The 50,791-nt window shown below is 72.1% G+C and carries 43 protein-coding genes and 1 pseudogene (1 of these 44 cut by a window edge); 28 read left to right on the top strand and 16 right to left on the bottom strand.

Annotated features, from left to right (window positions below; genetic code table 11):
• Positions 1 to 598, bottom strand: partial view of an arginine deiminase gene (locus tag ACIPFH_RS25735; RefSeq protein WP_356249181.1) — the start only. It extends 626 nt beyond the left edge of the window; 598 of the gene's 1,224 nt are visible here — the first part of the coding sequence; it begins with the start codon at positions 596 to 598; the stop codon falls past the left edge of the window.
• 173 nt (positions 599 to 771) lie between these two features.
• On the opposite strand from ACIPFH_RS25735, the gene ACIPFH_RS25740 reads away from it, so the two are divergent.
• Together ACIPFH_RS25740 and ACIPFH_RS25745 are read left to right on the top strand one after the other, a co-directional pair.
• Positions 772 to 1,941, top strand: a complete 1,170-nt coding sequence (locus ACIPFH_RS25740; protein ID WP_401829817.1) for an SPFH domain-containing protein — start codon at positions 772 to 774, stop codon at positions 1,939 to 1,941.
• Positions 1,938 to 2,849 (top strand): hypothetical protein, encoded by a 912-nt coding sequence (locus ACIPFH_RS25745; RefSeq protein ID WP_401829819.1) that lies wholly within the window; start codon positions 1,938 to 1,940, stop codon positions 2,847 to 2,849. The genes ACIPFH_RS25740 and ACIPFH_RS25745 overlap by 4 nt, the downstream gene beginning before the upstream one ends.
• A gap of 167 nt (positions 2,850 to 3,016) precedes the next feature.
• Here ACIPFH_RS25745 and ACIPFH_RS25750 read toward each other — a convergent pair whose 3' ends face one another.
• From ACIPFH_RS25750 to ACIPFH_RS25790, 9 genes are all read right to left on the bottom strand, one after another.
• Complete coding sequence (locus ACIPFH_RS25750) at positions 3,017 to 5,599, bottom strand: polynucleotide kinase-phosphatase (RefSeq protein ID WP_401829821.1); 2,583 nt, start codon at positions 5,597 to 5,599, stop codon at positions 3,017 to 3,019.
• The gene (locus tag ACIPFH_RS25755) at positions 5,596 to 7,059 is read right to left on the bottom strand and encodes a 3' terminal RNA ribose 2'-O-methyltransferase Hen1 (protein ID WP_401829824.1); all 1,464 of its coding nucleotides are present in this window, start codon (positions 7,057 to 7,059) and stop codon (positions 5,596 to 5,598) included. Before ACIPFH_RS25755 ends, ACIPFH_RS25750 begins: the two co-directional genes overlap by 4 nt.
• A gap of 604 nt (positions 7,060 to 7,663) precedes the next feature.
• Positions 7,664 to 8,614 carry a DUF4232 domain-containing protein gene (locus tag ACIPFH_RS25760; RefSeq protein ID WP_401829825.1) on the bottom strand — a complete coding sequence of 317 codons (951 nt, stop codon included), beginning with the start codon at positions 8,612 to 8,614 and terminating at the stop codon, positions 7,664 to 7,666.
• Between the two features lie 220 nt (positions 8,615 to 8,834).
• The gene (locus tag ACIPFH_RS25765) at positions 8,835 to 9,758 is read right to left on the bottom strand and encodes an LLM class F420-dependent oxidoreductase (RefSeq protein ID WP_401829828.1); all 924 of its coding nucleotides are present in this window, start codon (positions 9,756 to 9,758) and stop codon (positions 8,835 to 8,837) included.
• A 181-nt stretch (positions 9,759 to 9,939) separates the two neighbouring features.
• A complete protein-coding gene (locus ACIPFH_RS25770) occupies positions 9,940 to 10,419 on the bottom strand; it encodes a DUF6099 family protein (RefSeq protein ID WP_401829829.1) in 480 nt (159 codons plus the stop codon).
• Between the two features lie 294 nt (positions 10,420 to 10,713).
• The gene (locus tag ACIPFH_RS25775; protein ID WP_356249168.1) at positions 10,714 to 11,043 is read right to left on the bottom strand and encodes a nucleotide pyrophosphohydrolase; all 330 of its coding nucleotides are present in this window, start codon (positions 11,041 to 11,043) and stop codon (positions 10,714 to 10,716) included.
• On the bottom strand, positions 11,040 to 12,320 hold the full coding sequence (locus ACIPFH_RS25780) for an ATP-binding protein (protein WP_401829831.1): 1,281 nt from the start codon (positions 12,318 to 12,320) through the stop codon (positions 11,040 to 11,042). Before ACIPFH_RS25780 ends, ACIPFH_RS25775 begins: the two co-directional genes overlap by 4 nt.
• Positions 12,321 to 12,657: 337 nt before the next feature.
• On the bottom strand, positions 12,658 to 13,047 hold the full coding sequence (locus tag ACIPFH_RS25785; protein WP_356249164.1) for a cell division protein SepF: 390 nt from the start codon (positions 13,045 to 13,047) through the stop codon (positions 12,658 to 12,660).
• Between the two features lie 193 nt (positions 13,048 to 13,240).
• Positions 13,241 to 13,756: a YceI family protein gene (locus tag ACIPFH_RS25790; protein ID WP_401829834.1), complete on the bottom strand. Its 516-nt coding sequence runs from the start codon at positions 13,754 to 13,756 to the stop codon at positions 13,241 to 13,243.
• 113 nt (positions 13,757 to 13,869) lie between these two features.
• On the opposite strand from ACIPFH_RS25790, the gene ACIPFH_RS25795 reads away from it, so the two are divergent.
• Complete coding sequence (locus ACIPFH_RS25795; protein ID WP_401829836.1) at positions 13,870 to 14,424, top strand: MarR family winged helix-turn-helix transcriptional regulator; 555 nt, start codon at positions 13,870 to 13,872, stop codon at positions 14,422 to 14,424.
• A gap of 56 nt (positions 14,425 to 14,480) precedes the next feature.
• Here the strand turns inward: ACIPFH_RS25795 and ACIPFH_RS25800 are convergent, their stop codons facing one another.
• Complete coding sequence (locus ACIPFH_RS25800) at positions 14,481 to 16,097, bottom strand: MFS transporter (protein WP_401829839.1); 1,617 nt, start codon at positions 16,095 to 16,097, stop codon at positions 14,481 to 14,483.
• Positions 16,098 to 16,213: 116 nt separating this feature from the next.
• Between ACIPFH_RS25800 and ACIPFH_RS25805 the strand changes: the two genes are divergently transcribed.
• Together ACIPFH_RS25805 and ACIPFH_RS25810 are read left to right on the top strand one after the other, a co-directional pair.
• A complete protein-coding gene (locus ACIPFH_RS25805; protein WP_401829841.1) occupies positions 16,214 to 17,074 on the top strand; it encodes a TetR/AcrR family transcriptional regulator in 861 nt (286 codons plus the stop codon).
• A gap of 29 nt (positions 17,075 to 17,103) precedes the next feature.
• Positions 17,104 to 17,742, top strand: a pseudogene (locus tag ACIPFH_RS25810) (DUF2993 domain-containing protein).
• 116 nt (positions 17,743 to 17,858) lie between these two features.
• Here the strand turns inward: ACIPFH_RS25810 and ACIPFH_RS25815 are convergent.
• Positions 17,859 to 18,557 (bottom strand): TetR/AcrR family transcriptional regulator, encoded by a 699-nt coding sequence (locus ACIPFH_RS25815; protein ID WP_401829844.1) that lies wholly within the window; start codon positions 18,555 to 18,557, stop codon positions 17,859 to 17,861.
• A gap of 540 nt (positions 18,558 to 19,097) precedes the next feature.
• Between ACIPFH_RS25815 and ACIPFH_RS25820 the strand changes: the two genes are divergently transcribed.
• From ACIPFH_RS25820 to ACIPFH_RS25835, 4 genes are read left to right on the top strand one after another with little or no spacing between them, the layout of a single operon-like run.
• Positions 19,098 to 19,520 (top strand): SseB family protein, encoded by a 423-nt coding sequence (locus ACIPFH_RS25820; protein ID WP_401830230.1) that lies wholly within the window; start codon positions 19,098 to 19,100, stop codon positions 19,518 to 19,520.
• Positions 19,510 to 20,166: a hypothetical protein gene (locus tag ACIPFH_RS25825; RefSeq protein WP_401829846.1), complete on the top strand. Its 657-nt coding sequence runs from the start codon at positions 19,510 to 19,512 to the stop codon at positions 20,164 to 20,166. Before ACIPFH_RS25820 ends, ACIPFH_RS25825 begins: the two co-directional genes overlap by 11 nt.
• Before the next feature lie 2 nt (positions 20,167 to 20,168).
• A complete protein-coding gene (locus ACIPFH_RS25830) occupies positions 20,169 to 24,845 on the top strand; it encodes a putative T7SS-secreted protein (protein WP_401829849.1) in 4,677 nt (1,558 codons plus the stop codon).
• A 38-nt stretch (positions 24,846 to 24,883) separates the two neighbouring features.
• On the top strand, positions 24,884 to 25,627 hold the full coding sequence (locus ACIPFH_RS25835; RefSeq protein WP_401829851.1) for a hypothetical protein: 744 nt from the start codon (positions 24,884 to 24,886) through the stop codon (positions 25,625 to 25,627).
• Positions 25,628 to 25,899: 272 nt separating this feature from the next.
• Here the strand turns inward: ACIPFH_RS25835 and fabF are convergent, their stop codons facing one another.
• The gene (fabF, locus tag ACIPFH_RS25840) at positions 25,900 to 27,138 is read right to left on the bottom strand and encodes a beta-ketoacyl-ACP synthase II (protein ID WP_401829854.1); all 1,239 of its coding nucleotides are present in this window, start codon (positions 27,136 to 27,138) and stop codon (positions 25,900 to 25,902) included.
• 728 nt (positions 27,139 to 27,866) lie between these two features.
• Between fabF and ACIPFH_RS25845 the strand changes: the two genes are divergently transcribed.
• The 4 genes from ACIPFH_RS25845 (at position 27,867) to ACIPFH_RS25860 (ending at position 30,969) form a co-directional block, all read left to right on the top strand.
• The gene (locus ACIPFH_RS25845) at positions 27,867 to 28,124 is read left to right on the top strand and encodes a phosphopantetheine-binding protein (protein ID WP_356249148.1); all 258 of its coding nucleotides are present in this window, start codon (positions 27,867 to 27,869) and stop codon (positions 28,122 to 28,124) included.
• Between the two features lie 125 nt (positions 28,125 to 28,249).
• The gene (locus ACIPFH_RS25850; RefSeq protein ID WP_401829857.1) at positions 28,250 to 28,939 is read left to right on the top strand and encodes a 4'-phosphopantetheinyl transferase family protein; all 690 of its coding nucleotides are present in this window, start codon (positions 28,250 to 28,252) and stop codon (positions 28,937 to 28,939) included.
• Between the two features lie 739 nt (positions 28,940 to 29,678).
• Positions 29,679 to 30,212 carry a DUF6879 family protein gene (locus ACIPFH_RS25855; protein WP_401829860.1) on the top strand — a complete coding sequence of 178 codons (534 nt, stop codon included), beginning with the start codon at positions 29,679 to 29,681 and terminating at the stop codon, positions 30,210 to 30,212.
• Between the two features lie 88 nt (positions 30,213 to 30,300).
• Positions 30,301 to 30,969, top strand: coding sequence for a DNA methyltransferase (locus ACIPFH_RS25860; protein ID WP_401829861.1), 669 nt, complete (start codon positions 30,301 to 30,303; stop codon positions 30,967 to 30,969).
• A gap of 6 nt (positions 30,970 to 30,975) precedes the next feature.
• On the opposite strand, the gene ACIPFH_RS25865 is transcribed toward ACIPFH_RS25860, so the two are convergent.
• From ACIPFH_RS25865 to ACIPFH_RS25875, 3 genes are all read right to left on the bottom strand, one after another.
• Positions 30,976 to 31,707, bottom strand: coding sequence for a PIG-L deacetylase family protein (locus ACIPFH_RS25865; protein ID WP_401829863.1), 732 nt, complete (start codon positions 31,705 to 31,707; stop codon positions 30,976 to 30,978).
• 34 nt (positions 31,708 to 31,741) lie between these two features.
• Positions 31,742 to 32,638, bottom strand: a complete 897-nt coding sequence (locus ACIPFH_RS25870) for an alpha/beta hydrolase family protein (protein WP_401829866.1) — start codon at positions 32,636 to 32,638, stop codon at positions 31,742 to 31,744.
• A 79-nt stretch (positions 32,639 to 32,717) separates the two neighbouring features.
• Positions 32,718 to 33,188 carry a hypothetical protein gene (locus ACIPFH_RS25875; RefSeq protein WP_401829868.1) on the bottom strand — a complete coding sequence of 157 codons (471 nt, stop codon included), beginning with the start codon at positions 33,186 to 33,188 and terminating at the stop codon, positions 32,718 to 32,720.
• Between the two features lie 249 nt (positions 33,189 to 33,437).
• Between ACIPFH_RS25875 and ACIPFH_RS25880 the strand changes: the two genes are divergently transcribed.
• The 15 genes from ACIPFH_RS25880 to ACIPFH_RS25950 all read left to right on the top strand — a co-directional run bounded on the left by ACIPFH_RS25880 (position 33,438) and on the right by ACIPFH_RS25950 (position 50,647).
• Entirely contained in the window at positions 33,438 to 35,312 is a 1,875-nt protein-coding gene (locus tag ACIPFH_RS25880) for a BTAD domain-containing putative transcriptional regulator (protein ID WP_401829870.1), read from the top strand.
• A gap of 112 nt (positions 35,313 to 35,424) precedes the next feature.
• Positions 35,425 to 37,062 carry an acyl-CoA carboxylase subunit beta gene (locus tag ACIPFH_RS25885; protein ID WP_401829873.1) on the top strand — a complete coding sequence of 546 codons (1,638 nt, stop codon included), beginning with the start codon at positions 35,425 to 35,427 and terminating at the stop codon, positions 37,060 to 37,062.
• Positions 37,059 to 37,301 (top strand): acyl-CoA carboxylase epsilon subunit, encoded by a 243-nt coding sequence (locus tag ACIPFH_RS25890; protein WP_401829876.1) that lies wholly within the window; start codon positions 37,059 to 37,061, stop codon positions 37,299 to 37,301. Before ACIPFH_RS25885 ends, ACIPFH_RS25890 begins: the two co-directional genes overlap by 4 nt.
• Positions 37,301 to 38,299: an ACP S-malonyltransferase gene (fabD, locus tag ACIPFH_RS25895; RefSeq protein ID WP_401829878.1), complete on the top strand. Its 999-nt coding sequence runs from the start codon at positions 37,301 to 37,303 to the stop codon at positions 38,297 to 38,299. The genes ACIPFH_RS25890 and fabD overlap by 1 nt, the downstream gene beginning before the upstream one ends.
• Before the next feature lie 95 nt (positions 38,300 to 38,394).
• Positions 38,395 to 38,808, top strand: a complete 414-nt coding sequence (locus ACIPFH_RS25900; protein WP_356259656.1) for a phosphopantetheine-binding protein — start codon at positions 38,395 to 38,397, stop codon at positions 38,806 to 38,808.
• Entirely contained in the window at positions 38,780 to 39,337 is a 558-nt protein-coding gene (gene acpS, locus ACIPFH_RS25905) for a holo-ACP synthase (protein WP_356259659.1), read from the top strand. The genes ACIPFH_RS25900 and acpS overlap by 29 nt, the downstream gene beginning before the upstream one ends.
• Complete coding sequence (locus ACIPFH_RS25910; RefSeq protein WP_359130075.1) at positions 39,327 to 39,470, top strand: hypothetical protein; 144 nt, start codon at positions 39,327 to 39,329, stop codon at positions 39,468 to 39,470. The genes acpS and ACIPFH_RS25910 overlap by 11 nt, the downstream gene beginning before the upstream one ends.
• Positions 39,471 to 39,531: 61 nt before the next feature.
• On the top strand, positions 39,532 to 40,803 hold the full coding sequence (locus ACIPFH_RS25915) for a beta-ketoacyl-[acyl-carrier-protein] synthase family protein (protein ID WP_401829881.1): 1,272 nt from the start codon (positions 39,532 to 39,534) through the stop codon (positions 40,801 to 40,803).
• 29 nt (positions 40,804 to 40,832) lie between these two features.
• Positions 40,833 to 42,134: a beta-ketoacyl-[acyl-carrier-protein] synthase family protein gene (locus tag ACIPFH_RS25920; protein WP_401829883.1), complete on the top strand. Its 1,302-nt coding sequence runs from the start codon at positions 40,833 to 40,835 to the stop codon at positions 42,132 to 42,134.
• Between the two features lie 38 nt (positions 42,135 to 42,172).
• Positions 42,173 to 44,539 carry a beta-ketoacyl synthase N-terminal-like domain-containing protein gene (locus tag ACIPFH_RS25925; RefSeq protein ID WP_401829885.1) on the top strand — a complete coding sequence of 789 codons (2,367 nt, stop codon included), beginning with the start codon at positions 42,173 to 42,175 and terminating at the stop codon, positions 44,537 to 44,539.
• Positions 44,536 to 45,630, top strand: coding sequence for a 3-oxoacyl-[acyl-carrier-protein] synthase III C-terminal domain-containing protein (locus tag ACIPFH_RS25930; RefSeq protein WP_356259672.1), 1,095 nt, complete (start codon positions 44,536 to 44,538; stop codon positions 45,628 to 45,630). Before ACIPFH_RS25925 ends, ACIPFH_RS25930 begins: the two co-directional genes overlap by 4 nt.
• Positions 45,631 to 45,681: 51 nt before the next feature.
• Positions 45,682 to 46,680, top strand: a complete 999-nt coding sequence (locus tag ACIPFH_RS25935; protein ID WP_401830232.1) for an aldo/keto reductase — start codon at positions 45,682 to 45,684, stop codon at positions 46,678 to 46,680.
• Positions 46,681 to 46,724: 44 nt separating this feature from the next.
• Positions 46,725 to 47,933 (top strand): FAD-dependent monooxygenase, encoded by a 1,209-nt coding sequence (locus ACIPFH_RS25940; protein ID WP_356259674.1) that lies wholly within the window; start codon positions 46,725 to 46,727, stop codon positions 47,931 to 47,933.
• Positions 47,934 to 47,973: 40 nt separating this feature from the next.
• A complete protein-coding gene (locus tag ACIPFH_RS25945) occupies positions 47,974 to 48,855 on the top strand; it encodes an ester cyclase (RefSeq protein ID WP_356259677.1) in 882 nt (293 codons plus the stop codon).
• Between the two features lie 586 nt (positions 48,856 to 49,441).
• Positions 49,442 to 50,647 carry an acyltransferase family protein gene (locus ACIPFH_RS25950; protein ID WP_401829888.1) on the top strand — a complete coding sequence of 402 codons (1,206 nt, stop codon included), beginning with the start codon at positions 49,442 to 49,444 and terminating at the stop codon, positions 50,645 to 50,647.
• Positions 50,648 to 50,791: the final 144 nt, after the last annotated feature.

Here is a 50,791-nt window from a genome sequence, read left to right on the forward strand (position 1 = left end):
TCTCACCGCGGAACAGGGGGTGATGCCGGTAGATCGCCTCGAAATGGACCGTCTCGCGCTGCCGGGCAGGCCAGCGCATGGCGTTGATGGCGACGCCGTCGTAGATCCAGGCGGAGGTGTCACGGGTGAAGAGGTGGTTGGGGAGCGGGTCGAGGAGGAAGTCGTCGAGGTCCATGACATGGAAGCGCACGGAGGTCGGCTCGGGGTGCGCTTCCAGGAACTCGCGCTTGGTCATGCCACCGACGAGGGCCTCCACCAGTTGCGGGGCGGGAAGCGTCTCGAAGGCGGCGCGGAGGTGGTCGGTGGCGAGCACCCCGTACTCCTTCTCGTCGAAGACACGGTCCAGGACGAGCGCTCGGGCCGCCGGGATCTCCAGGGCCTCGGTGAGCAGATCGCCGAAGAGGTGCACGGCGACACCCCGGTCGCGCAGCACGTCGGCGAACCCGTCGTGCTCGGCGCGCGCCCGGCGCACCCACAGCACGTCGTCGAAGAGAAGAGCGTCCTTGTTGCTGGGCGTGAGCCTTTTGAGCTCGAGATCCGGCCGGTGCAGGATGACGCGGCGCAGCCGCCCGGCCTCGGAGTCGACATGGAATCCCATGCCTCCATCCTGACCATCGGGGACCACCTTCACCCCCTACCGGACCGTTTCCTAACCAGCTTGTTTCGCCCCTCACCCCCTCCCGGCGTTCTCGTCCTCTTGACGACAAGGGGAGCGAAGGCTATCGTTCACTTATCGTCGTACTGACGAGAAAGGACCGAGGGGGGTCTCTCATGGCCGACATCACCCGGCGCCTGGGCTGGCGCCATCTGCGCGGCGCTCCGACGGCGCATGTGCGCCACCACCGCTCCGGCAAGCTGGCGCACGACGGACCGGGGCTGAGCTTCTGGTTCCGCTCGCTGAGCGCCGCGCTCTCCGAAGTGCCGGTGGACGACCGCGAGTTGGCGATGACCTTCCACGCCCGCACCGTCGACTTCCAGGATGTGGCGGTGCAGGCGACGGTGACCTACCGGGTCAGCGACCCGGCCGTCGCGGCCGCCCGCCTCGACTTCTCCATCGACCCGGACACGGGCGTGTGGCGCAGTGCGCCCCTGGAACAGCTCGGCACACTGCTCACCGAGACGGCACAGCAGCACGCGCTGGACGTCCTCGCGCGTACGTCGCTGTCGTCGGCGCTGGTCGACGGTGTGACGTCGGTCCGGGAGCGGGTCGCGGCGGGGCTGGCGGCGGAGCCGCGGCTGCCGGCCACGGGCATCGAGATCGTGGCCGTGCGGGTCGTCGCCCTGCGCCCGGAGCCGGAGGTGGAGCGGGCGCTGCGCACCCCGGCGCGCGAGCTGATCCAGCAGGAGGCCGACCGGGCCACGTACGAACGGCGGGCGGTGGCCGTCGAGCGGGAACGGACGATCGCCGAGAACGAACTCGCCAGCAAGATCGAACTGGCCCGGCGCGAGGAGCAGTTGGTCGAGCAGCGCGGTACGAACGCCCGCCGGGAGGCCGAGGAGAACGCGGCGGCGGACAAGGTGCGGGCGGAGGCGGAGGCGACCCGGTCCGTGCGGCTCGCGGAGGCGGAGGCGGCACGCTCGGTGAAGCTGGCCGAGGCCGAGGCCGCGACGCAGGTGCGGCTGGCGGAGGCCGAGGCCCGGCGCACGGAGCGGCTGACCGGGGTGGAAGCGGCGCGCACGGTCCGGCTCGCGGAGGCCGAAGCCGCCCGCTCGGTCCAGCTCGCCCATGCCGAGGCGCAGGCCGCGCGCGAGCTCGGCGAGGCGCGGGCCCAGGCACAGGCGGCCTGGCTGCGGGTGCACGCGGACGTCGACGTGGCGACCCTGCACGCCCTCACCGGGTCGCGCCTCGCGGAGAACCTGCCGCGCATCGACAGCGTGACGGTCTCGCCCGACGTCCTCACCGGGCTCCTGTCGAGGCTCGGCGCCGGGGAACGGGAATGAGCCTCGCCCCGCGGGCCGTGCTGGTCCACCGCACGACGGAGTACGAGGAGTTGGTGGCCCGGCACGGCACCCACGGCCAGGCCGCCTTCTTCCTCTCCTCCCGGGGCCGGGACATCGAGGAGGTCGCCGAACGCCACCGGCGCACCAGGCACGCCCTGGCGGAGGTGACGGCGGCCATTCCGCTGACATGGCGTCAGACACGGGTCGAACGGAGGGACTTGGACCGCTTCCTCTTCGCTCCCGAGGACGTGGTGCTCGTCGTCGGCCAGGACGGACTCGTGGCGAACGTCGCCAAGTACCTGGCCGGTCAGCCGGTGATCGGCATCGACACCGACCCCGGCCGCAATCCGGGCGTCCTGGTCCGCCACCGTCCTGCGGACGCCCGGCTGCTGCTGCCCGCCGTACTCGCGGCCGGCACCGGCACGGCCGAGCTGACCATGGTGGAGGCGGTCGCCGACGACACGCAGCGGCTGCTGGCCCTCAACGAGATCTATCTGGGCGCCGCAGGACACCAGACCGCCCGCTACCGCCTGGGCCTCGACGACGACGGGGGTGCCGTCGAGGCCCAGGCCTCTTCCGGAGTGCTGGTGGGAACGGGCACGGGAGCGACCGGATGGATCCGCTCGGTGTGGCAGGAGCGGGGTGGCGGCGGTGACGTCGGCCCGCGGCTGCCGGGTCCGACGGAGGACCGGCTGGTGTGGTTCGTACGGGAGGCGTGGCCGTCTCCGGCGACCGGCACCTCCCTGGTCGCGGGCGAGCTGCCGGCCGGCGGCCGTCTGACCCTCACCGTCGAGTCGGAACGCCTCATCGCCTTCGGCGACGGGATCGAGAGCGACGCGGTGGAACTGACGTGGGGACAGCGGGTACGGGTCGGAAGAGCGGAGACGGCCCTGCGGCTCGTCGGATGAGCCACGCCCGCGAGGTGCCCACGGACCGCACGGCCACACGGTCCCGCCCGTCCGCGCCACCGCGTTTCACATGGTCCGGGACCGGCGGGGCACAGCGGTCGTCCGGGATCGGCGGGCACAGCCCGTCCGGGACCGGTCCGTGCCGACGGCACGGACCGGCTGCCGTCTCACAGCCGCGGGTCCACCGGCTCCGACTCCAGGGCCAGGACCCCGAACACCGCCTCGTGGACGCGCCACAGCGGCTCGCCCTCCGCCAGCCGGGCCAGGGCCTCCAGGCCGAGGGCGTACTCGCGGATCGCCAGCGACCGCTTGTGGTTGAGGAAGCGGCCGCGCAGACGGGTCAGGTTGTCGGGGCGGGTGTACTCCGGGCCGTAGATGATCCGGAGGTACTCGCGGCCCCGGCACTTGATGCCGGGCTGGACCAGCCGGCCCTGTGCGCTGCCGACCAGGGCGCCCAGCGGCTTGACGACCATGCCCTCGCCGCCTCGGCCCGTCATCTCCAGCCACCAGTCGACACCGGCCCGGACCGACTCGGCGTCGGCCGTGTCGACGTACAGACGCCGGGTCGTCTGGAGCAGACCTGTGTTGTCGTGTTCCACCAGCCGGTCGATGAGCGACAGCTGCTCGTCGTGCGGCAGGTCGGCGAGGCTGCGCCCCTGGACCGCGAGGATCTGGAACGGGGCCAGCCGTACGCCGTCCAGGCCGTCCGTCGTCCAGCAGTAACGGCGGTACGCCTGCGTGAACGCGGCCGCGTCCGACGCGCGTTCACGCTGGCGGGCGAGGAGGTCCCCGACGTCGACGCCCCTGGCCGCCGCGCGCTCCAGGGCGGACAGGGCGCCCGGGAACACCGCACCGGACGCGGCGCCCACGGCCGCGTACTGCGAACGGAGGAGACCCGAGGCCTTCAGCGACCAGGGCAGCAGCTCGGCGTCCAGCAGGATCCAGTCCACCGCGCCGGAGGCGCCGCCGGGTGCAGCCGCCTCCGTCCAGAGACCCGCCTCGTCCACCGCCGTCCGGATACGCCCGAGGATCTCCTCCGTGACGGTCTCGTCGTCGAAGAACGGGCGGCCCGTGCGGGTGTAGAGGGATCCGGTGGGGCCGTCCACCCCGAAGTGCCTGCGCGCCGCTTCCGCGTCCCGGCACACCAGGGCCACCGCCCTCGAGCCCATGTGCTTCTCCTCGCACACGACCCGCGCGACACCGTCCCGCGCGTACTGCGCGAACGCCTCCGCCGGGTGCTCCAGATAGCCCTCGACCTGCGAGGTGGCCGTCGGCGCCATCGTCGGCGGAAGGTACGGCAGCAGCCGCGGATCCACCGCGAACCGGCTGATGACCTCCAGGGCCGCGGCCGCGTTCTCCTCGCGGATGGTGACACGGTCGTGGCCCTCGTACCGGGTTTCGACGACGCGTCGGCCGTGCACGTCCGCCAGGTCCAGCGGACGGCCGTCGTGTCCGCCGGGCGCCTCGGAACGCAGCGGCTTCGTCGGCTCGTACCAGACCTGCTCCGCCGGTACGTCGACCAGTTCGCGTTCCGGCCAGCGCAGCGCGGTCAGCTTGCCGCCGAAGACGGCACCGGTGTCCAGGCAGATGGTGTTGTTGAGCCAGGTGGCCTGCGGGACGGGCGTGTGGCCGTAGACCACCGCCGCACGGCCCCGGTAGTCCTCCGCCCACGGGTAGCGCACCGGCAGGCCGAACTCGTCCGTCTCGCCGGTGGTGTCGCCGTACAGCGCGTGCGAGCGGACGCGGCCGGAGGTGCGGCCGTGGTACTTCTCCGGCAGGCCCGCGTGGCAGACCACGAGCCTGCCGCCGTCGAGGACGTAGTGGCTGACGAGGCCCGCGATGAATTCCCGTACCTGGGTGCGGAACTCCTCGCTCTCGCCCTCCATCTGCTCGATGGTCTCGGCCAGTCCGTGGGTGTGCTGGACGTTGCGACCCCGCAGATGACGGCCGAACTTGTTCTCGTGGTTGCCCGGCACACAGAGGGCGTTGCCCGACTCGACCATCGTCATCACGCGGCGCAGGACGCCCGGGCTGTCCGGGCCCCGGTCGACCAGGTCGCCGACGAACACGGCCTGCCTGCCCGCCGGGTGGACGCCGTCGGCATAGCCCAACTTGCCGAGCAGCGACTCCAGTTCGGAGGAGCAGCCGTGGATGTCGCCGATGATGTCGAAGGGGCCGGTGAGGTGGGTCAGGTCGTTGTAGCGCTTCTCGGTGACGACCGTGGCGTTCGCGACGTCCTCGACGCCCCGCAGGACATGCACCTTGCGGAAGCCCTCGCGCTCCAGGTGGCGCAGCGAGCGGCGGAGTTCGCGGGTGTGGCGCTGGATGACCCGACGGGGCATGTCGGCCCGGTCGGTGCGGGCCGCGTTGCGTTCGGCGCACACCTCCTCCGGCACGTCCAGCACGATGGCGATGGGCAGCACGTCGTACTGCTTGGCCAGGTCGATCAGCTGACGGCGGGCGTCCTGCTGCACGTTGGTGGCGTCGACCACGGTGCGGCGGCCGGCCGCGAGTCGCTTGCCCGCGATGTAGTGCAGGACGTCGAACGCGTCCCGCGTGGCGCTCTGGTCGTTCTCGTCGTCGGAGACCAGACCTCGGCAGAAGTCGGAGGAGATGACCTCGGTGGGCTTGAAGTTGCGGCGGGCGAAGGTGGACTTGCCGGACCCGGACGCACCGATCAGCACGACGAGGGAGAGGTCGGTGACGGGCAGTGCACGGCCCTGCTTCGTGGAAACCTGAGTGTCGGTCATGCTGCCTTCGCCTCCTTCTCGTTCACGCTGCTCATGGTGAAGACGGCCATCTGGGTGGGCGGGCCGACCTCCGGGTCGTCCAGGCCGACCGGGACGAACCCGACGGCGTAGCCGTGCCGTTCGGCGACGGTGGCCGCCCAGCCGCGGAACTCCTCACGGGTCCACTCGAAGCGGTGGTCGCCGTGCCGGACATGGCCTGCCGGGAGGCTCTCCCAGCGGACGTTGTACTCGACGTTCGGGGTGGTCACCAGGACCGTGCGCGGGCGGGCCGAGCCGAACACCGCGTACTCCAGGGCGGGCAGCCTCGGCAGGTCGAGGTGCTCGATCACCTCGCTGAGCACGGCGGCGTCATAGCCCTTGAGGCGGGCGTCGGTGTAGGCGAGCGAGCTCTGGAGGAGCTGGACGCGGGATGCCTGCCGCTCACCCATGCGGTCCAGCTTCAGGCGGCGGGAGGCGATGGTGAGCGCGCGCATCGACACGTCGACGCCGACGATCTCGGTGAATCGCGGGTCCTTCAGCAGCGCCTGCACCAACTGACCCTGTCCGCAGCCGAGGTCCAGCACCCGGGCGGCCCCGGCCTCCGTGAGCGCCGTGACGATCGCCTCGCGGCGCAGCTCGGCCAGCGGGGTCGGACGCTCCTCCGTCTCGGCCTCCGCCTCGACCGCGTTGTCGATCTCCTCCACCTCGCTGTCGTCGGCCTCGGCGAGCCGGACGAGCTCCAGCCGCTCCATCGCCTGCCGGGTCAGCGACCAGCGGCGGGACAGATAGCGGCTCGTGATCAGCTTCTGCTGGGGGTGGTCGGACAGCCAGCCCTCACCGGCGCGCAGCAGCTTGTCGACCTCGTCGGAGGAGACCCAGTAGTGCTTGGCGTCGTCGAGCACGGGCAGCAGGACATACAGGTGGCGCAGGGCCTCGGCGACGGTGAGCGTCTCCGACTCCAGCACCAGGCTCACGTACCGCGAGTCGCCCCACTCCGCGAACTCCGTGTCAAGGGGTACCGGTTCGGCACGTACCGTCCAGCCGAGCGGCTCGAAGAGACCGTGTACGAGGTCGGCGCCGCCACGGGCGGGCAGCGCGGGTACCTCGATACGCAACGGACGTGTCTGCGCGGGCAGTTCGGGCTTCGCCGCGCACACGCCGCGCATCGCGCTGGAGAACACGCCGCTCAGGGCGACCGCGAGCAGCGAGGAGGCCGCGTAGGGGCGGTCGTTGACGTACTGCGCGAGGGCCGCGTCCGGAGCACCGCCCCGGCCCTTGCCCCGCCGGACCAGCGCCACGGCGTCCACCTCCAGCAACAGCGCCGCCGTGCAGCGCTCGGCATCGGCCTCGGGATACAGGACGTGGGCCTTGCCGTAGGAGGTGGAGAACGCCTGCGCGTTGTCGGGATGCTTGTGCAGCAGGAAGCCCAGGTCGGTGGCAGGACGTTCGGGGGTGCCGGTGGTGCTGATCGTCAGGAACACGTGGGTGCCTCGGTGGGTTCGGAAAAGGGAGCGGAAGCACGTTGATCGTGCGCTTGCCCGCCCTCACAACGTACCGAGAACGCTCCGGCGCCACCCGCGATTTTCCCAGCCGACCGGCCCCCGTCGGCGCTGGTCAGACCACGAACCGGACACCGAACCGACCGGAGCGCAGGAGCACCGGGCCGAAGGCGGCGGCCGGGCGCCCAGCCGGGCGGGCGGCAGACGGATGGCGCGCCCGGCGGGGGCGGGGGCGGGGGCGGCAGACGATCGCCCAGTCGGTCGGGCAACGGACCCGGCCGACTGCTCGCCGGGCGGGCGGCGGACCGGGCGCCCGGCCGGGCGAGCGGCAGACGGACGGCGCCGGGCACCGGGCCGAGGGCTGCAGACGATTGCCCACTCGGCCGGGCAACGGACCAGGCCGACTGCTCACCGGGCGGGCGGCGGACCGGCTGCCCAGCCGGGCGAGCGGGCGGTCGGGCGGCGGACCGGGTGCCCGGGCGGGCGGCGCGTCGAGCGCCTGGCCCGGGGGCGGCAGACAGGTGGGCGCGGACCGGGTGGCTGGTCGAGCTCGGTCCTGGGTGGTGCGCCCGCGGTTCACCCAGGGCTACCGCGCCGCGCTGCGCCACGGGCTGACGCCCAGCTTTCCGGTGGTGCCGAGGTCCAGGTGGGGGGTCACCATCACCGGGTCGGCGCCGGACTTGGCGCGCACCCGGACGTAGGGGACGTCGACCGCGGTGCCGAAGCCGGTGGTGTTGCGCCACATCAGGCCGGCGTTGGCGCGCTCACCCGGCTTCAAGGTGACGGGCCGGGGCGCGTCGTCGAACCCGGTGACGGTGGCGATGCCGCCGCTGCCCTTCAGGACCGACACGCCGTCGATCGGCTCATGGTCCTCGTCCAGCAGGCTGACCTGCGGGTAGCCGTCCAGGGTGTAGTCCTGTTCGCCGCAGTTCTCCAGGACGAGTCCCACGACGCGCAGCCCCATCGCGGCGTCGCCGTCGTCGGCCGTGACACGGACCCCGGAGGGCGGGCAGACCCCGGCCTCGGCCGGCGCCTCGTCCGCCGGGACCTTGGTCACCTCACCGACCTTCACCGTCGTCACTCGCGACGCTCCCGGCACGAGTGCCTCCGGCCGCACGGTCCCGCGCACCGTCCGACCGGCGCCCACCGACCGCACGGTCACTCGCTGGTTGCTCACGACCTCGCCCGCGCTCGTCGTGAAGTCGAAACGGATGGTGTAGGTCAGCTCTTCGCCACCCTTGTTGGTGACCTCGTAGGCGGCCGAGACGCCGGAGCCGGCGGGCGACCCGGTGGGAAGGCGTTCGGCCTTGACGAGTCCGCCGCCGGGCGCGCTGGGGGTCGCGGAGGCGGAAGGATCAAAGGGAGCGGTCACCGAGGTGATCCGGACCCCGTCCACCGCGGGCTGGGTGACCTCGGTCCGGGGCGTCGAACCGCCCGCGCCGACGCCGCCGTTCTGCGTTCCGGCACGTTCCGATCCGCACGCCGAGAGGAGCAGGACGGCGGCGAGGGCCGGGAGGAGGGGGAAGGAGCTGCGCATCCGGCCACCTCATCAAGGTCCCGCCCGCCCGACCGTGACGGAGGCCATACCTCCGGTCACAGCCGTGTCACAGCTGATCGGCGGCGCGCCCGGGCGGCCGGACAAGGGGGACCACGATGTCCAAGCCGGGCCGGCCGGTCACGCCGACGAGCCTTCGGTGTTACCGAGGGCGGTGGCGCGGTCGGCGGCGGCGGCCTTCTCCACCTTCCCGCCCCCGTGGTCAGCCCAGCTGCGCCTGCACCTGGGCGGAGATCAGCTCCAGGTGGTCCAGGTCGTGCAGGTCGAGGACCTGGAGGTAGAACCGGCGGGAGCCGGTCTCGGCGTAACGGCCGATCTTGTCGACGACCTCGGCCGGGGAACCGGCGAGCCCGTTGGTCTTCAGCTCGTCCACCTCGCGGCCGATCGCGGCGGCGCGCCGGGCGAGTTCCTGATCGTCCTTGCCGACGCAGACGACGAGGGCGTTCGAGAAGGTGATGGCGTCGGCTGACCGGCCGATCTCCTCCGCGGCTGCCCGTACCCGGCCGAACTGGCGCTCACTGTCCTCGACCGTGCCGAACGGCATGTTGAACTCGTCGGCGAACCGGGCGGCCAGCCGCGGCGTGCGGGTCGCGCCGGTGCCGCCGATCAGCACCGGGATCTTCGCCTGCGCGGGCTTGGGCAGCGCGGGCGAGTTGGTGAGGTCGTAGTACGTGCCGTGGAAGTCGTAGGTCTTGCCGAGCTCCGTGGCCCACAGACCCGTGACGATCTCCAGCTGCTCCTCCAGGCGGCCGATCTTCTCCTTCGGGAAGGGGATGCCGTACGCCTTGTGCTCCTCCTCGAACCAGCCGGCGCCCAGGCCCAGTTCCACGCGTCCGCCCGACATCTGGTCCACCTGCGCGACCTGGATGGCGAGGACGCCGGGCAGCCGGAAGGTGCCGGCCGTCATGAGCGTGCCGAGGCGGATGCGCTTGGTCTCGCGGGCGAGCCCGGCGAGGGTGATCCAGGCGTCCGTGGGGCCCGGGAGACCGCTCGCCTCGCCCATCTTCATATAGTGGTCGGACCGGAAGAAGGCGTCGAAACCGAGGTCCTCGGTGGCCTTGGCCACGGTGAGGAGGGTGTCGTAGGTCGCCCCCTGCTGGGGCTCGGTGAAGATACGGAGATCCATGTCTCCATCCTGCACTCCGGCGTTCTCGACGACCCCACCGGTCCCCGCTCCCCCGGCCGTCCCCGGCCGGGTGAAAAACGCAAGCGCCGTGCGTGCGGGGCTGCCCGGCCCGGTGACCGGCCTCCGTAGTGATCGTCGGCCGGGGTCCTCTCGGCTCGCTCTCTGCTCTCTCCCGGCGTCCTCACCTTTCCGGCAGGGCGCCCTCCCTCTCCTCCCGTTCCTCCCTCGCCGCCAGCTTGCGCAGCATCTCCAGGACCCGGTCCCTGGACTCGTCCGCCGCGTCGATGGCCTCCATGCACTTCCAGTACGTGCCCTCGTCGTCCGCCGAGCTCGCCAGACCGACCAGGGCGATGCCGACCTCGCCGAGCAGGCCGCTCAGATCGAGCAGGGCCTGCCGGGCGTCGTCCAGTTCGGTGAGCCGGGCGGCGAGCAGGTCGCCTGGGTCGAGGTCCGGCGCGCCCAGCACTCCGCAGCCTCTGCCCGCCAGTTCGGTCAGACCCAGTGCCTCGCCGCGCAGTTCGGGCGGGCCCGAGACGGCGAGGCGACTGCCGATCGCCTGCGCCAGGGCCTGTGCCTGCCACACTTCCTCGAGTATCCCCGCTCCCTCGCCGCTGCCCGCGAGCGCGCGCCTGCTCGTCAGGATGAGCCGCACCGCGTCCATGCGCTGCCCCCGTCTGCCCCGACGTGCTGCCGCACGTCCGCCCGAACACCCGTCTCCACCAGTCCACTACCCAGAGTGAGGGTCTGTGGGGCGAAAAGCCAGAGGAAGACCGAAATCTGTGGACAACAAATCGATTTCGGTCCGCCCGTTGACTGCGGAGAGTGAAAACGGACCGCGCCACTCACGTTCGAGGCGTCCAGGTGCCGTGGGACCGAGGCACTGAGGTGCCGTGTCGGCGAGGCGTCCCGGTGCCGAGGCGTCCGGGTGTGGTGGTGCCGAGGGGTCCGGGTGTCGCTACGGTGCCGGGAACCTGTGCTCGTTGCGGTCGATCTTCGCGTCCAGCGCCGCCAGCGGATCGATCCCGAGCACCTCGCACAGTTGCAGCAGATAGGCGAGCACGTCGGCGACCTCGTCGGTGACCCGGTGGGCGGTGTCCGGGTCGTCCATCACGCGCGCCGACTCCTCCGGCGTCAACCACTGGAAGATCTCGACCAGTTCGGACGCCTCCACGCTGAGCGCGGCGACGAGGTTCTTGGGGGTGTGGAAGGGCTGCCAGTTCCGCGCGGCCGCGAACTCGGCCAGCCTGCGCTGCAGCTTCGCCACGTCGAGGTGTTGTTCCGTCACGGACCCAGGTGTACCACCGTCACCCCCTCCGTACGGGCGGCCCGGTACCCGTCGCCGACCGCGCCGACACAGCGGATGTGCCCGCGCTCGGCCATCCGCACCGCCAGCCGCAGCAGTTCGGCGCGCTGCCGTGCGTCGAGGCCCCGGTCGAGGCCGTCCGCGAGCAGGGTGAGGGTCTGCATCGCGGCGGGCACCTCCCCGGCCTGGTCCACGTCGAGGACGCCCGGCCCGGTGAGCAGCACCAGGGCGAGGGCGACGTAGCGCAGCTCGCCGTATCCGAGCCGGGCGAGTTCGGTGCGGCTGCCGTCGGCGCGGTCGAGCAGCGCGCGGACCGTGCCGTCGGCCAGCGTCTCGGCGCGCAGGTCCACGACCGGTGCGGCGGATCCGGCGGACAGCGCGGCCACCAGTGCCGCATGCCGGCGTCCGCACTCCTCGCGGGTGCGCCACAGGACGTCGGCGAGGTTGTCGCAGCCGGCGAGCAGCCTTCCCGACCCGGTGGGTACGGGGACGCCCATCCAGTCGGGCTGCGGATCGCAGGCGAAGACGGACCGCAGGGCGACCACCATCTGCTCGGCGGCGGCGAGCACTTGCCGCTGTCCGTCGGTCCGGCCGGCCACGCGCAGCGGCAGCAGCGCGGTGCCGAGCCGGTCGTCGGGCAGCGGGGCGCGCGTCACGGGCGCGGAGCCGCCGGTGTGCCAGGCGGCCTGCACCGTGCGGCGTCCGGGGTCGCGCAGGGCCGTCTCCAGCAACACGACACCAGCGGCGCTCAGCCGCTCCCCCACGATGCGCAACTCGGGTTCGGCCTGCACGGCGACGTCGAGCTGAACCGGCCCACCGGGTCCGTCGGCCGTGCATCCGATGCGGAAGCCGCGACGGCTCTGGGCATCGGGCCGCGCCCCCTGAGGCACACAGGCGACCGGGTCGGCGAACACCTCACCCAGCCGGGCCCCGCCTCCGAGCCGCGCCAGTGCCTCGTACGCCCGCAGCGCACTGCTCTTGCCACTCCCGCTGGCTCCCACGAACAGCGTGACCGCCCCCAGCGGAAACCGGGCCCGCCGATGCCCCGCGAAGGCGGAGAGCCGCAGTTCGGTGACGCAGGGCCGGACGTACCGCACCTGGGCGGACGCCGTGCCGGGGCCGGGCGCGGACGGAACACGTCGCTCCTCCACGGACGGCGCCTGCGCGGGCACGGTACGAGTGGCGTCCCCGGCCGGCACCCCGTCGGACGCGGACCGGGGCGAGGGCGAGTGCGCGGAAGAGGCAGACGGCGAGGGCATGTCCGGACCGTAGGACTCCGCCGACAGCCGAACCGTTCCGCCCGGAGAAGCTTCCTACGATCGAGCGACCACGAGGCGTCCCCGGGACCCCGGGAACGCCGGGGACGCCTCCTGGAAGCCGCACCGGGCGGAGCGCGCACAGTCGGGCAGGATCAGCACAGCGAGCAGGACGCGTGCAGACGAACTGGCCAACGGAACCGGGCGCGCCGAACGGAACCGGTGTGGTTGAGCCGAACCGGTGCGGCCGAGCGGCGACGGGTGACGCGAGCGCGATCACCGCTGACGTCCTCCGCCGCTCGGCGCGGCCTTCCGGGTACGCGAGCGCCCGGGCGCAGGCTCAGACCCCGGGAACTCCCGCCCCCTCCATGATTCCGCTCACCTCGGTGCCCGGCGGGGTCAGCAGGAAGACGTTGCGGTCGACCCGGTGCATGCCACTGGCCAGGCCGAAGACGACCCCGGTGGAGAAGTCCAGGACACGCTTGGCGGTGTCGGTCTCCGCGCTCGTCAGGTCGAGCAGCACCGGGATGCCCGCCATCAGTGTCTCGGCCACCTCACGGGCGTCGGCGAAGACGCTGATCCGCAGCACCACGAACCGGCGCCGGGTCTCCGTCTCCGCGTCCGGGAGCGCGCGATGGCCCACCGCCGACGGCCACGCGTCCCGGCCCCGCAAGGGAACAACCTGAGCGAGCCCTTCCCATTGTTCATCGGTGACGTCGTAACGGTTCACCGGCACCCCCCGAACTGACTCGCCTTCAATGCGTGCACCAGTCAATTCTTACGCCAAGTCACCCGTTCGGCCCAACAACGACACGGACCGCCACCCCTTTCGGCACCGAGCGGCGGCTTCCCGTCACGGCCACACCGCAATCGTCCCGCCGAATCACACCCCGCCCACCAGCCCCGATCACGCCGACGTCGTGTCAGGCAACCTTGCGTGTGAAGCGGAGCGTGGTGATGATCGTCGTCAGGCCGCCCATCATGCCGAGCTGGTTCGTGGTCACTCCGAACTCCCCCCGGTCCACGGTGAACGTGGCATCCAGGGTGACCGCGTCGGCGTCCGCCTGGCTCAGGCGCGCGGTGAAGGTCTGCGGCCGGCTGATGCCATGCACCGTCAGCCCGCCGGAGACCTTCACGGCCCCGTCGGCGCCGAGTTCGGCGGCGCGCAGCGCGAAGGTGATCTCGGGGTACTTGTCGACGTCGAAGAAGTCCGCACTGCGCAGGTGGGTGTCCCGCTTGGCGTTCTTGGTGTCGATCGAGGCCGCGTCCAGGGTCAGGGTGCCGGTGACGGTTCCGTCCGCGGCCACCTCGCCCCCGCCGCCGACGGTGGCGAAGACGCCCTTGACGGTGACCAGGCCCCACATCGACTTGTGCTTCAGGGCGACGGTGGAGGCGCCCGCGTCGAGCTGCCACAGTCCGGTTTCCACAGCGACGGTCATGGCCGTTCTCCTTGTGTTGCGCATCTGGATATGAGGTCGCGGCCACGGTAGCTGGTAATCCAAATCTGAACAACCAAGTCGTGCAAATTTGGACAAGGGATACACTCGATGCCATGGCAGACTCCGTCGAACACCCCGCCGACCTGCCCGCATGTCCGTCGGCCCAGGGCGCCGCCCCCGGGCTGCTGCCACCGGAGCTGCGCGGCTGGATGCTGCTGCTGGCCGCTACCGGGGCGGTGGAACAGCGACTGCGTTCGGTGGTCAAGGAGCGGCTCGACGTCTCGCACGACGAGTTCCTGGTCCTGTGCCTCCTCGCGGAGCAGCCCCAGGGCGGCCTGCGCATGACCCGCGTCGCGGAGCTGCTGGGGCGGCCCAAGACCCGGCTGACGTATCAGATCGCCTGCCTTCAGCACGCCGGTCTGGTCACCCGCAAGTCGGTGTGCGGGGACAAGCGCGGTGTCGAGGTGGCCCTCACCGAGAAGGCCCGTCGCTTGCTCCATGAGGCGTCCGGCACCTTGTCCGAGACGGTGACGGGCGCGCTGGCCCACGTCATGGGGCCCGAGCAGTGCGCTGCGATGAGCGAGCTGATGCCGGGCGTGGCGGCGGCAGCGGCGGCGGCGTCCACAGGGACGGAGCCGGAACCGGAGCCCGCGGCCGCCTCCGACTGAATCGGACGGCGACCCGGCCCCCTCGCCCCGACCGCGGGGCGGCCGGGCGGGTCGTCCTACCGCGCGTCGGAGTACTCCTCGCGCCCCTCCGTGGCCCCGCTCTCCTGCGGCCGCTCCGTGTCCACGGTGGCCTTGCGGCCGGGCAGGACCGCGAGCACTATCAGCGTGCCGGCGGCCATGATGATCGCGCCGACCAGGCTGGTCCGGGCGACGCCGTGCGCGAAGGCCTCGTGCACCGCCTCGGTCAGGGCCTGCGCCTGCCGCGCCCCGCCGGCGGGGTCCTTCGCGACCTGCTCGGCGACCGCCAGGCCGCCGCCCACCGAGTCCTTGGCGGTCTCCAGCGCGGCGGCCGGAAGGTTGCCGCCGACCAGGCCGGTCAGCTCGTCCCGGTACGCGGTGCCGAGGAGCGAGCCGAGGATCGCGATGCCGAGCGAGCCGCCCAGTTCCAGCGCGGTGTCGTTCGCACCGCCGCCGACGCCCAGCTCACTCTCCGGGAACGACCCCATGATCGTGTCGGTGGCCGGGGACACGCTCAGACCGATCGCGAAGCCCAGCATCATCATCGGCGCGAGGAAGTCCGGGTACGTGGAACCCGCGTCGACCCGGGTGAGCAGGGAGACGCCCGCGGTGCCGATCACCATGCCGGCCACGACCATGGCCCGCACGCCCAGCTTCGGGGTCAGCCGCCCGGTCACCGCGGCGCCGACGAAGACGGCACCGGCCAGCGGCAGCAGGCGTACACCGGTCTCCAAGGCGTCGTAGTTCAGCACGAACTGGAGGAACTGGGTGGAGTAGTAGATCGCCCCGAAGGTGCCGAAGAAGAAGAACAGCACCGCGAGCATCGAACCGCTGAAGGACCGCAGCCGGAACTTGCGGACGTCCAGCATCGGGTGCGGATGCCGCAGCTCCCAGACCACGAACCCCACCAGGCCGACACCGGCGACGACGGCCGCGGCGACCGGACCGGCGCCCCAGCCGAAGTGCGGGCCCTCGATGGTCGCGTACACCAGCGAACCGACGGAGACGATGGACAGCAGTCCGCCGACGTAGTCGATCCGGCCCATGCCCGCCGCCCTGGACGGCGGGACCAGCGCGAGCGCGCCGACGACGGCGACGAGCGCGATGGGCACGTTGATCAGGAAGGTCGAACCCCAGGCGTGGTCCCGGAGCAGCCAGCCGGCGACCAGTGGACCGACGGCGATGGCCAGTCCCGAGGTGGCCGTCCAGGCCGTGATGGCCTTGGCCCGCTCACGCCGGGGGAAGATCGCGACCAGCAGGGACAGCGTGGCCGGCATGACCACCGCGGCGCCGACACCCATGATCGCGCGGGCCGTGATGACCAGCTCCGTCCGGTCGACCAGGCTGCCCATCACCGAACCGCCCGCGAAGACCACCAGACCGGTGATGAGCGCGCCACGACGGCTGTACTTGTCGCCGATGGAACCCAGGACGAGCATCAGCGCGGCGTACGGAACCGTGTAGCCGTCGATGACCCACTGCAGGTCACTGCTGCTCAGGCCCAGGTCGGTGGTCATGTCCGGCGCCGCCACGATCAGCGACGTGTTCGCCATGACCACGATCAGCAGGCTCAGGCAGAGCACGATCAGCGCCGACCAGCGCTTGGCGTACGGCCCGGTCGTCTTCTCGACCGGTATGTGGGCGGGGAAGGGCATGGGGGGCTCCTAAGGGGACGAGTTAATTGCCCATTGATGTGCAGACTAGTTTATTGCCCATCGGTGTGCAAATATTGCGATGCCCGCTGCTCCGTGCCCAGACCAGAGGAGGCGAGTTGACCGCCCGACCGTCCCCCCGCGGCCCGCGGCACCGCACCTCCGCACGCGCCACCCGCGCCCGCATCCTGGAGGCGGCCCTGCGGGAACTGGGCCGTGACCCCGACAGCAGCCTCGCCGACATCGCCGAGTCCGCCGACGTGGCCCGTCGCACGCTCTACCTCCACTTCGCGGGGCGCTCCGCGCTGATCGAGGGACTGGCGGCGGACGCGGCGGAGGCGATACGCCTGGCGATCGCCGTCGCCGACCGGCCGCCGCCCGACACCGCACCCCCTCCACTCCCGGCACCGGCGCCGGCCCTGGCACCGGCACCGGCACCGGCACCGGCACCGGCACTCGACGCCACGAGTGCCCTGGCACGCTTCGTCCTCACCTTGTGGACGGTGGGCGACCGTTACCGCACGCTCATCGGGCTCGCCGGCCAGGATCTCGGCGCCGATCGGGTGAGCGAACTCCTCGCCCCCGCACGGGACATGGCCGTGCGGATCCTCACCTTGGGGCGACGCCAGGGCGTCTTCCAGACCGGTGTTCCGCCGGGCCCGCTCAGCAGGGCCATCGAGGGTTACGTGCCGGCCCTCCTCGGCTCCGTCGACACCGGCGGCTGGGCCGACGACGGCACCCGCGCCGCCACCTGCGCCCTGATCGCCGCGGGCGTCGACAGCGACACCGCGGCCTCGACCGTCCGCCGCCTGCGCACCATCGGGCAGGCCGCACCGCCGTCCGAGAAGGAGAGTTCATGCACCAGCAGCCCAGGTACGGGACCGGCACGTCGTACGACGCGGCCGAACCGCCCCGCACCGGCGTCCGCCTCCGACGTCCGGCCGCCACCACCGTCGCCCTCGCAGCGTGGCTCGCGTTGATCCTGGTCCCCGTCACGGTCGACCGGCTCGTGACGGCACGGGTGGAGTCCCGTGCGGCGAAGGCGTTCCAGGAGGGCATGGACACCCCGGTGCGGCCCGAGGTCCATGTGCGCGGGTTCCCCGTCCTGACGCAGGTGGCCTCCGGCACCCTGCGGCACGTGGACATCACCGCCCTCGACATCCCCGCCGACGGTTCGGCCCGCCCGCTGCCGCTGTCCGAACTCGACCTGCGACTGGACGGACTGACCAGGTCGGACGACGACAGGGCGGCGCGGGCATGATCGGCGGAGGCGACCGCCCGTCTGTCCTACCGGGACGTGTCCGACGCCCTCGGCCTGGAGGTGTCCCGGGGCGCCGGCCCGGGCCGGATCAGCGCGGACATCCTGCTGCCCCTCGGCGGCGCGCGCGTCACGGTCACCACGAAGGTCTCGGCGGCGTCCGGCAACCGGATCGCGTTCGACGACTTCCAGGTCGAGGGCGGCACGCTGTCCGGCGCCGGGGAGGCGGTGCTCGACAAGGTCTTCGAGCAGCCGATCCAGCTGCGGAACCTCCCCGACGGCCTGAGCCTGCGCTCCGTCACCACCACCGCCGCCGGTCTCGACGCCCACTTCACGGGCAGCTCGGTCACCTTCGGCCCGGACGACGAGTCGTCGCACCGGAACAGCTGAGAGCGAGCCCGCCGCCGACGGACGTCGGGAACCCGGGTCGGCCCGGACACCGAGAGGCCCCGTCTCCGTACGCGTCGGCCCGGACGCCGGGAAGCCCCGTCCCCGTACGGGTCGGCTCAGGCGCCGGGAGGCCCCGTGGCCGTACGCGTCCTCGCCGTCGCAGTCGCCGCCTTCGGGGTCGCAGCCTTCGCGGTCGCAGCCGATACGACGTCGTCCACGACGGTCCGGGCCCGTCCCTCCGGGACGCCGGCCGCGACGAGCGTGGCGACGGCGGTACGCGTCCCGTCGTCCTCCAGCGCGCCGGTGTTGACCTCCTCCAGCAGCGCGATGTGCATGCCCTCCAGGCCGGCGCTCAGCACGGCGGGCGGCAGATGCGTGTGGAAGGCGCCGTCCTGCTGCCCACGCGCCAGGATCGCCGTCACCTCGTCACGAGCGGGGGCGAGGATGCCGGCCACCCGCTCGATGCCCAGGTCGCGCTGGGCGAGCGCCAGGAGCAGCCGGTAGCGGTCGCCCACCGGCCAGATCGAGTACACGAAGTACGCGAGCGCCCGCTCGGCCGGCTCCTCGGGACGCACCGCGATCTCCAGCGCGCCCCGCAACGCCTCGGACGCCTCCTCCGCGAGGGCCTCCAGCAGCGCCGCCCGCCCGGGGAAGTGACCGAAGAGCGTACGGCGTACGACGCCGGAGGCCCGCGCGATCTCCTCCAGGGTGACGTCCGGATTCCGGCCGAGCTCCTGGCGGGCCGTGGCCAGAATGCGCGCCCGGTTGGACCGCGAATTACGCCGCTGCGGCTCGCGGGCCACGGAGTGGGTCACGGGAAACCTCGGGTGGTTCGGTACGGACGAACGGACGAACGGGCGCCCATTGTGGCGGATCTTCGCCGCTGGGGCGACTCGGGGAGCGCCTCCGGGGGCCTCGGGGCACCTCGGACCGAGGGCAGCGCCTCCCCGCAGTAGTGGCAGGTCGGCAGCAGGGGCGGGCCGACGGTGTCAGGCGGACGGCACGGACGGACCGACGACACGGACGGCACGGACGACACGGACGGCACGGACGGCACGGTCGGACCGAGGCCTGTTCCCCGTGTCCCTGTCACGAGCCACGCCTGCGGCCGCGCCCGACGGACGAGGGCGAGACCCGCCGCCGCGGTGGCCACCAGCACGGTGAGGGCCATCGGCGGGGAGCTCGTCCTCCCCGAACAGCCCGACCGACGGCGCGGCCGACGCTCCGAGGAGGAACCGCTCACCATCGCCGACGCCCGCGCCGAGGCCGGGGACGACCTCTTCCCAAGAACCACCCGCTCGTCCGGCGCGTCCTGCTCTACGGTGCCAGCAGTCACCGACGACCGGGGAGGAACCGTGCAGCAGTCGAGGGCTCCGCTCGCCGAGCGCATCGCAGAGCGGAGAAGCGGAGGCGACGACCCCCGGGCTCTGGTCGGCGAGATGCGGCGTTCGGTCCTTCTGGTGCCGGTGGCCGACGGAGGTCTCTGGTCGGTGCGTTCGGGCGGGGTGCGGTGGATCTGCGGGTTCACCGACGAGGCCGCGCTGGCCCGGTTCGCCGTGCGTCACGCGTCCGGTGATCGGCCCATGGACTACGCGGCGCTGCTGGGCGCGCGCATCGTCGACGAGATCGTGCCCACGCTGGGCGAGCCCGCCGGCCTCGCCGTCGACATCGCCACCGAGGAGGGGTCCATGTTCTTCCCGCCGGTCGTCGGCATCGTCCCGGAAGCCGTCGCCGTCGATGCCGGTCGGGCGGGAGAGGGGGCACGGCATGAGCGGTGAGGGACCGGACCTCCGGCTCGACAAGGCGTCCGTCGCCAAGTTCACGCAGGGCGTGGGTGCGACGATCGACCAGCTCGGTGAACTGGGCGGCGCCACCGGTTCGGTGATGGGCAAGGGCTTCTCGGAGCTGGCGGTGACCGGGATGGAGGCCGGGCACCACGGCCTGTCGGTGGACTTCGAGGATTTCTGCGAGCGCTGGGAGTGGGGGGTGCGCGCCCTGGTGAGCGACGCCAGCGCGCTCGCCAACCGCCTCGGTCTGGCGGCGGGCACCCAGTGGGAGCACGACCAGTACGTAGCGGGCACGCTCAAGGTGGGCGCCAACTCCCTGTTCGGCGGAAACCCGCACGCCGGTGAGGAGGAGATCGCCCAGCAGAACTGGGGCGACATCTTCACGCCGGACTACCTGGACCCGGACTGGAGCGCCGAGTCGTTCGACAAGGCAGGCCAGGACATGGGGCAGACCTGGAAGGACACCGGCCGCACGGTTCTCACCGAGGGCCAGGGCGGCCGGCAGTCGCAGGTGCTCAACGACGCGCTCGGCATCTCCGACGACCAGTGGAACCAGGCGCTGGACGACACCTTCGGCCCGTCGCCGGAGGAACGCGCCCAGCAGGAACAGCAGCAGGGTGACTCCGGGGGCAACTGACGGTGGGCATCGGCGACTTCATCAGTGACATCACGCCCGACTCGGTCGAGGACGCGGTCGAGGACGGCGTCGAGTGGGTCGGCAACCGGGTCGAGGACGCGGGCGACTGGACTGCCGACCGGCTGGAGGACGTCGGCTGGGAGTCCGGCGCGGACTGGGTGCGCGAGCAGTCCCGTTCGGTCGCCAACCGGTTGGGCGCCGAGGTCGACGAGATGGATCTCGGGCAGACCGAGGACAAGACCGAGCTGATCTACGGCAGCCCGGACAAGCTCCGCTCCACCGCCGGAAAACTACGCGGCTTCCAGTCGGCCTTCGACAGCGCCGGCGACGGTCTCAAGGGCCTCGACTCGTCCCGGCTCAAGGGGGAGACGGCCGACGCGCTGCGCACCGCGGTGAGCACCCAGCCGCCCAAGTGGTTCACCGGCGCCGACGCCTGCGCGAAGGCGGCCGGCGCGCTCGACGCGTTCGCCGGCACCGTCACCTGGGCGCAGGGGCAGGCGCAGACGGCGATCGACAAGTGGAAGGAGGGCGTCAAGGCCTCCGAGGACGCCGCCGACGCCCACCGCAAGAAGGTCGACGACTTCAACAACGCCGTCGACCGCTACAACGCCCAGCCCGCGGACAGGCGCGACCCGTCCACGCTCCCGGCGAGGCCCGCCGCGACGTTCGAGGACCCCGGCAAGAAGCTGATGCAGGAGGCCCAGGACCTTCTCGCCGAGGCCCGCAAGCAGCGCAACTCGGCGGCGGAGACCGCGCGCACGGCGGTCCGCGCCGCCCGTGACACGGCCCCGCAGAAGCCGTCCTACGCCGAGCAGTTGGGCGACGGGATGCAGGAGCTGCAGCTCATGGGCGACCACGTCGGCGGCGGCGTCATCAAGGGCACCGCGGGGATCCTGAACTTCGTCCGCAGCGTCAACCCCATGGACCCGTACAACATCACGCACCCGGCCGAGTACGCCACGTCCCTCAACAGCCTGGCCGCCGGTCTGGTGGTCGCCGCCAACGACCCGGTCGGCACCGGCACCCAGATGGTCAAGGACTTCATGAAGGACCCGGCCGAGGGCTTCGGCCGGCTGATCCCCGACCTGGTCCTGACCGCGGCCACCGGTGGCGGCGGCGCCGCGGTGAAGGGCGTGCGGATCGCCGAGGAGGCGGCCGACGCCGCGCGGCTGCGCCGGCTGATCGACGACGCCCCGGACGGCACCCACCGCCGCCCGGACGGCGAGCGCACCACCGACGGCACCGACCCGGTCGACCTGGCGTCGGGCCGGATGTTCCTGCCCCAGACCGACGTCGAACTCCCGGGCATCCTGCCGCTGGTCTTCACCCGCCGCACCGAGTCCGGCTGCACGGCCGGCCGCTTCCTGGGGCCCGCCTGGACCTCCACCGTCGACGAGCGTCTGCGGATCGACGCGATCGGCGTCGTCCACGTCACCGACGACGGGCTGCTGATCCCGTACCCGCACCCGGCCCCCGGCGCGCCCACCTCTGCGGAGTCGGGCGGGGGCCGAACGCTTCTCGCCCGGGAACCCGACGGCGACTACACGGTCACCGACGCCGACACCGGTCTGACCCGTCACTTCGCCGCCCCGCCCGGCGTCGAGCCGGGCGACGACGGCACGGCCTGGCTGTCGACCGTCGCCGAACGCAACGGTCACACGATCACCGTCGACCGCGGCGAGGACGGTCTGCCGCTGGCCCTCGTCCACTCGGCGGGCTCCCAGGTGAACCTGTCCGTCACCGACGGCCTGGTCACCGCTCTGAGCCTGGCCGGGGCGGGTGAGAACGGCGCGGACCTGGCGCTGATGAGCTACGGCTATCAGGACGGCGACCTCACCGCCGTCACCAAGCCCTCGGGCGCCTGCACCACCTTCGTCTACGACGACCGCCGCCGCGTCATCGCCTGGATCGACTCCAACGGAAGCCGCTACGACTACGTCTACGACGACCGCGACCGAGTCGTCGCCGAAGGCGGCGAGGCCGGCCACGTCCAGATCACCCTCGCCTACACCGAACCCGGGGCGGGAACCGGCCACCGCACCACCACCCTGACCACCGCCGAGGGGCACACCACCCGCCATCTCATCGGCCCCGGTTGTCGCGTTCTGGCCACCACGGATCCGCTCGGCCACGTCACCGGCTTCACCTACGACGCCCGCGGAAACCTCCTCACCCGCACCGACCCGTTGGGCCGCACCACCCTCTACGCCTACGACGACGAGGGCCACGTGGTGTCCGCCACCCGGCCCGACGGCAGCGTGCTGCGCACCGTGCGCGGCCCGCTCGGCCTGCCGGTGGAGGTGATCGGCCCGGACGGGTACCGCAGGACGCAGGTGTTCGACGAACGCGGCAACCGCGTCTCGGTCACCGACGAGGCGGGCGCAACCACCCGCTGCACCTATGACCGCGCCGGCCGGCTCACCTCGTTCACCGACGCGCTCGGCGGCACCACGCGCGTGGTGTGCGATGCGGCGGGACTGCCCGTGGAGGTGACCGGCCCTGCCGGTTCCACCACCCGCACGGAGCGCGACGCCCTCGGCAGGCCGGTCCGCGTCACCGACCCGGTGGGCGGTGTCACCCGCCTGCAGTGGCACGCCGACGGGCAGCTTGCCCGCCTCACGGGCCCGGACGGCGCCACCGGGTCGTGGACCTACGACGGCGAGGGCAACTGCCTCACCTCCACCGACGCGGCCGGCGGGGTCTCCCGGTTCGAGTACGCCCACTTCGACCTGCCGCTCGCCCGCACCGGACCCGACGGGGCACGCTACGAGTTCGAGCACGACGCCTCCCTGCGTCTGCGGCGCGTCACCGGTCCGCACGGGCTGAGCTGGGCCTACGAGTACGACGCCGCCGACAACGTCGTCCGCGAGACCGACTTCGACGGCCGCGCCCTCAGCTACCGCTACGACGCCGCCGGGCAGCTCGCCACCCGTGTCGACGCGCTCGGCGTGGCCGTCTCCTTCGAGCGCGACCAGCTCGGACAGGTGGTGCGCAAGGACGCCGGAGGAAGGGTGACGACCTACGCCTACGACAGGGCGGGACGCCTGTCGGAGGCAGTCGGACCCGACGGCGACCTGCGGTACCGGTACGACCGCCGCGGGAACGTGAAGACCGAACTGGTGGACGGCCGCCCCGTCACCTACGCGTACGACGACCTCGGTCGCCGCACCCGCCGCACCACCCCCACCGGTCACGTCACCACCTACGCCTACGGCGCCGACGGAACGCCCCTCCGCCTGACCACCGGCCATCACCGCGTCGACTTCACCCACGACGCCGCGGGCCGGGAACTCGCCCGCGTCCTCGGCGACGCCGTCACCGTGACCTCCTCCTGGGACGAGGCAGGACGCCTCACCGGACAGCACATCACCGCACGGGCACGCACCGTCAACAGCCGCGCCTACACCTACCGCCCCGACGGCCACCTGCTCTCCGTCGCGGACCGGCTCTCGGGCACCCGCGCTTTCGACCTCGACACGGCGGGCCGGGTCACCGCCGTGCACGCCCAGGGGTGGACCGAGCGCTACGCCTACGACGCGAGCGGCAACCAGACCTCGGCGGACTGGCCGTCCCGTCACCCGGGCCACGAAGCCACCGGGCCGCGCGCCTACGACGGCGTCAACCTGACCCGCGCCGGGGGCATCCGCTTCGAGTACGACGCCCTGGGCAGGGTCGTCCTGCGGCAGAAGACCCGCCTGTCCCGCGCACCCGACACCTGGCGCTACGAGTGGGACACCGAGGACCGCCTCGCCGCGGTGACCACCCCCGACGGGACGCGATGGCGGTACCGCTACGACCCGCTGGGCCGCCGCATCGCCAAACAGCGTCTGGCGGCCGACGGCGACAGCGTGATGGAGGAGGTCCGTTTCACCTGGGACGGCCCCACCCTGTGCGAACAGACCAGCCACCGACCGGATCTCCCGCACACGGTCGCCCTCACCTGGGACCACCGGGCCGACGTGCCTCTGGCCCAGACCGAACGCATCCTCACGGCCGACGACCGCCAGGAAGAGATCGACCGCCGGTTCCTCGCCATCGCCACCGACCTCATCGGCACCCCCACCGAGCTCATCGACGAGGCGGGCGACATCGCCTGGCGCTCACGGGCCACCCTGTGGGGCACCACCGCCTGGGCCCGCGACAGCAGCGCCTACACGCCGCTGCGCTTCCCCGGCCAGTACTACGATCCCGAAACCGGCCTCCACTACAACTACTTCCGCCACTACGACCCCGAGACCGCCCGCTACACCTCCCCGGACCCCCTCGGGCTCGGCCCCGCGCCCAACCCCGCCGCCTACGTCGACAATCCCCATGCCTGGACGGACCCGCTCGGGCTTGCCCCGTGCCCTCGGGGCGCGTGGGCGGACAAGGCCGATTTCTCCAGCCAGAAGGTCATGAGCAAGAAGTTCCACGCTCACGCGGGAGACTTCCTCGACAGTCCCGGCAACCTGAACAAGGCCAACCTGCAACGGTTCGAAGAGGCCATGCGTGACCACATGACAGCGGACGGAACGAAGATCTACCGGTACGACTACAGAAACCAGGGGCCGGCAGTCGGGTTCATCGACCCGGCATCCCAGAAGATGGTCATGCTGCACGCCGATGGTAGATTCTGGTCGGCCTGGAAGCTCGGTGACAAACAGTTCCAGGGAATCATCGACAAAGGGTTTCTGTGGTGACCGATCCAGAACACGGAGCGTCATCGGACCCGAGGCTCGTGCTGGATGCGGACGGCGCCTTCGCCCCGTCCTGGCTGCGCGGGAAGTCCGTGGCCCCGGTGCCGGTGGGCGAGCAGATCGACGCGGCGCTGGCCCGCCGGATCACGGCCGGCTGCCGCGCCGTCGGGGCCTCGCACATCCTCGCCACGAGCCTCGTCGGCGACTCCGGTGCGACATCCCGGCTTCCCGCCGACGCGGACTGCACGGGCATCCGCCCGCCGCTCCTGCTGCGCACGCCCGACTCGCAAGGAGCCGTGCTCTTTCCGGAAGCAGGCTACGCGCTGATCGCGGGAACCACCGCTTTCATGGCCGCGGCCGTCAACGAGGGCACCGACACGGCACGCGCACGCTTCGGCCGCTATGCGCGCACTCTCCTGGAACGGCATCCGGCACTGGCGTCCGTGGCCGCCTCGCACCCCCCCGGCCATAGGGCCTGGTCGCAACCCGGCGACGTCGCCCCGGCCAGTGCGGCGGCACGACAACTGGCACTGCTGGACGCGTTCACCGACGGGACGTGCGACGCACCGGACTTCGCGCGCGGCTGGTGGGAGGCCAGACGTGCCTCCCAGGCGAACGGGGAACGCGTCCAGGGGGCGCTCGGCGATCTCCTGGACCAGGTGTTCATGATCCTCGAGGACTACTCGGTCGACCCCGACCTCGCGGAACCCGGCGATCTCGACGACGCCGGACTCCGGGTCGCCGTGCGCGACGCCTGGCAGGCGTTTCGCCACGGCGAAACGTGAGCGGTGCCCGTGGTCAGCGAAACGTGAGCGGTGCCCGTGGTCAACGGAGCCGATGCGGGCTCCCGGTGGCTCAGAACGTGGCCTGGGTGACAGTTCAGGAATCTTGACGGACCGGCAGGCACCGGAGTGGCTGGACGCCCTGGGGCGCTGCGGGCTCGAGGTGACGGGGGGGCGGCACCCGACGGCCCACCCGTGAACGCCGCCATCCGCGTGACGACCAGCCTCACCGCTCGCGGGACACGGGTGACTTGAACTCCGCGGGCGCCGGATCGTCAGGGCAGGTCGGGGGCGGTGAATACGACGACGCAGTTCTGGCCGCCGAAGCCGAAGGCGTTCGCCATCGCTGTACGCACGGGCAACCGCCGCGCGACGTTGGGCACATGGTCCAGGTCGCACTCCGGGTCCGGCGAGTTCAGATTGATCGTGGGCGGCACGACGCCGTCGCGGATGGCCAGCGCGCACACCATCGCGCCCAGCGCGCCGGCGCCGCCGACCAGGTGGCCCACGGTCGACTTCGGGCTGCTCACGGCGATCCGGTCCACCGCCGCGCCGAGCGCCGCACGGAGCGCCTTGGTCTCGGTGCGGTCGTTGGCCTTGGTGGAGGTGCCATGGGCACAGACGTAGTCGATGTCGTCCGGTGCGACTTCGGCCCGCCGGACGGCGGTCCTGATCGCGGCCGTGGCGTACTCGCCTGACGGGGACGGGGCGCTGACGTGGAAGGCGTCACAGGTCAACGCGGCACCGCTGACGGTGGCGTACGGGGTGGCTCCGCGTCGGCGGGCGTGCTCGGCGGACTCGAGGACCATGACCACCGCCCCCTCCGCGAGCACGAACCCTTCCCGGTCCACGTCGAACGGGCGGCTCGCCGCGACGGGGTCGTCGTTGCGCCGGGACAGCGCGCCCATGGTGGACAGACCGTTCATGAACACCGGCGTGATCCCCGCGTCGGTGCCGCCGCAGACGACCACGTCCGCCTCGCCGGAGAGGATCAGGCGCCGCGCGTCCATCAGGGCGTACAGACCGCTCGCGCAGGCCAGCACATTGGCGTTGACGGGGCCGTGGACGCCGAGGTCGATCGCCACTTCGCAGCTGGGCATGTTCGCCAACGAGTACGGAACGAAGTAGGAGCTCGGTTCTCTGTCGGCGACCAACTGACGAGTGGCCGCCTCGATGGTGTCGAAGCCCGCGACCCCGGCGTTCACCACGACCGCCACCCGGTCCCGGTTGTCCTCGTCGATGCTCAGCTTCGCGTCGGCCACCGCTTCGCGCGCCGCCACGACGGCGAACGCGGTGAACCGGGAGATACGCCGGGTGCGCTTGGTGTCAAAATGGTCGGAAGTCTGGAAGGACTTCACTTCTCCGGCGATTCGGGTGCTCATTCCGGTGGTATCGAAAGCGGTGATGGGCGCGATGCCGGATCGGCCCGCCACCATCGCTTCCCAGCTACTCTCCCGATCATTTCCGACCGGAGTCAGGGCTCCTATGCCAGTGATTACGACTTCATCATTCATTGCACCGACGCTACCCGGCCCGGCCGATGCAAACAATACCATCCGGCAGGCCTTCCGCTGCGCATGCCCCGATCTGGACACCGGGATGAGTCGGTGTCAAAGTAGGGAACCGTGCAGGTCCCCTTGCAGATCCCCGAGGAAGAACGCGTCACCATTGCCGGAATGGGCCTGCGCGCACCCGAAGGAATAACGGATTCCGATTCCCTCCGGGTGGCCGTCACGAGCGACAAGATCCCCGGTCGCCGAGGTGTCTATGCAGGTCAGAGCCTTCGTGGGCAGCGGATGGAACGACGGGTGAGCCTTTGAGGACACCCGTCGGACCTGTCCGTCCTCGATGCCGGAATCCTCTGCAAACCTCTCGGGCAGCGCGTGTTTCCGACGCTCGGAAGCGCCTGCCGGTCGAGCATTTCTCGGGAATTGCTCGAGTGTTTGTCGAGTGCCGCTCAAGTGTTTATCGAGTGCTTATCGAGTGCTTATCGAGTTCTTATCGAGTGCGACTGGAGGCAGTGTGGGAGGCGTTCGACGGCGCGGCTGTCAACCCGGCCGACGGCGGCCAGGATCACCGGCTCCGGCACATCGGCTAACCGACCGCGCACCGGACGGCCGGAAACGGTCGACGTTTCGCGGCCGGTCGCATTTCCCGCACACGCGGAAGGCAGGGCGCGGGTCTTCACCGCACCCGGCTCCGCCCACGGCCCGCTTTCCTTTCAACCACAAGGAGAAACCCCATGTCCATGCCCACTGAGGTGACCGCGGAGGCCGTGCACGAGCTGCTCCGCACCGAGCTCGTCGACCTCGGCATACCGGAGGAGATCATCTCCCCGGAGACCACGATCGACACGCTGGAGATCGACTCGCTCGACATCGCCGACCTGATGGTCACGGTCAAGCGGGCGTACGGGGTGGACATCCGGCGCGCCGAACTGGCCGGTGTCACCATCGGCGAGCTGGTGGACCGCGTCCTGGCCGGCCCTTCCGATCGTTGACGGCGGCCCTCGTCGACCGCGGGTGCCTGTCCCGGTGTGCTCAACGACGAGTGCACCGCGTGGCACATGGCCGCCGCGTCGCCGAACGAGGCCGGAGGGGTCGTGGCTCGAGGAGACGGGGAGCGATGACTGACACGGGCGGCCCGGTGGCCGTGGTGGCGGCCACCGACGAGGTGCTGCGGCATCCGCTGGCGGGGACGCACCTGCTGAACGAGGGAGAGCGCGGGCGGCTCGCGCGGTTCCACCGGGAGACGGCCCGTCGGGACTTCGTCGCCGCGCACGCTCTGGTCCGGCTCTGCGCGGGGTGGTTGCTGGGCGTCGTCCCGGCCCAGGTGGCCTTCGCCCAGCACTGCCCGACGTGCCGCAGGACCGACCACGGCCGGCCGCTGCTCGCCGACCGACCGGACGTGCATCTGAGTCTCTCCCATGCCGACGGCGTGGTGGCCGCCGCCGCCGGTCACGTCCCGGTGGGTATTGACGTGGAGCGGCTCGCGCGTGGGCGCGGCACCCAGGTCATGCACCGCGTGCTCACAGCCGCCGAGCTGGCCCTGGTGACCGCGCATGCGGACCCTGACCACGCCTTCCTGCGTCAATGGGTGCGCAAGGAGGCGTTGATCAAGATAGGCAGGACGGACCTGGACTCGCTCGACACCCTTGATCTCTCGGCGCTTCCGCTGAGCGGGCCGGGGGACGGCACACCCCTGCGCTTCGAAGACCTCTATGTCATGGACTCGTTTGATTCTCGCCGGAATGCCCTGGCCGCGGCGGTAAGCACCGAACCGACTCGTCTGCGTACCGCGTTGACACTCGAGTGACCCTCGAGCGACCTCGGGTTCGAAGGCGTGATGTCCGCGCTTCGGCGCCGGGTGACGTTCCGTCCCGGGCGTGGACCGGCGAGGCCGTCCCGGACGGTGACCTTCCCGGCGAGCGTCGGCCGGTGGGACCGCCCGGACCGTCGGCCCCCGTCCTGATCGGCGGGCACGGCCTCCGGGGCGGTGAGCCGCACCGTGCCGTACGGCGCGGGCCGGTCCGGCGGCCCCGCGCGGCCGAGCCGATGGCGGGCCGGCTCCCGGACGCCTCAGGCCGGGCGGGCGCACCCGGATGCCCGGCCCGGCCGGAAGGACTCACCTTCCCGGCCCCGGCGCCCCGGTCGGCCGGTATTCGGGCACGGTGTCACTCGCCGGAGCCCGACGAATCGTGTTCCTCGACCGCCGCCGGGCTCGCACGGCGAGGGCCGCCGGACCGGTCCTCCAGTCCGGTTCGAGGCCGAACCTGTCAACTGGGGTCAAGGCCATGGGCTCGCCTCCCACGGCGGGCGCCGGCGAAGGGCGTTGTATCCGGACGACCGCGCCCCGGAAGTCGAGCGGGCGACCGACCGCTTGCGGGGCATCGCCGGCGATCGCCGACCGGCTGCGCCCGCGCAGGTGCTGACCGGCGTCGGCGAACCGGTGCCCGAGTCGTGCTCCGCCGAGCCGCAACAGGTGGAGCTGTCGGCCGAGGCGCTCGCCGGTCGGTTCGACGTCACCCCGGTACGACCTTGGATTGGAGATTCGCATGTCGAGCAACTTCCCGGCCTTCGCCGAGTTGATCGCGCAGACCAAGCACAGCGCCCTCCACCTGGAGACGCGCGACATCTACACCCCGCAGGGGCCGGTCTTCGTGGACTGGCAGAAGGGCGTCCCGATCGAGTACGACCGGCACGGCGACTGGATCGAACTGGTGCAGGAGGCGACGAAGCGCGGCATCGACTGGCGACGGGCGCGGATCGTGTCCGAGCCGGTGACCGACTTCATCCAGTACGAGTGGGAGACCACCACGATCGTGAACGTGCCCGCCGGCGAGAAGGTGCGCTGGCTGCCGCGGCAGCGCGCCTCGGACCTGCTGTTGCCGGGCAACGACTTCTGGGTGTTCGACGACAGCCTGGTGCGCTACACCAACTTCCACGGCGACGGCTCGTGGGGCCCGCACGAGTTCTCCGAGGACCCGAAGCTGATCCGGCAGTGCAAGGAGGCGTTCGAAGCCGTGTGGGAGCGCGCCGTCGACCACGCCGACTACACGCCGCCGCGCAAGGAGCAGGCCGCGGCCTGAGGCGACCACGCCCGACGACCCCTCCCCCGCCACCGCGGGCATCGTCCGCGGGACGGGAGACGGGTCGTCTTCGTCGTAGGAGGAAATCATGACGGCATACCGGCTGCTCCACCTGGACAGCGCGGACAAGGCACGTGAGCGGCCACCGGGCGCGCGTAACGACATCCACTTCACCGAGGCGCAGATCCGGCCGATCGTGGAGGCGTTCAGTCCGCCGGGCGGCCGGGTGCTCGACCCGTTCTCCGGCTATGGGACCACCATCGTCGTCGCCGACCGGCTCGGCCGCGTCGGCACCGGGATCGAGCTGCAGGAACAGCGCGTCGCGTCGAGCAACGCCCGGCTGCCGGCGGGTTCGCCGAGCCGCTTCCTCGCGGGCGATGTGCGCGACTGGGACCGGCTCGGGCTCGGCGAGTTCGATCTGTGCCTGACCAGCCCGCCGTACATGGCGCGGCACGACCACCCGGAGAACCCGCTCACCGCGTTCCGCACCATGGACGGCTCCTACGGGCGCTACCTCGCCGAGCTGGCGGACATCTTCGGCACCATCGGCAGGCATCTGCGGCCGGGCGGCCGGATCGGCGTCTGCGTCGGCAACTTCCGTGATTCCAGCGGCAAGATCACCCCGCTGGCGTTCGACATCGGGCACGCGCTGTCCGAGGTGCTCGAGTTCGAGGGCGAGATCTACTTCGAGTGGAGCACGCCGTCGGAGAGCCTCACCGGCGACTACTGCCTGCTGTTCTCCGCGCCTGACTCCTGATCCGGCTCAGACACCGATGATCTCGAACGGCATGGTCGGCACGTTGTCGAAGCGCTCGCCGAAGCGCGTGAGCTTGGTGGTGAGGTAGCCGGCGACGTCGGCCATCGGGTTGTCCGGCGGCAGCGACGCCAGATAGCCGGCGTGCGCGGCCAGCGCCTCGATACCGGCGTCCATGCCCTCGGTGACGTCGACGGCGTGCCCGGACTCCGGGGAACCGCCGACCGCCAGCCAGCGCACACCGGCCCACGGCTTGAAGCCCTCGTCGAGGAGTTCGGGGAAGACCCAGGGGTTGCCGGCGTCGCTTGCCGCGTCGAGCAGTGCGACGCCGACGTTGCGGTGGTCGGCGGTGTTCCAGTCGCCGCTGCGCCAGCGTTCGTAGAAGTTGATGGTGACCAGGACGTCGGGGCGGTACTTGCGGATCGCCCGCGCGATGTCACGGCGCAGCGGCAGGCCGTACTCGATGACGCCGTCGGGGTGGTCGAGGAAGTCCACGTCCCGCACCCCGACGGCGGCCGCGGCCCGCAGCTGCTCCTCGGCGCGCATCGCCCCGGTGGCGTCCGGGGCCATGGTGGCGATGCCGGCTTCGCCACGGCTCACCACGGCGTAGGCGACGGACTTGCCCTGCGCGGTCCACCTGGCGACCGCGCAGGCGGGCCCGTACTCCAGGTCGTCGGGGTGCGCGACGACGCACAGCGCGCGCTGCCAGTCCTCCGGCATCGGTTCGTAGGGCTTGGTCATGTCGCGGCTCCGGGGGTGCGTGTCGGCTGTGTCTTCACGGAGTGGTACCGGCGGATTGCAGGCACTCCTCGAAGAAGGCGAGCGCGCGCAGGTGGTAGCTGCGGGCGGCCAGGCCCAGGCTGATGTTGTGGCCCGCGTCGGGCTGGCGTTCGACCCGGACGACGGGTGCCTTGGTCAGCCGGGAGGTCAGATCGGCGATGTCCTGCTCCTCGTGCAGCCACCAGGCCTCGTGCTCGGCGAACGTCAGCCGCAGCGGGATGTCGATCCGCGGCGCCAGTTCCTCGAACATCTCCGGCCACAGGCCCACCTCGGCGCCCTCGCGGACGGGCATGGGGGCGACCAGGGCCTCCGCCGCGCGGAAGGTGCCCGCGGGGTACAGGCCCAGCGGGCCCCAGTTGCGCTCCCAGTCCAGATGCCGGCGCAACCGCGGCCGGTCGGACGGCTCGACGCCGAAACGGTGGCCGACGCCGGAGGCGTCCAGGGCGAGCAGGCCGGGGGTGCGTGCGACGGTCGCGAGGGCGAGCTTGCCGCCGTAGGAGTGGGCCAGCATCAGGAACCCCCGCCCGACGGCGTGCCGTTCGGCGAAGGCGTCGAGCGCCGCGGGCAGGACGGCGGACTGCTCGTCGAGGGTCAGGCCGTCGGGCACCTGCGCCGCGGACCGGCCGTAACCGGGCCGGTCCAGCGCCAGCACCGTGAAACCGAGCCGGGCGCCCAGCGTGAGCAGGGACAGGTCGGCGTGGACCTGCCCGTCGAAGTAGCCCGCGCGCATGCCGCCGCCGTGCACGGCGACGACGGTCGCCCGCGGCGGCCCGTCGGGCGGCTCCGCCAGCAGACCGGACAGGGTGAGGCCCGCTGCCTCGACGAGGAGCGGGCGCACCCCGGCCGAGTAGGTCTGCGACGGCTTCTTCCGGTCCGTCCTGGACACGCTCATGGGTGGTCCTTGTCGGTCGGCGATGGACTGAGCCCGGGCAGCCGGGGCGCCCGGGTGGGGGCGCCCCGGCGCGGGAGGGTCAGGCGAGCTGACGGGCGAAGGTGGCCATGTCGAAGTAGAGGGTCTCGTCGATCAGGACGTCGCCGTCGAAGTGGAAGAAGATCGCCACGGGGGTGTCGACGGTCTTGCCGCGGTTGGGTATCCCACGCCAGTCCGCCTCCTGCTTGGCACGGAACTGCGCCTCCACGATCACCGCGGTCGGCGTGTGGTGGACGTGGAACAGGCTGTGGTCGGCGACCGGGAACGCCTTCTGCAGTTCGGCGAAGTAGCCCTTCTTGATGGCCTCTTCACCGATCAGCGGGGACTCCTCGAACGGAATGACCCGGTACACGCCGCCACGCGGGAACGTCGCGATCACTCCGTCGATGTCCCAGGCGCCCTCGGCGACGGTGTGCTCGATGACGACCGCCTCGCGCCGCTTGCGCAAATCCTCGTCGGGCTGCGGCAGGTCCGCGCCGGGCAGAGTGAACTCGTGCTCCTCGGTGGCCATCGGGACTCCTTCAGACATTGGCTGATTCGGTTCGGAAAGCGACGCTAGGCCGCAGCCCTCGCCTGTCCCTCGCGCTCCGCTGGAGCGCGAGCGCCGCTCGTGCGCGGCCCACGAAGGACGCGAGCCCGACGGTGCAGGACGACCCCGGAAACGGAATGAGGTGATCCGTCGCGGCAGAGCAGAAATCTAGGAGCGCTGCACCGGCCGGAGTTAGTTTTCCGGGCACTGAAGGGATATGGGTGATCTTCGATGGAGCTCCGGATACTGGGATCAATAGAACTCTGGACGGGCAGCGCCCTGGCCGATATCGGCCCCGCACGCCAACGCAGCATCCTCGGCGCCCTGCTGGTCGATCCCGAACGGCCGGTGCCGCTGGAGGCCCTCGTCGACCGCGTGTGGGGGGACCGGCCCCCCGCGGGAGTCCGCAACGTCGTCCACACCTACGTCACGCGGTTGCGCCGTGCGCTCGCCCAGGCCTCGGCGGAGCTGCCCGAGCCGATCGGCCTGGTCAGATCGCCGGCCGGGTATCTGGTCTCGGTGGATCTCGGCGCCGTGGACCTGGTGCGGTTCCGCCGGCTGCTCAGGAGCGCCCAGCAGGACGACCTCGGCGATCTGGAACGCAGCACGCTGCTCCAGCAGGCGCTGTACATGTGGCGGGGTGACGCGCTGAGCGGCATGCACAGCGACTGGGCGTCCCGGGTCCGGGAGACCCTGCGGCAGCTGCACCACGAGGCACTGAGCCAGTGGGCGGACACCGAGATCCGGCTCGAGCGCCCCGGCGCCGTCCTCGCGGAGCTCCGCGCCGCGCTGCTGACGGACCCGCTCTCCGAGCAGCTCGGCGAACGCCTGATGCTCGCTCTCTACCTGGAGGGGCGCAGCGTCGACGCCCTCGAGTACTACCAGTCGATGCGCCGGCTGATCTCCAAGGAACTCGGCACGGACCCGTCGCGGCGGGTGCAGCAGCTCTACGAGACGATCCTGCGGGGCGAGGCCGCCGCGGTCGCACCGCCGCCCGAGCGAAGCGGCGACCCGCACGGCGCCGGGACGCACCAGGTCCTCGTCCCCTCCCGGCCCGCCCCCGTCGTCCCGCAGATGCTCCCGGTCGACCTGCCCGACTTCACGGGGCGCGAACGCGAACTCGACCTGGTCCAGCGGACCCTGACGCGGCCCACCGCATCACAGCCGCCCGCCGTCCTGCTCGTCGGCGGGGGAGGTGTCGGCAAGACCGCGCTGGCCGTGCGTCTGGGGCATCGACTGCGGTCCTCCTTCCCGGACGGGCAGTTGTACGCGGCGCTGCGCGGCAGCGGCGCGCGTCCGGCGGACCCGCACGCGGTGCTGGGACGGCTGCTGCGCGCGCTGGGGACGGATCCCGACCGGATCCCGGCCGACCCCGACGAGCGCGCCGAGGTCTACCGGTCGGCTCTGGCCGGACGTCAGCTGCTGATCACGCTCGACGACGCGGTCGACGACGAGCAGGTGCAGTCTCTGCTGCCGGGAAGTGGGGACTCCGCTGTACTGATCACCAGCAGAGGGCGGCTCAGCACTCCGCTCGGCGCCCGCGTCGTGCATCTGGCGGAACTGCCGCATGGCCACAGTGTGCGGCTCCTGGCCCGGATGCTCGGCACGGAGCGCGTCACCCGGGAGCCGGCCGCGGCCGCCGCGATCGCGCGGTACTGCGGCGGACTGCCGCTCGCCCTGCGCGCCGCGGCCGTCCGGCTCAACACCCGTCCCCACTGGTCGCTGCGCCGCTACGCGGAACGGCTGAGTGACGAGGGGCGGCGTCTGGACGAGCTGGCGCACAGCTCGCTGAGTGTGCGCGCCAGCTTCGCGACGTCGTACAACGCGCTGCCCGAGGATGCCCGAGAGGTGCTGCGCTGCCTGGCCGACCTGGCGGTGTCCGAGTTCGACGCCCATCTGGCGTGCCCGGTGCTCGGCAAGGACTTCGCCACGGTCGAGGACGCCTGTGAGCAGTTGGTGGAGGCCCATTTCCTGACCGTGGCCGAGGCCGCCGTGGCCGACCTCCCCACCCGCTACCGGCTCGACGGTCTGCAGCGCAGCTTCGCGCAGGAGCTCAGGGCGGACCGTGCCGGCGAGGCGACCGAGGCCGTGCAGCTGCCCGTTTAGAGCTCCGACCTGGGATTACACCCCCCGTCAAGACGCGCTCCAGTTCTGCGCCCATACCGGTGTCCGACAGTTGTCCGAAGGCCCCGACAGGGCAGGACAGAGAGGGACCGCTATGGCTCTTCAGGACGCTCCACAGGCCGTGCTGCCGGCCCTCGGCGAGACCGACTCGGAATCCCGGCCGACGGCACCGGTGCGCACACCCACGATGGCGGACTTGACCGACGAGCTCACCGCCCGCCGGGCGGAGGCCCACTTCGGCCACGACCCGGAGGCCGACGCCCGCCATCTCTCCAAGGGCAAGCTGCTGGCCCGCCAGCGCATCGACACACTGCTCGACCCGGGCACGTTCACCGAGCTCGGTCTGTTCGCCGAGCACCGGGCGACGGGCTTCGGCATGGAGGACACGCACCCCGAGGGCGACGGGGTGATCACGGGCTGGGGCGAGATCGACGGCCGCACGGTCTTCGTCTTCGCCCATGACGCCCGGGTGCGCGGCGGTGCGCTGGGCGCGACGTTCGCGGCGAAGATCCACCAACTGCTGGACTTCGCCGACTCCGTCGGCGCCCCGGTCATCGGCCTCAACGACGGCGGCGGCGCCCGCATCCAGGAGGGCATCGACGCGCTGGCGGGCTTCGGCAAGCTCTTCGCCCGCAACGTCCGCGCTTCGGGCGTGGTGCCGCAGATCAGTGTCGTGCTCGGTTCCTGCGCGGGCGGCGCGGTCTACTCACCGGCGCTCACCGACTACACGTTCATGGTCGAGGGCATGGCCAACATGTTCATCACCGGGCCCGACGTGGTGCAGGCGGTGACCGGCGAGAAGGTCACGCAGGAGGAGCTCGGCGGCGCGTACACCCACGGCACGCGAACGGGCGTGGCGAGCTTCGTGGCCCCGGACGAGGAGTCCTGCTTCGAGGGCGTACGGGAACTGCTCTCCTACCTGCCCTCGAACAACACCGAGACGCCGCCCTACGCGAGGCCCCTGGACGAGCCGGACCGGCGCTGCGAGGAACTACTGCGTCTGGTGCCGGTCGACGACCGGACGCCGTACGACATCAGGACGGTCATAGGCCACATCGTCGACGACGGCGACTACCTGGAGGTCCAGGAGAGCTGGGCGCCGAACATCGTGTGCGCCATGGCCCGCCTGGACGGCCACACGGTGGGCATCGTGGGCAACCAGCCCGCCGCCATGGCGGGGGTGCTGGACATCGACTCCTCGGAGAAGGCCGCACGGTTCGTGCGCACCTGCGACGCGTTCAACATCCCGCTGGTGACGCTGGTCGACGTGCCGGGCTTCATGCCCGGGACCGACCAGGAGCACAACGCGATCATCCGACGCGGCGCGAAGCTCCTGTACGCGTACTGCGAGGCGACGGTGCCGCGCGTGCAGGTCATCCTGCGCAAGGCGTTCGGCGGCGCGTACATCGTCATGGACTCCAAGTCGATCGGCTCCGACCTGTCGTTCGCCTGGCCGTCCAACCAGACGGCCGTGATGGGCGCCGACGGCGCGGCCAACATCATCTTCCGCCGGCAGATCAGGGCGGCGGCGGAGCCGGAGAAGGTGCGCCGGGAGCTGGTCGCCGAATACACCGAGCAACTGATGAACCCCTTCGTCGCCGCCCGGCGCGGTCATGTCGACGACGTCATCGATCCGGCGGACACCCGGCGGGTGCTGATCAAGTCCCTGGACATGCTGCGCACCAAGCGGGCCCGGCAGCCCATCCGCAAACACGGCAACGAGCCGCTGTGAGCACGCCGCGGACCGCTCCGCTGACGGTACTGCGGGGCAACCCGACACCGGAGGAACTGGCCGCACTGCTGGTCGTGCTCGCCGCGGTGCGCCGTGCCCCCGACGAGGCGGGCCCGCCGCCGGCCGCCGAACGCGGCTGGGGCCGGCCGGCCGCCTGGCACCGCCCCGAGCCCGCCACCGCACCGGACGCTGCCGGCTGGCAGCGCACCCCCGCACCGACTCACGGAAGGAGTACCTGATGACCGGTCGGACCGGCTCCGTCAGCCCCGGCACGCCGGCCGGCTGCCTGGCCATGTTCCCCGGGCAGGGCTCGCAACGACCCGGCATGGCCGGGCACCTGCTCGACGCCTATCCCTCGGCCCGGCGGCTGTTCGCCCAGGCGGACGAGATCCTGGGCCTGCCGCTGTCGCGGATCTGCGTGACCGGAAGCGCCGAGGAACTCGGCCGCACCGAGATCACCCAGCCCGCGATCGCCACGACCAGCCTCGCCGTATGGGATCTGCTGCAGGCCGCCGGTTACCGGCCCGCGGCGACCGCGGGCCACAGCCTCGGCGAGTATCCGGCCCTGGTGGCCGCCGGGGTGCTGTCCCTGGAGTCGGCCCTGGAGCTGGTGCGGTTGCGCGGCCGGCTGATGGGCGACGTGGCCCGCGAGGTGCCCGGCGCGATGGCGGCCGTGCTGGGCCTGCCCGCGGACCAGGTGCTGGCCGCCTGTGACAGCACCGAGGGCTTCGGCCTGGTCCAGGTCGCGAACTACAACGAGCCGCTCCAGACCGTCATCTCGGGGCACGCCGGCGCCGTCGAGCAGGCCGGCCGGGCGGCGTTGGACGCCGGCGCCGCCCAGGTCGTGCGGCTGGACGTGGGCGCCCCCTTCCACTGTTCGCTGATGAGGGCGGTGGAGGAGGAGTTCACCGAGGCGCTCGCCGCCCGGCCGTTCGCCGATCCCGTCCGGCCCGTGATCAGTTCGGTCACCGGCACCTACGTCCGCTCGGGCGAGGAGGCCCGCGAGCTGCTGCGGCGTCAGCTCACCGGACCCGTCCGGTGGGTCGAGGTGCTGCGCACCGCCGCACGGCACCCGGTGAGCGCGTACACCGAGATCGGCCCCGGCCGGGTCCTCAGCGGACTCGCCCGCCGGACGCTCGACGAGGTCCGTACCCGCTCCACCGGAGACCCGCGTCGCCTGACGGCGCTCCATGGCGCCCTGGCGTCGGACGCGTGGCGGGAGCCGGTGGCGTCCTGACACCTCATGAACCGCCGGCCCGTCGGCCGGCCGCACCACCCCGGTCCATACATCACCAGACATCACCAGCAACTGTTCACGAAGGGTAAGGACACATGCCGTACGAGGGCAAAGACTTCAGCTCCATCGTCCAGGAGGCCGTCGCCGACGCGCTGGGCATCGATATCGAGGAGGTCGTTCCCGAGGCCACGCTGCTGGGCGACCTGGACGCCGAGTCCATCGACCTGCTCGACGTCCTGTTCCGCATCGAGCGGGCCTCGGACGTGAAGATCAAGGTCGCGGACATCGCCGAACTGCTCCAGGGCGGCATACCCGACGAGGAGTTCGCCGACGAGGACGACATCATCAACGAGGTCGGGCTGGCGCAGCTCAAGAAGTCGCTGCCGCAGATCGACGTGCAGGAACTGGCCGGCAAGCTCACGGCGGACGAGGTGCTGACCCTGTTCACCGTGCAGAACCTGACGGACCTGGTGACCGAGCGTGCCGCGCTCGCCACAGCCGCTGCGTGAACCGGGCGCGGGGCGGTCACCGGACCGCCCCGCCCCGCCGCCACTGTGGGTGCGGACCGGCACGGACCTGGCCGAGGTGGCCCGGGTCGAGGAGCTGATGAACGCACAACCCGGCCTGCGGGAACGGGTGTTCACACCACGCGAGCTGGCCTACTGCGACCGCCGCAGACGGACCGGCGAGCACCTCGCCGGCCGCTGGGCCGCCAAGGAGGCCGTGCTCAAGAGCCTTGGGACCGGTATGGGCCCGCGCATGGAATGGACGGACATCGAGGTCGTCAACGACCGCAACGGACGTCCCCGGGTGCGGCTGTACGGCGAGGTCGAGGCCGTCGCCCGGTCCCTCGGTATGCACCACATCGAAATCTCCCTGAGCCACAGCGGAGGTCTCGCCGTGGCGCACGCCGTCCTGGTGTGCCTGCACAGTCCCGACACGGCCCCCGAACCGGAGCCGTCGACCCGCACGACGCCGGACACGGCACCAGCTCGCACCACACACACGCCAGAAGGAGACGAACGGCATGAGGCTTGACGGCCGGGCCGCGGCGACCGCGTTCCTCGCCACCGACGACGCCGCGTACACGACAGGCAGAACCGCTCCATTCGACGGCGGCCGGACCGCGCGGCTCGGACCGGGGCGGCCCAAGACCGAGGGAGGGCGATGATGCGGTTCCATCCGATCGACCGCGTCGACAGCCGGCAGGCGCTGCGGACGGAGGCGCCGCGATGAACCGCAGAGTGGTCGTCACCGGCGTGGGCGCCGTCACGCCGCTGGGCAACGACGCGCCGAGCACGTGGCAGGGGCTGGCCGAAGGGCGCAGCGGAGTAGGGCAGTTGACCTCGATCGACACCACCGGCTTCGAGGTGACCATCGCCGGCGAGGTCAAGGACTTCAAGCTCTCCGACGCCGTGCCCGGCTCGGTCGGTCTGCGCCATCTGCGCCGGCCGGGCGAGTTCGGCGTGGGCGCGGCCTGGGAGGCGCTGCGCGCCTCGGGGGTCGGCAAGGAGACGTACGACGGCGCGGACATGGGCGTGGCCATGGGCACGAGCGTGGACCGTCCGGACCTGCAGTGGCTGGTGGACGTCGGGGCGCTGCGCGACGAGACCGGCCGGGACGACGCGTTCACTCCCTACGCGCCCTCGGACGCGCTGGCCTACAGCCAGAACATCGCCGCAGCGGTGATCGCCCGGATGCTCGACGCGACCGGCCCGCTGCTGGGTCCGTCCACCGCTTGCTCAGGTTCCGGGCACGCCGTCGGAGAGGCCTTCCGCAGCATCCAGGAGGGCGACGCGACGCTCATGCTCGCGGGCGGCCACGACTCGCTGACGTCCTGGCTCGACCTGGTGGGCTTCAGCCTGCTGGGGGCGCTGACGAAGGAGTACAACGACGATCCCCAGCGGGCCAGCCGCCCCTTCGACGGCAAGCGGTCCGGGTTCGTGCTGGGAGAGGGCGGCGTCGTCTTCGTACTGGAGGAACTGGAGGCGGCCCGTGCCCGCGGGGCGCACATCCTCGCCGAGGTGCTGGGCTACGGCACCAGCCTGAACGCCTGGCGTGTCACCGACTCGCCACCGGACGGCAGCGGAGCCATCGAGTCCATGCAGGGCGCGATCTCCGATGCCGGTCTTGAACCGGCCGACATCGACTACGTCGTGGCGCACGGCACCAGCACCCACGGCAACGACCTGTCGGAGACCACGGCGATCAGGAAGGTGTTCGGCGACGACGCCCAGCGGCTGCTGATCAGCTCACCGAAGTCGATGGCCGGTCATCTCACCTCGGCGGGCGCCGCGTTGAGCATGTTCGCCGCGATCGGGGCGATCAACCACGGGCTGGTGCCGCCGACCATCAACCAGGAGACGCCCGACCGCCGGCTCGGCCTCGACTTCGTCCCGAACACGGCGCGCGAGCGGGACGTGCGGCACGCCCTCGTCAACGCTTTCGCCTTCGGCGGCACCAACGTCGGGCTGGTCGTGGGGCGTTACGAGGAGGAGCGATGACGACGCCACGGCTGAACGGAGGAGCACCGATGAGCGGCACCGGACGCCAGGTCGTCATCAGTGGCGTCGGTCTGCTGACCGCGCTGGGGGAAGGCCCCGAGGCCAACTGGAAGGCGCTGGTGGCCGGCGAGTCCGGGATCGGCCCGATCCGGGCCTACGACCCGTCGCCGCTGCAGACCCGGCTGGGCGGCGAGATCGACGACTTCGACGCCACCCGGTTCGCCACCAGGCGCCAGCTGCGCACCATCAACCGCGGCGACCGCCTGGCGCTGGCCGCCGCCCGGCTCGCCCTCGACGACGCGGGGCTGCCGCACAACCAGGCCGGCGGCGACGAACTCGGCCACCGGGCCGGCCTGTACCTCGGCGGCAACAAGTCGATCGGCCGCATGGAGCAGCTGATCGAGGAGCTGAAGGTCATCCGCCGCCCGGACGGCACGGCCGACCTGGCACACCTCGGCCGGCACGGCGACGTCATCATGCCCCCGCTGTTCTTCGTCGAAGGGCTCCAGCCCGGCGCGGTGTTCAACATCTCGCAGACGTACGGCATCCGGGGTTCCAGCACCTTCTTCGCGGGCGGCGCGGACGCGGGTGCCACCGCGATCGGCCGGGCCATGCGCGCGGTGCGCCGCGGGGACGCGGACGTGGCGATCGCGGGCGGCTACGACGACGCCACCGACTGGTGGTCGATGACGCTGCTCGACCGGCTCGGCGTGCTGACCACGCGCAACGACCTGGGGCAGGGGGCGTACCGGCCCTACGACCGGGACCGCGACGGAGCGGTCCCCGGCGAAGGCGCCGCGCTGCTGGTGCTGGAGGAGAAGCAGGCGGCGCTGCGTCGCGGCGCCCGCATCTACGCCGAGCTGACCGGCTACGGCGCCGGCCACGACTGCGGTACGCCACCCGCGCCGGATGCCCAGGGCCGCGGCCTGTCCCGGGCGGTGCGGCACGCGCTGCGGGACGCCCGGCTGACCGCCGACGACCTCGGCTACATCGCCTCGGACGGCTCCGCCACCCGGCTCGGGGACGCCTCCGAGAGCGTCGCCCTGCGCACCGCGCTGGGCCCGGCCGCCCGGTCCGTGCCGGTCAGCACCGTCAAGCCGCAGACGGGCCACCTCGTCGGCGGCGGCGGTGCGCTGAACGCCGCCGTGTGCGCGCTGGCCCTGCACCACGGAGCCGTGCCCGCGACCCTCAACCTCGACAACCCCGACCCGGTGTGCGATCTGGACCACGTCCGCGGCAGCGCCCGGGAGTCCAGGCCGTCCCATGCGATGGCGCTGGCCCGGGGCATCGAGGGGCAGGCCGTGGCGCTGACCCTGTCCAGGCCCGCGTGAGCGGCCGAACAGCCCTGTCCAGAGAAGGAAGCAGACGCATGACTGACGTTCCTGACCAGGCCGTCGGCGTCGTGATCGCCTCAGTGGGTGCGATCACGTCGCAGGGCGGTTCGGCCGAGGCCCTGTGGGACGGGGTGCGCACGGGGCGGGTGGCGATCTCGCCCGTGCGCGGCCTGCCCATGGACGGCTATCAGACCACCGTGGGCGGCGAGATCACCGAACCCTGCTTCCCCGGTCACGACTACGCTCCGGGCTCCGACACCCGCGATTCCTCCGTCGACTTCGCGCTGTCCGCCGCCGAGGAGGCCATGGCCGGCTCGGGCCTGCGGGTCGGCGTGGACATCCCGGCCGAGCGCTGGGGTGTCGCGTACGGCACCTGCCACGGCGGCTGGCGCAGCGCCGAACTCGCCCTGCGCGAGGTGCAGGAGGGCCGCACGCCCGACTGGCACCGCTACACGTTCGTACCGCCGCAGGCCGCCGCGGAGGCGCTGTCGGCCGCCTTCGGCCTCAAGGGCCCGGTGCTCAGTGCCAACACGGCCTGCGCCTCCAGCGCGCACGCGCTCGCCCACGCCCTGGACGTGATCCGGGCGGGCCGGGCCGACGCGATGCTCGTCGGCGGCAGCGACGCCTTCACCGAGTCGGCGTTCGCCGGGTTCAGCAGCCTGGAGTCGCTCTCCGTACAGCCCGCGGCCCCCTACTCCAAGGACCGGTCGGGACTGTCGCTGGGCGAGGGCAGCGGCATGCTCCTGCTGCTGTCGCGGCAGGCGGCCGAGCGGACCGGCGCCCCGGTCGTCGCCGAGGTGCTGGGCTACGGCCTGTCCGCCGACGGCCACCACCCGACGGCACCGCACCCCGAGGGCGAGGGCGCGGCCCGGGCGATCCGTGCGGCCCTCTCCACCTCGGGCCTGACCCCCGACGACGTCCGGTACGTCAACGGGCACGGCACCGGCACGACGAAGAACGACGCGGCGGAGAGCAACGCGGTCCGTGCCGCGCTCGGCGAGGCCGCCGAGAAGACCTCGCTGTCCAGCACCAAGTCGATGATCGGCCATCTGCTCGGCGCGGCCGGCGCGGTGGAGGGCATCGTCACGGTGCTGGCCCTGCGCGACCAGGTGGCGCCGCCCACCGCTTCCTTCAACGGAGTGGACCCGCAGTGCGGTCTCGACCCGGTGGCGGGGGCCGGCCGCCCGATGGTGCTGGACACCGCGCTGTCCAACAACTTCGGGTTCGCCGGCGCCAACGCCACCATCGCCTTCGCCCGCCCCGGCGGCCCCGGCGCGCCTCCTCCTGCCGTCGGCCCGGACGACGTCGTGGTGACCGGCTTCGGTGTGATCACCTCGGCCGGCGAGGGGGCCGAGGCGCTCTGGGAGGCGTACGCGGCCGGGCGCCGGCAGGGTGTGCCGGAGGACGGACTGCGCCTGGCCCGGGTCGAGTTCGACCGCTCGGCCGCCGGCTCCGCCAAGGCGCGCCGGCGCATGGACCGGGTCTCCCAGCTCGCCGTCGCCGCGTGCCGGGCCGCCCTGGGCGCCGCCGGAGCGGACGGCGACGCGGATGCCGTCGCCGCGACCGGCGTGGTGGTCGGCACCGCGATCGGGCCCATGGAGAGCAGCGAACGGTTCACCGTCCCGGTGCTGTCCTCGGGCGCGCAGGCCGCGAACCCGGCCGTGTTCCCCGCCACCGTGTACAACGGCGCGGCCGGCCAGGTCGCCATGGCTCTGGGGACCAAGGGGCCGACGTCGACGCTGACGTCGGGGCACGCGGCGGGCGCCGCCGCGCTGGGCGTCGCGTACGACATGCTGCGCGCCGGGCGCGCCGAGCGCCTGCTGGTGCCGGCGGTGGAGGCGTTCTCACCGGCCACGCTGGACGCGTACCGCAGCATCCCGCTGTTCGGTTCGGCGGCCGGGCGCCGGTACACGCTCGCCGAGGCCGGCATCGCGCTGGTGCTGGAGCGCCGGGCGAGTGCCGAGCGGCGCGGCGCCCCGATCCACGCCGTGGTCCTGGGGCACGCGACCGCGTCGGACGCGTGCGGCATCGGCCGCTGGGACCCGTCCGGCGACGGCGTCGAGCGGGCGATGCGCGAGGCCCTGCGCGGCGCCGGGCTCAGGCCGGACCACGTGTCCGCCGTCTGGGCGAACGCGGCGGGTCTTGCTGCCGCCGACCGTCCCGAACAGGCCGCTGTGGAGCGGGTGTTCGACATGGGGCGGGTGCGGTTCGAGGCTCCGAAGCGGGTGCTCGGCGAGCCGGCCGGCGCGGGTGCCCACCTGTCGACGGTCCTCGCCGTCGGCGCCTGGCGCGAGGGCGGGGCACACCGCCCGGTCCTGGTCAACAGCTCGTCCCTGGGCGGCACCCACACCTCCCTCGTCCTGTCCCCCGCCCCCCTCCTTGGAACGGAGTCCGGCCGATGACCACGACGTACGACGTGAAGATCCTCTCCACCGGCGGCTATGTGCCCGGTGATCCGCTGGACAACGGCACGCTGGAGAAGTACGTCGGGCCGCTGCCGGACGACGTCCTCGACGGCATCCAGGTCAAGACCCGGTACTGGATGATCGACCCGGCCACGGGCAAGCACGTGATCAACAACAGCCGGATGGCCGAGCGGGCCTCCCGGCAGGCCCTGGAACGGGCCGGGGTGGAGCCCGGCGAGGTCGACCTGATCGTGGTGTGCACGGCGACGCCGGAGTACACACTGCCCAACGTCGCCACCACCCTGCAGCACTACCTGGGCCTGGAGAGTGTCGCCGCGATCGAGATCCGCGGGGCCTGCGCGGGCTGGGTGCAGGCGCTGGACCTGGCCCGGCGGCAGCTGGCCGACGGGACGGCGCGCACCGCCCTCGTGGTGGGCAGCGAGGCCGTGTCGCCCCTGATGGCGCCGCTCTTCCTGGACAAGGACCCGGCACGCGTGCGGATGCGGGACCGGCTGACGCTGTACACGTTCGGCGACGGCGCCGGGGCCGTGGTGCTGCGGGCCGAGCCGGCGGGGACGTCGGCGGACGAGTTCACCTTCGTCAACGCCTGCGTGGGCGGCCTGCGCAAGCCCGGCATGGAGATCATCGGCGGCGGTACGGACGTGTCGCAGGCGGAGCAGCTGGGCCGGCGTCAGCTGATCCAGATGAAGATCGACGTGCCCGGCACCTCCACGTTCGGACCGCAGGTGTTCGTCCGCGCGATCCAGGAGATGGCGCGGAAGGAGGGCCGGGCGCTCGGGGAGTTCGACGCGATCGTGCTGCCGGAGGGCAACGCCGACTACTTCGCCGACGAGTACGAGGCCGCCGGGCTGTCCGCCGAGGACAACCAGGCGCTCAGCGGCCGGATCGTGGAGAACCTGGCCGATGTGGGGGCCACCGGTTCGGCCGCGGTGCCGCTGTCGCTGGACGCGGGCTGGACCTCGGGCCGCATCCGGCCCGGCGACCGGATCGTGCTGCTCGGCATCGAGGCCAGCCGGTACGTCTACACCGGGCTCTCGGTGACCTGGAAGGCACCGTTCCCGGCCTGAGCGGCCGTCACCCCAGTCATCAGACACAATTTCAGGAGGCATCAAGTGGCAATGGAACACCGTACGTTGGGGAAGACCGGGCTGGACGTCTCCGCCCAGGGTCTCGGCTGCATGGGCATGACGATCGGGTACGGCGAGGCGGACACGACCGAGGCGGTCGCCACCCTCCACCGGGCGCTGGAACTCGGCGTCACCCTGCTGGACACCGCCGACATGTACGGCCCGCACGCCAACGAGGAGCTCATCGGCCGCGCCGTCGCCGGGCGCCGCGACGAGGTCGTGCTCTCCTCCAAGGTGGGCAGCGAGATCGACGCCGACGGCCAGCTGACGTGGCGGGTCAACGGCCGCCCCGACTACATCCGCCGGTCGATCGAGGGCACGCTGCGCCGCCTGGGCACCGACCACCTCGACCTCTACTACCTGCACCGGGTCGACCCCGACGTCCCCGTGGAGGAGTCCTTCGGCGCGCTCGCCGGCCTCGTGGAGGCCGGGCTCGTCCGGCACCTGGGGATCTCCGAGGCGGGGCCCGCGACCATCCGGCGCGCCCACGCGGTGCACCCGCTGACCGCCGTACAGACCGAGTACTCGCTGTTCACCCGGGACGTCGAGGTCAACGGCGTGCTGGAGACCGTGCGCGAGCTGGGCATCGGCTTCGTGGCCTACAGCCCGCTCGGCCGCGGGTTCCTGAGCGGCACCATCCGCGGCACCTCCGACATCCCCGAGGGCGGCTTCGACTTCCGGCGCATCGCGCCCCGTTTCGAGAGCGAGAACATCCGCCGGAACCTGCCCGTCGTCGACCAGCTCAGCGATCTCGCCGCCGCGGCCGGCACCAGCGTCAGCCGCCTCGCGCTCGCCTGGGTGCTCTCCCGCGGCCAGGACGTCGTCGCCATCCCCGGCACCAAGCGACGCACCTACCTGGAGGAGAACGTCTCCGCGAACGACGTGCAGCTCTCCGACGACGTCCTGGCGGCCATCGACTCCATCGCCCCGTACGGCATCACGGCCGGCGACCGCTATCCGGCCAGCGAGATGCCCCAGCTCAGCCGCTGACCCCCGACCCCCGAGCCATCCGCCCCGACTTACGGGAGAACGCCATGTCCGTACAAGCACTCCGTCCCATACGCCGGGTTCTCATCGCCGGCGGCGGGCTCGGCGGCATCGCCACCGCACTGGCCCTGCAGCAGCAGGGCATCGACTCCGTCGTCTTCGAGCGCGCGCCGGAACTGCGCGACGGCGGCGCAGGACTGCACATCTTCACCAACGGCATGCTCGCCCTGGCCCACCTCGGGCTCGCCGACCAGGTCGCGAAGATCGCCCCCGCCCAGTCCGTGTGCCACTTCTCGACCTCGACCGGACGGGTCATCGGCACCTACCCGGTGGGCGAGTTCGTCGAGCGCTACGGGCAGCCCACGGTCGCCATCGGCCGCTCCGACCTGCACGGCATCCTGCGCGACGCCGTGACGGCGCCCATCGTCACCGGCGCCGAGGTCACCGGGTACACCGAGCACGCCGACGGGGTGAGCCTCCACTTCGCCGACGGCACCTCCGAGGACGGCGACCTGCTGATCGGCGCCGACGGCGTCCACTCCGCCGTCCGCGCCCAGCTGCTCGGCCCGCAGCCGCCCGACTACACCGGCTACATCGCCTGGCGCGGCCACGCGAGGATGAGTCCCGAGGAGTTCCCGCCCGGCAGCTTCCAGGCCCTGTTCGGTCCCGGGACCCGCTTCACGTACTACGACATCGCCCCCGGCGTCGTGCACTGGATGAGCGTCGCCAACGGGCCCGCCGGCGGCCGCGACGAGGGCACGCCCGAGCAGACCCTGGACATGCTGCGCGCCCGGCACGCCGGCTGGACGAACCCGGTGCGGCAGATCCTCGACGCCACCGTGCCGGAGAGCATCCTGCGCGGCGACGTGGTGGACCGCAAGCCCGACCCCGTCTGGGGTCGTGGCCGGGTCAGCCTCCTCGGCGACGCCGCGCACGCCGTCAGCTTCAACATCGGGCAGGGCGCCTGCCTGGCCATCGAGGACGCCCTGGTACTGGCCGAACACCTCGCCGCGCCCGGTGCCGGCGTCGCCGGCGCGCTGCGCGCCTACGAGTCCGAGCGGCAGGAGCGCACCCGGCCGATGCAACTGCTCGCCCACCGCATCGGCGTGATGGGCGCCCTGCAGAACCCGGCCGCCATCTGGCTGCGCGACCGGGTGCTGAAACTCGGCTGGTCCCGCACCCTGCACACCACGGAACACGAACACGTCGCCTACGCCACGCGGTGGGCCTCGGACTCCGCCGCCACCGCGGCGTGAGCGCGGCGTTCCCACCGCCCACGATGAGAGGACTGCTGCTGTGACCACTGCGACCACCACGAACCCGACGCGGACAGCGTGGGAAAGCACCGAGGAACGCAACAAGGCGACCATCCGGCGGGTCTTCGCCGAGTTCGTCAACCAGGGCGACTTCTCGCTCGTGGACGAGCTCTACCGGCCGGACATAGTCGACCACGAGGGCCTGCCCGGCGCGCCCGAGGGCGCCGAGGGCGTGAAGTACACCATCGCCGGACTGCGGGCGGCGTTCCCCGACTTCCACGTCACCATCGAGGACATCAGCGCACACGACGACCTGGTCGTCATCCACAACACCTGGCGCGGCACCCACCTGGGCGACCTGCTCGGCATCGCGCCCACCGGCCGTACGTTCCTCTCCGTCGGCATCGTCATCTGGCGGTTCGACGAGGAGGGCAGGATCGCCGAGCGCTGGGCGCACGGTGTGGCGTCCAACCTGTTCGCCGCGCTCGGCATGCGGATGCTGGCGCCCCGCAAGGGCGGCCGGCGCGCCGTGGAGGGCACCCGGTCCGTGATGCGCACCGTGCCGCTGCGCAACGCCAAGCCCATGGCCTGGCACCGGCTCACCCAGGAGCTGCAGGGGCCGCGCCGGCGCGAGTACGAGGCCTCCCGGCGGAGGCTGGGCATCACCCACGAGGTGCTCCGTATCGACCCGCGGCCCGAGCGGGACTACGTGATAGTGCACTTCGAGACCGCCGACCCGGAGCGGACCAGGAAGCGCTGGGCGGAGTCGAAGGACCCCTTCGACCTGTGGCTGCGCGAGCAGATCCTGGACATCCACGGCGAGGATCCCTGGGCTGGCCCCGCCACCTCCTGCGAGTCGATCGGCCTCACCTGGACGGCGCCGCCGCGACTCACCCCGGACCGCCCCGACGGATCCCGCTGACCGGCGCGCGGTCTGCCGACGGGTGTTCGAGCCGTTTTCCAGACCCGGTCGGCAGACTGGGGTCCTCCCCCGGCCGCCCGGAGCGAGTCCTCCCGCTCACCGCGTGGGCGCTGACCGTCGGCCGGGAGGAACGCCCTCAGGGCATCCGGTCCGACGGGCCCGCGCCGTACTTCCCCCGGCGGCGTGGGCCCGTCCTCTTTCCCGCAGTCCTGGTTCGGTGCGTTCCAGGTGCCGCGCCGTGTCGGGGTGCGCGCGTCACACCCGACTCCGAGGTCCTGCACTGCCCAGGCGGTCGCGAGCGTACGGGCGGGGAGCGGCGGCCGCAGGCGCGGTGGACCCGCTCGGAGCGTTCTTCGTACGGGTCCGGCTCGCCGCCGGCGCGACCCGCCTCACGCCTTCGACAACCCTTGAGTGAGCCACGAGCGCGCGACTGTACAAAAAGGGCGGTGCTGCTCCGGTCGAGGAGAAGCACCCGATGACAGGCGTGAACGTCCCGCCGAGTCACAGCGTTCGCTCGACAGCGCCAGCCCCGCACCCCCCTCGCAGGACAGACCGCTGCAGGACCTCACCCGAGAACGGAAGTCCCATGGCCACTGACCAAGTACTGACCGGCTCCGCGCCGGCCGGAGAAGGCAGTCTGGGTGCCCAGGCCGCCGAAGCCGCCGCGCCGAGACGTGCCCAGATCTCCCGGCTGCCGTCCCTGACCGGCCTGCGGTTCCTCGCCGCGCTGGCCGTGTTCGCCGCCCACGCCTTCATACCGATACCGTCGCTGCGGCTGCTGGCCGACGACCGTACCGAGTTCCGGCTGTTCCACTGGTTCGACCAGGCCGGCGGGCCCGCCGTGTCGTTCTTCTTCGTGCTCAGCGGGTTCGTACTGGCCTGGTCGGCGCGGGACAACGACACCACGACGGGGTTCTGGCGGCGCAGGTTCGTCAAGATCTACCCGACCTACGTGGTCGCCTGGGTGCTCGCGATGGTGCTGTTCGCCCAGGACTTCACCTCCACCCGGATCGCCGTCGCCAACCTCTTCATGGTCCAGGTGTGGGTGCCCGAGTACTACACCAACTTCAGCGTGGACCCGCCGAGTTGGTCGCTGGGTGTGGAGGCGGTCTTCTACCTGAGCTTCCCGCTGCTGCTGGCCGTCTTCCGGCGCATCGACCCCCGTCACCTGAAGTACTGGATCATCGGGGCGATCGCCGCGGTGTGGGCCACCCCGGCGGTGGCGTACGCGGCGTTCCCGAAGACCCCGCTGGTTCCCAGCGGCCAGGACCTCCCCGCCACCGCGTACTGGTTCAACTATGTGCTGCCCCCGGTCCGCGTAATCGACTTCGCCCTCGGCATCCTGGTCGCGCTCGCGGTCAAGCACGGGCGCTGGCGCAACATCGGCATGCTCCCGTCGTTCGTGCTGCTGGCCGGCGGGTACTGGCTCACCTACCACATGCCCGCCCTCTACGGGCAGCGCGCCACCATGATCATCCCGATCGTGCTGCTGATCGCGGCAGCGGCGACCGCGGACATCGAGGGCCGCTTCACCCCGTTCCGCAACCGCACGATGGTCTGGCTGGGCGAGATCTCCTTCGCCTTCTACCTGCTGCACTACATCGTGCTGGCCCGGCTCCGCAAGGAGCTCGGCACGGAGATGTACTCCACCACGGAGGGCATGGCCATGCTGGTCGGCGCGGCCGTCGGCACGGTGGTGCTGTCCTGGCTGCTCCACCGGCTGGTCGAGACTCCGCTCGTGCGCCGGTTCAGCCGCTCGCGGCGCGCGGCGCGCGCGAAGGCGGTCGCCTGACCACCCGTCGGACACCACGGCCTTACGGCGGCGGGGGGGGGGGGGGGGGGGGGGGGGGGGGGGGGGGGGGGGGGGGGGCGCCCCGCGCGGCCCCGCGACGGCTCTCGTCCGATCTCTCCGCGGCGGGGGCGATCAGGCCGTGCG

The organism is Streptomyces sp. NPDC088157 (genome assembly GCF_044741545.1).
Taxonomy (GTDB): domain Bacteria; phylum Actinomycetota; class Actinomycetes; order Streptomycetales; family Streptomycetaceae; genus Streptomyces.

Coding starts and splice junctions, on each gene's coding strand:
- fabF (WP_401829854.1), bottom strand. CDS start 27,138: ATGAATGATGAAGTCGTAATCACTGGCATAGGAGCCCTGACTCCGGTC.
- ACIPFH_RS25780 (WP_401829831.1), bottom strand. CDS start 12,320: ATGCCCTCGCCGTCTGCCTCTTCCGCGCACTCGCCCTCGCCCCGGTCC.
- ACIPFH_RS25770 (WP_401829829.1), bottom strand. CDS start 10,419: ATGGACGCGGTGCGGCTCATCCTGACGAGCAGGCGCGCGCTCGCGGGC.
- ACIPFH_RS25910 (WP_359130075.1), top strand. CDS start 39,327: ATGAGGCTTGACGGCCGGGCCGCGGCGACCGCGTTCCTCGCCACCGAC.
- ACIPFH_RS25740 (WP_401829817.1), top strand. CDS start 772: ATGGCCGACATCACCCGGCGCCTGGGCTGGCGCCATCTGCGCGGCGCT.
- ACIPFH_RS25930 (WP_356259672.1), top strand. CDS start 44,536: ATGACCACGACGTACGACGTGAAGATCCTCTCCACCGGCGGCTATGTG.
- ACIPFH_RS25860 (WP_401829861.1), top strand. CDS start 30,301: ATGACGGCATACCGGCTGCTCCACCTGGACAGCGCGGACAAGGCACGT.
- ACIPFH_RS25795 (WP_401829836.1), top strand. CDS start 13,870: ATGGCAGACTCCGTCGAACACCCCGCCGACCTGCCCGCATGTCCGTCG.
- ACIPFH_RS25885 (WP_401829873.1), top strand. CDS start 35,425: ATGGCTCTTCAGGACGCTCCACAGGCCGTGCTGCCGGCCCTCGGCGAG.
- ACIPFH_RS25950 (WP_401829888.1), top strand. CDS start 49,442: ATGGCCACTGACCAAGTACTGACCGGCTCCGCGCCGGCCGGAGAAGGC.
- ACIPFH_RS25825 (WP_401829846.1), top strand. CDS start 19,510: ATGAGCGGTGAGGGACCGGACCTCCGGCTCGACAAGGCGTCCGTCGCC.
- ACIPFH_RS25845 (WP_356249148.1), top strand. CDS start 27,867: ATGTCCATGCCCACTGAGGTGACCGCGGAGGCCGTGCACGAGCTGCTC.
- ACIPFH_RS25900 (WP_356259656.1), top strand. CDS start 38,395: ATGCCGTACGAGGGCAAAGACTTCAGCTCCATCGTCCAGGAGGCCGTC.
- ACIPFH_RS25850 (WP_401829857.1), top strand. CDS start 28,250: ATGACTGACACGGGCGGCCCGGTGGCCGTGGTGGCGGCCACCGACGAG.
- ACIPFH_RS25750 (WP_401829821.1), bottom strand. CDS start 5,599: ATGACCGACACTCAGGTTTCCACGAAGCAGGGCCGTGCACTGCCCGTC.
- ACIPFH_RS25875 (WP_401829868.1), bottom strand. CDS start 33,188: ATGGCCACCGAGGAGCACGAGTTCACTCTGCCCGGCGCGGACCTGCCG.
- ACIPFH_RS25880 (WP_401829870.1), top strand. CDS start 33,438: ATGGAGCTCCGGATACTGGGATCAATAGAACTCTGGACGGGCAGCGCC.
- ACIPFH_RS25765 (WP_401829828.1), bottom strand. CDS start 9,758: ATGGATCTCCGTATCTTCACCGAGCCCCAGCAGGGGGCGACCTACGAC.
- ACIPFH_RS25790 (WP_401829834.1), bottom strand. CDS start 13,756: ATGACCGTCGCTGTGGAAACCGGACTGTGGCAGCTCGACGCGGGCGCC.
- fabD (WP_401829878.1), top strand. CDS start 37,301: ATGACCGGTCGGACCGGCTCCGTCAGCCCCGGCACGCCGGCCGGCTGC.
- ACIPFH_RS25920 (WP_401829883.1), top strand. CDS start 40,833: ATGAGCGGCACCGGACGCCAGGTCGTCATCAGTGGCGTCGGTCTGCTG.
- ACIPFH_RS25940 (WP_356259674.1), top strand. CDS start 46,725: ATGTCCGTACAAGCACTCCGTCCCATACGCCGGGTTCTCATCGCCGGC.
- ACIPFH_RS25865 (WP_401829863.1), bottom strand. CDS start 31,707: ATGACCAAGCCCTACGAACCGATGCCGGAGGACTGGCAGCGCGCGCTG.
- ACIPFH_RS25800 (WP_401829839.1), bottom strand. CDS start 16,097: ATGCCCTTCCCCGCCCACATACCGGTCGAGAAGACGACCGGGCCGTAC.
- ACIPFH_RS25745 (WP_401829819.1), top strand. CDS start 1,938: ATGAGCCTCGCCCCGCGGGCCGTGCTGGTCCACCGCACGACGGAGTAC.
- ACIPFH_RS25870 (WP_401829866.1), bottom strand. CDS start 32,638: ATGAGCGTGTCCAGGACGGACCGGAAGAAGCCGTCGCAGACCTACTCG.
- ACIPFH_RS25925 (WP_401829885.1), top strand. CDS start 42,173: ATGACTGACGTTCCTGACCAGGCCGTCGGCGTCGTGATCGCCTCAGTG.
- ACIPFH_RS25855 (WP_401829860.1), top strand. CDS start 29,679: ATGTCGAGCAACTTCCCGGCCTTCGCCGAGTTGATCGCGCAGACCAAG.
- ACIPFH_RS25760 (WP_401829825.1), bottom strand. CDS start 8,614: ATGCGCAGCTCCTTCCCCCTCCTCCCGGCCCTCGCCGCCGTCCTGCTC.
- ACIPFH_RS25915 (WP_401829881.1), top strand. CDS start 39,532: ATGAACCGCAGAGTGGTCGTCACCGGCGTGGGCGCCGTCACGCCGCTG.
- ACIPFH_RS25935 (WP_401830232.1), top strand. CDS start 45,682: ATGGAACACCGTACGTTGGGGAAGACCGGGCTGGACGTCTCCGCCCAG.